Origin of the sequence: Streptomyces sp. NPDC056144 (genome assembly GCF_042264145.1) — a bacterium.
Taxonomy (GTDB): domain Bacteria; phylum Actinomycetota; class Actinomycetes; order Streptomycetales; family Streptomycetaceae; genus Streptomyces.
In genome coordinates this window covers 1-55,614 of sequence record NZ_JBHJVF010000012.1, presented here as the reverse complement: position 1 = coordinate 55,614, position 55,614 = coordinate 1, and the positions used below count along the sequence as shown (strand labels likewise).

Here is a 55,614-nt window from a genome sequence, read left to right as displayed (position 1 = left end):
ACCTCGGGCGTGGTGTCCAGGAGGTCGTGGAACGGCTTGTAGTTGCCGTGCGGGTACCGGAGCCGTACGAAGGCCAGGATGGGGAGGCCCAGACGGTCCTGGTCGACGATGGCCGTGTATCCGCTGATCACTCCGGCGTCCTCCAGGCGGCGCACCCGCTCGGTCACCGCGGACGGGGACATCGACACGGCGCGGGCGAGTTCGGCGAAGCTGGCGCGGCCCTCGCTCTGGAGCGCCGCGAGGATCCGCCAGTCGGTGGCGTCCGGTGTGTATTCGGTGGTCATACGGCCGAGAGTGCAGGGGAATCCCCGGCCGATCAAGAGACCGGCCGGGGATTCTCGCCATGCGGAAGGGATCCGGGCACGGCAGGGGTCCGCACGAGGAAGGGGGCCGTGCGGGACGCGTCGGGTCAGAGGCGCGAGATCTCGTCCACCAGGTCGTCGAGGCCCAGCGGCCCCTGCGACAGCGCCGCCATGTGCCAGGCCTTCGCGTCGAACGCGTCGCCGTGCGCGGCCCTCGCGTTCTCGCGGCCGAGCAGCCAGGCGCGCTCGCCCAGCTTGTAGCCGATCGCCTGGCCCGGCATCGAGAGGTAGCGGGTCATCTCGCTCTCCACGAACGCCGCCGGACGGCTGCTGTGCAGCTGGAAGAACTCCTGCGCGAGCTCGGGGGTCCACCGCTCGCCGGGGTGGAACGGCGATTCCGCGGGGATCTCCAGGCCCAGGTGCATGCCGATGTCGACGATCACCCGGCACGCGCGCATCATCTGGCCGTCGAGGTAGCCGAGGCGCCGCTCCGCGTCGGGCAGGAAGCCCAGCTCGTCCATGAGGCGCTCGGCGTACAGCGCCCAGCCCTCCAGGTTGGCGCTCACCTTGCCGATGGTCGCCTGGTAGCGGGAGAGCGTGTCGGCCACGTGCGCCCACTGCGCCACCTGGAGGTGGTGGCCCGGCACGCCCTCGTGGTACCAGGTGGAGACGAGGTCGTACACGGGGAAGCGGGTCGTGCCGTCCACCGGCAGCCAGGTGCGGCCGGGGCGGCTGAAGTCCTCGGACGGGCCGGTGTAGTACGGTGCCGCGGCGCCGCCGGGCGGGGCGATTCTGGACTCCACCCGCCGTACGCGCTCCGCCAGTTCGAAGTGGGTGCCGTCGAGCGCCTCGATGGCCTCGTCCATGAGCTCCTGGAGCCAGACGCGGATCTCCTCCACGCCCTCGATGTGCGTGCCGTGCTCGTCGAGGTGGGCGAGCGCCTCCCAGGGCCCGGCGCCGGGCAGGATCCGCTCGGCCTCGGTGCGCATCTCGTCGAGGAGGCGGTGGTACTCGGACCAGCCGTACGCGTAGGCCTGGTCGAGGTCCAGGTCCGTGCCGTTGAAGTAGCGCGTCCAGCGCTGGTACCGCTCGCGGCCCACGGTGTCCGGGGCGTCGGCGACGGCGGGGGCGTACACGTCCCGCATCCAGTCCCGCAGCTCCACGACGGACGCGGTGGCGCCCTTGGCCGCCTGGCCGAGTTCGGTACGGAGCTCCGCGGGCAGGTCGTCGGGGCCGGAGGCGGCGAACTGCTCGAACCAGCCGGGCCCTTCGCCGTCCGCGCCCGCCCACTCGGTGAGCTGGCCGACGAAGGTCGCGGTGGCGCGCGGGCCGCCGAGGAGGTCGCGCGACAGGCCGAGGGCGAGCGAGGCGCGGTACCCCTCCAGGGCGGCGGGGACGGCCCGCAGCCGGGCGGCGACCGCCGTCCAGTCCTCCTCGGTCTCCGTCGGCATCATGGTGAAGACGATCCGCACGCTGTGGGCGGGCGACCGCATGTTGCTGACCGTGCGCAGGCTCTCGTGGGCGTTGTGCACGCCGAGTTCGGCGGTGAGGCGCTCGCGCAGCAGGCGGGCGCAGCGGCGCTCGGCGTCGCTGTCGGCGCCCGGCGCGGCCTCCGCCGCGTCGAGGGCGGCGAGCGTGCGCCGGGAGAGGTCGGCCACGGCCTTCAGGCCGACCGGCGAGAAGTCGGGCAGCAGGCCGGCGCTCTCCTTGACTCCCAGGTACGTACCGGTGATCGGGTCGAGGGCGATGAGTGCGTCGACGTGGGCGTCGGCGAGCTGGCGGGGCAGCAGGCTGCTGGAAGTCTCTGGCATGGGGGTCATCCTGACGCCTCGCGAGGGCCGCGTCATCTTCGTCCGGCCTCAGTCGGCTGACAACGAGGGGCCGTGCGCGGGGGGAAGGAGCGGTCCGCACTCCCACTGCTGGAAGATCAACCGGGTCTCGACCCGGGCCACCTCGCGGCGCGAAGTGAACTCGTCGAGGACGAGTCTCTGCAGGTCAGCGGGGTCTGACACGGCCACGTGCACCAGGTAGTCGTCGGGGCCCGTGAGGTGGAACAGGGCCCGGGACTCGGGCAGCGCGCGGATCCGGTCGACGAACGGACCGATCAGTTCCCGCCGGTGGGGGCGCACCTGGACCAGGAGAAGCGCCTCCAGGCCGCGTCCGAGTTTGGCCGGATCCAGCCGTAGTTGGTGGCCCAGGATCACGCCGGTGCGGCGCAGCCGCGCGACCCGGTCGAGGCAGGTGGAGGGGGCTACGCCCACCTCGGCGGCGAGCTCGCGGTAGGTGGTCCGGGCGTCGTTCTGCAGGAGGCGAAGAATGTGCAGATCGACCGCGTCCAGTACGACAGAATCGGCCATTGGCCGAACGTAGCACGGGGTTTTCCCCCTACCTTCCGGTAGACGTTCACAGTGCCGCCATGGACGCCATGGACCGCGACCTCTCGGCCACCCCGAGGGCGCTCGCCACCGAAGCCGTGCACGCCGGACGCGAGGACCTCGCCGGACTCGGAGTGCACGCCCCGCCGCTCGACCTGTCGACCACCTACCCCTCGTACGACGCCCGGGCCGAGGCGGCCCGCATCGACGAGTTCGCCACCACGGGCGCCCGTCTCGACGGCCCGCCGGTCTACTCCCGGCTGGACAACCCGACCGTGGCCCGCTTCGAGGACGCCCTCGCCCGCCTGGAGGGCGCCGAGGCGGCCGTGGCCTTCGCGAGCGGCATGGCGGCGCTGACCGCCGTCCTCCTCGCCCGGGCGAGCCAGGGCCTGCGGCACGTCGTGGCGGTCCGCCCGCTGTACGGGTGCAGCGACCACCTGCTCGACACGGGGCTGCTCGGCACCGAGGTGACCTGGACCGACCCGGCGGGCGTGGCCGACGCGATCCGTCCGGACACGGGTCTCGTCATGGTCGAGTCCCCGGCGAACCCGACGCTCGCCGAGGCCGACATCCGGGCCCTCGCCCACTCCTGCGGCACGGTGCCGCTGCTCGTCGACAACACCTTCGCCACCCCGGTCCTCCAGCGGCCGGTCGAGCAGGGCGCGCGGATCGTGCTGCACAGCGCGACCAAGTACCTGGGCGGGCACGGCGACGTCATGGGCGGTGTCGTGGCCTGTGACGAGGAGTTCGCCCGTACGCTCCGGCAGATTCGTTTCGCCACCGGTGGTGTCCTGCACCCGCTCGCCGGTTACCTGCTGCTGCGCGGTCTCTCCACCCTTCCGGTACGGGTGAAGGCGGCGTCCGCCACGGCTGCGGAGCTCGTCCGGCGGCTCGCCACCGACCCCCGGATCGCCCGCGTCCACTACCCGCGGATCGGCGGCGCGATGATCGCCTTCGAGGTCTTCGGGGACCCGCACGAGGTGATCGCCGGAGTCCGGCTGATCACCCCGGCGGTGAGCCTCGGCAGCGTCGACACGCTCATCCAGCACCCGGCCTCCATCAGCCACCGGATCGTGGCCGAGGGGGACCGGCGTTCGGCGGGCGTCAGCGACCGGCTCCTGCGCATGTCGGTCGGCCTGGAGGACGTCGAGGACCTGTGGCGCGACCTCACGCAGGCGCTCAGCGCTCCGCCCGCCGCACCTCTCCGTGGGGCAGCGACGGGGACGGGGCCGGCGCTGCGGTCAGTCGCGCGGTGATCACCAGGGTGCCCTCCTCGATCTGGTAGTCGAGGGGCAGGTTGAGCGCGCGCATGGCGGCCACCATCCCGGTGTTGGACGCCTGCGTGACGGCGTACACGCTCGCGCAGCCGGCCTCCTCCGCGAGGGCCACGAGCCGGTGGAGGAGTTCGGAGCCGATGCCGCGCCGCTGCCAGTCGTCCTCCACCATGAGGGCGACCTCGGTCTCGTCGCCGTCCCACAGCAGGTGGCCGAGGGCGACCATCCGGCCCGAGGCCGTCTGCACGGCGAGCGTGCGGCCGAAACGGGGGCTCAGCAGGTGGTCGAGGTACCGGCCGGCGTCGCCGACCGGGCCGTGGTAGCGCAGGCCGAGGGTGCGGGCCGAGCAGCGGTCGTGCATGGCGCGCGCGGCGGGCAGGTCGCGCTGGTCGGCGCGGCGGACGGTGATCTCGTTGCCCTCGGGCAGGGTCAGCACGTCACGGCCGCGCGGGAGGCGCGGGCCGAGGCGCGCGTCCAGCTCGACGAGGGCGCGGGCCCGGGCGAACTCGGTCGGGGTGAAGGGGAGGTACGGCCGCTCGACGATGAGCGTGCCGCCGTGCGGGTCGCGCAGCCGCATCACGGTCTCCTCCAGGACCCCTTCGACCGGGGCCTGTTCGCCGAGCGGACGGCCGGTCAGGGAGAGCGCCGGGACGGAGTGGAGGGTGCAGCGGCCGAGGAGCTGGCGCAGCGCGAGCGGCAGTTCGGCCGCGTCGAGCGCCGTACGGGTGGCCAGGCCGAGGACGCGGGTGGGGGTGTCCACCAGGTCGTGGGCGTCGGCCCGTTCGGTCCACGTGTCGCGGCCGCCGGCGGCCGCGATCTCACGGGCGAGGTCCTGGGCGGAGAGCTCGGCGGGGGCGCGGAGGAGGAACTCGTCGACGGTGCCCCGGGCGAGCGGGTGGGTCTGGAGGGTGAGGATGTCCACGCCCAGGCGGGCGAGGACCGTGCAGAGCGCGGCGAGGCTGCCCGGGGTGTCCTGGACGGTGGTGCGCATGCGCCAGAGCGCGGTCTCACCGCTGGGCGCCGCCGTCTCGGCGGGGGCGGTCCCGGTCTCGTCGGTGCGTACGGGGACGGGGGCGGGCGCCGTCCCCCCGCCGGTATCGACGGCGGGCGGCGCATGGCTGTGCCTCCGGGCCCACCAGGTGTGGAAGGTCGCGGTGGCGACCAGGGCGATGGCCGAGAACACCAGGAGGTAGGGACCGTCGGGCCCCTTGACGATGCTCTTGGCGATCGTGTCGGCCACCACCACGGCGGTGAACAGGGCGGCGAGCTCGATCAGGTCGTGCCGCCAGTGGTGCGGACGGCGGGCGCTCTTCGAAGACGTGACATCGGTCATGACTTCACTGTGACCCAGCGGTGTTGCGTGATCACGAACGCTTTGTGACTGACGGGTTAAGCGCCCGTCTGGCGGCTTAACGACCGATTCGGTCCGCTTGTGTCCGAGTTTGACCGGCCCCCTGTCGGAGTGCGCCCAGGAGACGCCTGGCCTGCACCACGAGCTGCGAGGAACCCCGCTTCGCGGCGAGCGCGTCGAGCCCGGGGACGACGTCCCCCGCCCCGCACCGCTCCACGCAGTCGGCCGCCACCGCGAGCACCTCACCGAGGCCACGTATCGGCGTCGCCGCGCCGAGCAGCCCGGGCAGCATCGCCCCCAGGACTGCCCAGACCGTCCCGTACGCCCCCGTGAACGCCGCCGTCCGGGCCGCGTCCGTCAACCGGTTCGGCTTGACCGAACCCTCCGCGAGCAGCCAGGCCAGCTCCTCGCCGAGCCGCCGCGCGTCCAGCTCCCCGCGCGCCGCCAGGACGAGGACGGCGTCCACCGCCCGCAGCCGGTCGTCGGCGTCCAGGCACCCGAGGCCGAGCGCGAGCGCCAGGTGCACCGCCCGGCCCACCGGACCCTCCGTCTCGGCCAGGGCCGTCAGGGGCTCGGTGACCTCGCGGGCGTCCCCGGCGGCGCCGTAGGCCAGCGACGGCAGCAGACAGGCGGCCAGCACCTCGCGGTCGGCGGGCAGCACCGAGGCCCACAGCGCCCGGTCGTGCCTCCCGTGATGGCAGCGCCGGGGCGTCGGATCCACGGCGCCGACCAGCCACCGGAACGGCGGCGGGAACTCCGCCCGCAGCGCGGGCCGCTCGCCGAACTCCACGCCGATCCTGCCCGTCAGCCAGTACGTCCGCCGGGTCCTGTCCTCGTCCCGGTCGAGGACGCGGGGACGCGCCTCCACCGGCGCCGGCGCCCGCAGCCAGGAGGCGAGCCGCTCTCCGGCCCGGGTGCCGAGCGCCGCCGCCCCGTCGGCCGCGGAGTCCGCCGACGGAGCGGCACGCGCGACCCTGAGCAGGGCCTGCGCGAAGTCGTTCGGCGCGGGCTCGACGCCCGCGTCCCGGTACTCCCGCAGGCGCGCCACCAGCACCGACGGCTCGATCGCCCCGGTCGTCAGGGTCGGCGAGGCCAGCAGGAACGGCAACGCGTCCGTGCCGACCAGGCCGGAGGCCTCCCACAGCCGGGACTCGGTCACCACCGACAGGGCCTCGCCGAGACAGTCGGCCTGGACGGGGCCCATCCTGCGGCCGAGGCCGACACGCGCGGGGTCGAGGACACCGAGCAGCCCGGCGAGCACCGCCTGCGGCCCCCGGGGCTCGTAGGCGAAGTAGTACGGCTCGTCCCGCCACCGCTCCCACGGGAACGCCGCCCGCACCGCCTCCACCACCGCCTCACGGTCCCGGTACGCGTGCCGCACCAGACCGTCCAGCGCCCGCTCGAACGCCACGGGGTCCTCGGCGAGCCGCCGAGCCGCCAGCTCGGCCACGGTCTCCTCGACCGTCGCCGCCGGAGGCGGCACCCGCAGCACCTCGGGCACCGGCGGCAGGATCTCCACGTACGCGCCCGCATCCTCCGCCCCCGGACCGGCGCCGAACAGCTCCTCGGCCGCCTGCCGGTGCGTCGCGCTGAGCAGCCCGGCGGCCTCGGCGAGCTCGCGCAGCACCCCCGCCTCCACGGCGGACAGATGCCGGGCCACCAGCTTCAGGGCCCGCTCCTGCACGTCCGTGTCCTCGTTGCCGAAGGCCTCCGTCACGGCCGGGAGCAGCAGGTCCGCCGCACCGGGCTCCCGCGCGAGCACCGCGCCGACCAGCGCGAGCTGGGCCCGAAGGAGCTTCTTCTCCGTGCGGAACAGCACCCCGGAGGTCATCTCGGCGAGCGCCTCGACCGGAAGTGTCCCCGCCGTGGCGAGTCCCGTCAGGAGCTCCTGGGCGTAACCGGCCACGATCGAGGGCGTGTCGGCCGCGATCCCGACCCAGGCGGGGACCCGCGCCCGCACCTCCTCCGCGTCCGGCGCGAGCAGCTGGACGATCTCCAGCGGCACGCGCAGGTTCCGGATGGGGCCGCCGCGCAGCAGCCGGGACACGCAGACGTCGAGGATCCGCGCCCGGTCCAGGGTTCCGTCCGCGACCAACGCCGCCAGGACCGTGGGCCAGTGCCGCTCCGGCCGACGCCCCGGCTTCCGGGTCAGGCGCTCCGGCGGCTCCGCCATCCCCAGCGCGTGCGCCACGAGGTCCGGCGTCTGCGGGTCCTCCCGGAGCCGCTCCGCGAGCCGGTCGTCGGTGAGGTGCCAGGTCCAGCCGGTGACGTACCCGTCGGTGGGCGCCACCCGGTAGCCGGAACGGACCACGAGCCCGTGCACCAGCTGGTACCGGTTCTCCGCGACGACCCGGCGACCGGCCAGCCGTGCCGCCAGATCCGCCGCCCACGCGGGAGTGACCTCCCCGAGCGCCGCGAGCGCCAGCGGGCCGTCGGTCTCCCACATCAGCAGATCCCGCGCGCCCAGCCAGCTCGCGGCGGCCGCGGGCGTCGTCAGACACCCGGCACCCGCCACGTACAGCGCGCTGCAGATCTTGTTCGGGTGGTACGGGGCGGCCGTCCACTTCCCGGCCCTCACCTCGGCGCGCAGCGCCTTGAGGCGCGTCAGCGCCACCTTGCGCGCGGCGGCGTCCAGCGGTTCGAGGAGGGCGGGCACCTCGGCGGCCCGCCCGTCGAGAACGGCGGCGAGCAGCGCCTCGACGGCCGACCCCGAGCCCCCTTCCGTCTCCCTCTCCGTCCCCCTTTCCGCCTTCGTCCCCGTCCCCGCCCCCGAGCCCATGTCCGTTCCCCTGCCCATCCCCGTCTCCCGCCCCATGCCGTCGTTCACGCGATCCCCACCCCTCCGGATCGCGTCATGGAGAAAACCCTAGGACCCGGCACTGACAACGCTCCTGACCTGCCGTCCGGTCCTCTCCCGAGCCCTCTCCGGCCGGGCGTGAACGAGGTCCTACTGGCCCACGAGCCCCGGCCGCAGCACCTTCGTGAACAGGACCTCGCCGCCCTCCGCCCGGAGCCGTACGGTCAGCTCCCCGCTGTCCCCGTCGATGTCGACCTCGCCGAAGTACTGCGGGCTCTCCATCGGCGACACGTTCGCCCGCTGCGGCGCCCGGACGAAGACCCGCTCCGGACCGAAGGTCGCGTCGAGCGCGTTCGCGGGGAAGCCGCCGGCGGCCAGCGGTCCCGAGACGAACTCCCAGAACGGGGCGAAGTCCTGGAAGGCCGCCCGCTCCGGCGCGTAGTGCTGCGCCGACGTGTAGTGCACGTCGGCCGTCAGCCAGACCGTGCCGGTGATCCGCCGGTGCTTCACGAACCGCAGGAGCTCGGCGATCTGGAGCTCGCGCCCCAGCGGCGCGCCCGGGTCGCCCTGCGCGACCGCCTCGAAGTTCGACGACCCGTCCGGTACGACGAGACCGAGCGGCATGTCCGAGGCGAGGACCTTCCACACCGCCGTGGACGCGGCCAGCTCCCGCTTCAGCCAGGCGAGCTGCTCCGCGCCGAGGATGCCGGTCGTGTCGTCGGCCTGACGGCCGGGGGAGTTGGCGTTCCGGTAGGAGCGCATGTCGAGCACGAACACGTCGAGCAGCGGCCCGTACCGCACGACCCGGTGCATCCGGCCCTCCTGCCCGCGCCCGCGCGCGTGGAGCGTGGACACGGGGGTGTACTCGCCGAAGGCGCGCAGGGCGCGCGCGGCGAGGACGTCGACGTCCTTCTCCGTGTAGCGCGGGTCGTCGAGGATCTGCCCGGGGTACCAGTTGTTGCGCACCTCGTGGTCGTCCCACTGCGTGACCGTCGGGACCTGCGCGTTGAAGGCCCTGACGTGGTGGTCGAGGAGGTTGTAGCGGAAGTTGCCCCGGTACTCGTCGAGGGTCTCGGCCACCTTCGACTTCTCCGGCGTCGTGACGTTCCGCCAGACCCGCCCGTCGGGCAGGGTCACGCTCGGCTGGATCACGCCGTCGGCGTACACCGAGTCGCCGCTGCACAGGAAGAAGTCCGGGTCGAGGCGGCGCATCTCCTCGTACGCGCGGAAGCCGCCGATGTCCGGGTTGATGCCCCAGCCCTGGCCCGCGATGTCCCCCGACCACAGGAACCGGACGCCGTCGCGGCGCCGGTCGGGGGCCGTGCGGAAGGTGCCGGTGACCGGCTCGCCCGTACGGCGGGGGTCGTCCGGGTCGGCGAGCGTGACGCGGTAGTGGATCTGCTCCCCGGCGGGGAGCCCGCGCAGCGCGGTGGTCCCGGTGAAGTCGGTGCCCGCGCCGATCAGCGGGCCGTGATGGCGCCGCACCCGGCGGAACGACTCGCTGGCCGAGGTCTCGACGAGCATCCGCGCGGGCCGGTCCGAGCGCACCCACAGCAGCCCGGAGGAGGCGGTGACGTCGCCGGTCTGCACGCCCCAGTCGGCCCGCGGCCGCCCGGACAGCGCGAACGCGGGGGCCGCGAGTCCCGTGCCGCCGAGGGCGAGCGCCGCCGAGGCCGCGAGCGAGCCGCGCAGCAGGCCGCGACGCCCGGGGGAGTACGGGGAACCGGGCACCGAGTGGGTCATGAGGGCCTCCGAGAGCGTGTCCGGGCGCGTCCGTCGCGCCGCCGCCCCCTGCCTAACGCGCGGGGGCGGCGCCCGCGCGAACCCCGCGTGAACGCACCGACATCGGCGGCCGACTCCCGTCCTCGGACGCTCGTACTCGGACGCCCGTACTCAGGCGCCCGTGACCGCCTCCGCCACGAGCCGGACGCCCCGCGCGATGACCGACGGCGCCAGGTGCGCGTACCCCACGACCAGGCGTATGTCCCCGTCGGCCGGCCGTTCCGTGCCGTACTCCTCCAGGGTCCGCAGCGCGACCCCCGCCATCGCCGCCCGGGCGAGGAACCGCTCCGGCGGCCCGAAACCGGCCGGTACGCGCGCGATGACGTGCAGTCCCGCCGCGATCCCGCTCACGCGGGTGCCCGGCAGGTACGTGTCGAGGGCGGCGAGCAGCGCGTCCCGCCGTTCCCGGTACGCGCGCTGGCAGCGCCGCAGCTGCCGGTCGTACCCGCCGCGCGTCACGAGCTCGGCGAGCACGGCCTGATCGAGTACGGGATTGCCGAGGTCCATCGTGCGCTTGCGTTCCACGAGCTCGCCGAGGAGCGCCTCCGGCACGAGCATCCAGCCGAGCCGCAGGCCCGGAGCGAGGGACTTGCTGACCGTGCCCGCGTACGCGACGCGCTCCGGGTCGAGCCCCTGGAGCGCGCCGACGGGCGCCCTGTCGTAGCGGAAGTCGCCGTCGTAGTCGTCCTCCAGGACGTAACCGTCCGTCTCCCGCGCCCAGTCGAGCAGCGCCGAGCGCCGCTCCGCCGACCAGCTGATGCCCGAGGGGAACTGGTGCGAGGGCGTCACCACGACCGCCCCCACCCCGGAGGCGGCGAGCGGCCCCGGAAGGAGCCCCTCCTCGTCCAGGGGCAGCCAGCGGGTCTCCACCCCCGCCGAGGAGAAGAGCCGCTGGTGCTCGGGGCTGCCCGGGTCCTCCACGCCGACGGTGCGCACACCCCGCGCGCGCAGGACGAACCCGAGCATGGTCACCGCCTGCGCGACCCCCGAACACACCACGAGCCGCTCGGGATCGGCGACGACTCCGCGCCGTCGCGCCAGCATCCCCGCGAGCGCCTCACGCAGTTCGGGAAGGCCCCGCGGGTCCGGATAGCCGAGGGACGGGTGGGCCAGGCGGGCCAGGACGGTTCGCTGGGCCGCGCCCCAGGCGGCGCGCGGGAACAGCGACAGGTCCGGGGTCCCCGGCGAGAAGTCCACCAGGAAGCCCGCCGCCCGGGGCGCGTGGTCGCGCGCCTCGCGCGCGGCCGACCGCGCCGCGCCGCTCACCCACGTCCCCGAGCCCCGGTCGCTGCGCAGGTACCCCTCGGCGGTGAGCTGCTCGTACGTCTCCGTCACCAGGCCCCGCGAGACGCCGAGGTCGGCCGCGAGCTCCCGGCTCGACGGCAGTCGCGTCCCTGCGGTCAGCCGCCCCGCGCGCACGGCGTCCCGCAGCGCCTCCTGGAGCGCCCGCCCCCGCCGCCGCGCGGGAGCGCCGGCGGCCGGCAGCAACAGCTCCCAGGCGGGCAGACCGTGCGGACCGGCCTCCGGAGCCACCGTTTCCGGAGCTACCGCCTCCGGAGACACCGCCTCCGGGCTCACCCCCTCCGGAGTCACCCCCTCGGGAGACGCCCCCTCGGGTGACGCCCCCTCCGTGGTCACCGCCTCCGGCGTGTCGGCACGGGCCGCCGCCGGTCCTCTGCTCCGAGCCGATGCCACGTACGCCTCACGATTCCCTTGGCTCTTGCCTGTCGCGCGTGATCCACTGCCGACGAGTATGCCGTCAGGGGCGCGGTCCGCTACCGGCCCAGGTCGACGGAGACGTGCGCGGCGAGCGCGTGGAGGAAGTCGGCCGCGTCGAAGGCCGCGCCGGCCGAGACCACTCCGACCGCCTCGGTCCGGCCGGTGAGGACACGGTGGACCGCCTCGACCGCGAGCGGCGCGGTGACGGCGTAGATGTCCCGGCCGCTCGCCGTGGCGCGCCGCTCCTGACCGCCCGAGCGCACGACCACGTCCACGAGGAAGGTCTGCGCGGACCGGCCGCGCTCGTCGACGGCGGTCGGCGCGGGGGAGTCGGGGGCCACCACGTCCCGCGCCGCCTCGGTCGTCATGTACGTGCGCACCTCGGGGACGGCCAGGTGGCTGGGGACGGTGACGACGTCTGCCATGGTGAACTCGCCGATCACGGAGCGGTCGCCCACCGGGTCGGGGAAGGACCAGGTCAGCGTCGGCGGAGCGTCGTCGCGGTGCCGGAGGCGGCCGCCGCTGAAGACGACGCGCCGTCCCTCCCTGCGTTCGCGGGACACCGCGCCCGCGCCGCGGGTCCCGGCGGTGGGGTGCCAGCTGCTGAGCGCGTAGGCGACGTGCGCCTCGTCGGCCGAGGTCCAGTCGCCCATGGCCGCGGTGACGAGGAGGTCGCCGAGCCCGCCGAAGAAGGCCATCGCGGGGACGATCAGGGAACCGGCCTCCGCCGCGCGTGCGGAGTAGTGCGCGAACGTGTCGGCGTTGGCCTCGATCTCGGCGGCCACGTCGACGTACGGGACACGGGCCCGCAGCGCCGCCTCGATCAGGCCCGAGGCGGTGGAGGCGAAGGGTCCCGCGCAGTTGACGACGGCGTCGACACCCGCGAGGGCGCGGTCCAGCGCCTCGGGGTCGTCGGCGGAGGCGGGCCGGACGTCGAGCCCGGGGTGGTCCGGGAAGGTGTCGGCGAGGGCCGTCAGCTTCTCCGCGTCGCGCCCGGACAGGACCGGCGTGAACCCGCGCTCCAGCAGTTCCGCCACCACGAAGCGCCCGGTGTGCCCGTAGGCACCGAACACCGTGACCTTCTGCCCCGTCGTCATCGCCGTCTCACGCATCGAATTCTCCCGCCGTTCCGCTCGTTTGTTGAACTGTGTACATCCTGCGGGACGGCGGACGCCCACCGTGAGTGTCGGAAACGACGTGCTGCGCTCAGTTTCGGACATGAGTACAGTCGCATGACATGAGCACAGTCGCCCTGGCCGTCGCCGACGGCATGCTCCACTTCGAACTGTCCGTGGCGTACGAGGTCTTCGGCGCCGACCTCACCCACATCGCCGACCCCTGGTACGAGCTCTCCGTCCACGGCACGGGACCCGTCCGCTTCGGCAGGTTCCTCCTGGAGCCCGAGCGGGGACTCGACCGGCTTGCCGAGGCGGACACGGTCATCGTCCCCGGCTGGGCCGACGCCGACGTGGACCCGCCGGCCGAGCTCGTCGACGCGGTGCGCGCGGCCCACCGGGCGGGCGCGCGCGTGGCCTCGCTGTGCACCGGCGCGTTCGTCCTCGCCGCCGCCGGTCTCCTCGACGGCCGGCGCGCGACGACGCACTGGGCGCACACCCGGGCCCTGGCCGAGCGCTATCCACGGGTGGAGGTCGACCCGGACGTCCTCTACGTCGACAACGGCAGCGTGCTCACCTCCGCCGGCAAGGCCGCCGCGATGGACCTGTGCCTGCACCTCGTACGCCTCGACCACGGCTCCGCGATCGCCAACACGGTCGCCCGCCGCCTCGTCGTACCCCCTCAGCGGGCGGGCGGCCAGGCCCAGTTCGTCACCGCGCCGATCCCCGCCCGCGAGGACCATCCGCTCACGGACCTGCTCCCCTGGGCGATCGCGCGGCTCGACCGGCCGCTGACCGTGGAGGACCTGGCGCGCCGCGCCCGGATGAGCTCCCGTCACCTCGGCCGCCACTTCCGCGCCGCGACCGGCACCACGCCGCTCCAGTGGCTGCTCACCCAGCGGATCCGCCGCGCCCAGGAACTCCTGGAGGCCACCGACGAGAGCATCGACGCCGTCGCCGCCGCCACCGGCATGGGCACGGCCACGACCCTGCGCCGCCACTTCCACCGCACCGTGGGCGTGGCCCCGGACGCGTACCGCCGCACGTTCCGCGCGGCGCGGGCGAGTGGTCCCCGATAGCGGGACCCAAGTGGCCCTCAAACAGGACCGCTTCGCTTCCTACCGTCGGAGGCATGAACGCGAACTCCCTGCGCGGGGTCCTGCTCGTGACCCTCGCCTACGCCCTCGTCGGCGCCTCCTTCACCGCCAACAGCCTGCTCGGCGCCTACCCGTACGCCGGCGGGCAGGCGCTGCGCTACGGCGCCGCCTGCCTCCTGCTGCTGCCGCTGCTCGGGCGCGGCGGCCTCGCCCCGCTGCGGACGCTGACGCTCCGGCACTGGGTGCGGCTCGGGGCGGTCGCCGCCGTCGGCATGATCGGGTTCAACCTCGCGGTCCTCGCCGCCGAGCGGACCGCCGAGCCGGCCGTGCCCGGCGTGCTCGTCGGCTGCGCCCCGGTGGTCGTGGCCGTCCTCGTTCCGCTGACCGAGGGCCGCAGGCCCGCCCCCGCCGTCCTGTACGGGGCCCTGCTCGTCGCCGCCGGAGCCTTCACCGTCCAGGGCTGGGGCCGTACGGATCTGGCGGGGATCGGCTTCTCGGTCGCGGCCCTCGCGGGCGAGGTCGGCTTCACCGTGCTCGCCGTACCCGTGCTGCGCGTGCTCGGGCCGAAGCTGCTGACCGCCGCCGTCTGCGGGATCGGCGCGGCCGAGGCCGCGCTCCTCGGGCTCGTCGTGGACGGGACGGCGTTCGTCCGGATGCCGACGGCCGTGGAGACCGGTGCCCTGATCTGGCAGGCGGCCCTCGCGACGGTCGTCGGGTTCGTCCTCTTCTACATGGGCGTCCAGCGGATCGGCATGGAACGCGCCACCCTCTACACGGGCGCGATCCCGGTGGCCGCCGCGCTGAGCGCCGCCCTCGTGGCCGGTGCCTCCTTCGGCGTCCCGCAGGCGGTCGGCGGCCTCCTCGTCGGGGCCGGGGCCGCGCTCGGCACCGGCCTCTTCACGTTCACGCGCGCGCGTTCAGCGGCTTCCGAGCCCCTCGGTGCCCGCGTCCCCGCGGCTGCCGTCGAGGATCACCCGGGCGACGAGCGCGGGATCGTCGTTCATGGGAACGTGCCCCGTGCCGGGCAGCCGGACGAGCCGGGCACCGGGCAGGACGTGCTTGGCGCGGACGCCCTGGCGCCGCAGGAGCAGCCGGTCCCTGGTGCCCCAGGCGATGGTGACCGGCAGGGCGGCGGGCAGCTCGTCGCGGAAGGTGGTGCCCCGGCCGGCCGCGAGCGTCTGGTGGAAGCCGGAGGCCTCGCGCAGCGCGAGCGTCTCGGCGAGGACCGCCTCGGGTGAGCGGCGGCCGGGGCGCGCGTAGATGGTGCTGGTGAGCACGGTCCGTCCGGCGGCGGTACGGGACAGCCGCTCGATCGCCGGGACGGGCAGCGTCAGGGCCGCGCCCCGCATCGCGCGCAGCGTCCCGAAGGCGTACCGCCGCTCGCCCTCCGACCAGAAACCGGCGGGGGAGAGGGCGGTCACCGACCGCACGCGCTTCTCCCGGCCGAGTTCGAGGGCGAGCAGGCCGCCGAGGGAGTTGCCGGCGACGTGCGGACGCTCGATGCCGAGGGCCTCGCAGAAGGAGCCGAGTACCGCGCCGACGGCGGAGAGCTCGTACGGGCAGTCGGCCGGGAGCCCGTCGGAGGCGCCGAAGCCGGGCAGGTCGACCGCGACCACGTCCCGTTCGACGGCGAGGATGTCGAGCACCGGCTCCCAGGCCTGCCAGTGGTGGCCGATGCCGTGGAGCAGGAGCAGCGGTTCGCCCGCGCCCCTGCGTTCGTACGCGAGGGACACCGTGCGGGGACCCGCCGGGGTCGGGAACGAGAACGCGATCCGTGCGGGCATGACGGCTCCCTGTCGTGAACGTCGGTGGAACGAGACATCGTTAGACGGCTCGTCAGCAAGAATTACCGATGGGTAGCAAGGAGTTCAAGCCCCACGCGCGCGGGGCGCGGTTCCGCTGGACAACCCGGCCCGCGTGGACTGGGATGGCGAGGTGCCTGCCGACATATCCGCCCCCGCCACCCTCACCGACGTCTTCGAGGAGCACCGCCCGATGCTCCTCGGCGTCGCCTACCGCATGCTCGGCCGTGCCGCCGACGCCGAGGACGTCGTCCAGGAGGCCTGGCTGCGCTGGACCGCCGAGGACCGCGCCGCCGTCCGCGAACCGCGCGCCTTCCTCGTACGGATCACCACCCGCCTCGCCATCGACCGGCTCCGCCAGGCGCAGGCCCGCCGCGAGTCCTACACCGGCCCCTGGCTGCCCGAGCCGGTCGTCACCGACTTCGGCGCGACCGTTCCCGACACCGCCGAGCGCGCCCTGCTCGTCGACTCCGTCTCGCTCGCCGTCCTCGTCGTCCTCGAATCCCTCTCGCCCCTGGAGCGGGCCGTCTTCGTGCTCCGCGAGGCCTTCGGCTTCCCCTTCGGGGAGATCGCCGTCGCCCTCGACCGTTCCGAGGCGGCCGTCCGCCAGCTCGCCGGGCGGGCCCGCCGCCACGTCGACGAGGGCAAGCCGCGCTACGACGTCGACCCCGTCGAGCGCCGCGACCTCACCGAGCGCTTCCTCGCCGCCGCGGCCGGCGGCGACCTCGGCGAGCTCCTCGCCCTGCTGGCCCCGGACGTCAGCCTCGTCGGGGACACCGGGGGCAAGGCCAAGGGCCCGCTGCGGATCATCGAAGGCGCCGACAAGGTCGGCCGCTTCCTCCGGGGCGCGGCCCAGGGGGCGGACGAGGTGTTCACGTACCGCTTCGAGGAGCTCAACGGCGGCCCCGCCCTCGTCGCCCTCGTGGACGGCAGGCCCGAGGTGGTCTTCCAGCTCGACGTACGCGACGGGCGTGTCCAGCGCGTCTACATCATCAGCAACCCCGACAAGCTCCAGGCCCTCACGGCGGCCCTCTGACCTGACGGATTCCCCGGGTCCCCGCCGCACGAGAGGAAGCCCCGTCTCCCCGCCCGGGAGGCGGGGCTTTTGCTGCGCGGGCCTCACGACGGCGCGAACGTCCTGTGAACGATCTAGGTCAGAGGGTCGCATTCGGGGGCGATTGACGGAGGATTGGTCTTGACCAAGTCTGCGGCTCGCCATATGGTCGCATCGTTAGTGCAGGAACCTTTAATAAATAAGGGCGCGGAAAACGCCGCGGGACACGGCGAATTTTCGGAGGATCAGGGTGGGGACCACACAGCTGGAAGCGGTACCGGAACCGAAGTACCAGCACCTCAAGACAGTGATCGGCGAAGCGCTCGACTCGGACTTCGCCGTCGGAGAGATCCTGCCCAACGAGCGGGAGCTCGCGGCGCGCTTCGGCGTCGCCCGCGCGACCCTCCGGCAGGCCCTGGAGCAGCTGGAGCTGGAAGGCCGTCTCCAGCGCCGCCGCGGTGTCGGCACGACCGTGGCCCCGCCGCGCGTCGGCGTCGACGTCTCCACCGCCCAGCAGACCTGGCCCGGCGTCGGCGACGACACCTGGCAGGCCCTGGACTGCGCCGCCGACGTGGCCCCGGCCGCCGTCGCCCGCGTCCTGGAGACCGCCGCCGACGAGCGGGTGCACGTCATCCGCAGGCTCCGCGTCACCGCGGGCCAGCCGGTCGCAGCCGAGCTGCTGTACGTGCCCGCCGCCTCGGTTCCCGGCATCGACGCCGTCGAGGCCCCGGTGGGCCCCGGACGCGCGCGCGGGGTGCTGCGCGAACTCCAGCGCCTCGCCCTCGACGGCCAGGACCGCTCCGTCGAACTCGGCTCGGCCCGTGCCGACGACGCCAAGGAGCTCGACCGGCTGCCCGGCGCCCCCGTGCTCGTCGTGACGACCCGCTACCTCTCCGGCGGACGCACCGCCGCCGTCTCGGTGGCCACCTACCGCGCCGACACCTGCCGCCTCACCTTCGGCGACTCGGTCGACCTGGTGATGGCCTCGTAGCGCACCCCGCAGCGAACCGGCCCGTCGAGGGACCGCCCACCGAGGCGGTTCAGCGGCGGGCCGTCACCGTTCCGTCGACGGCGAAGAGCTGCTCCTCGACGTGGTCGAGCGCGAGCCGCAGCGCGCCCGTGCCGACCGCCGCCTCGCCGAGCAGCGACAGCACCACGCGCGGCGGACGCAGACAGAACCGCGCCAGCTCCTCGCGGAGCGGCGGGAGGACGCCGTCGAGCCCGGCGGCCCAGCCGCCGACGACCACCAGCTCGGGATCGATCGCGAGCACCAGCGCCGCCACGTCGTGGACCAGCCGCTGGATGAACCGCTCGACGGCCGCCTCCGCCCGTGTGTCGCCCTTGCGGGCGAGCGCGAACACCTCGGCGACCGCCTGCTCGTCCAGCGGGTGCAGCGGCTCGTCCGTCGTCGACAGCAGGTGCTCCGGGGTCACCCCGCGGCCCAGCAGGTGCAGGGCGCCGATCTCACCGGCCGCGCCGCCGAAACCGCGGTGAAGCCGGCCGCCGATCAGCGACCCGGCGCCCGGGCTCAGCCCGGCGAGGACGAAGACGATGTCGTCGGAGTCGGTCGCGGCGCCCTTCCAGTGCTCGGCGACCGCCGCCGCGTTCGCGTCGTTCTCGACGATCACCGGGCAGCGGAACGAGCGGCGCAGCCGCTCGCCGAGCGCGAGGCCCGTCCAGCCGGGCAGCGCCGTGCCGAGCCGCACGGTCCCGTCGGCCTCCACGATGCCGGGCGTGCCGACGCCGACGGCCCGCAGGTTCGACCGGGCGACCCCGGCCCTGCGCAGGACGTCCGCGACGACCGAGCGCACCTTGTCCAGGCGCTCGTCCTCGGGGGCCGCCTCCGACACCTCGCGGGACCCGGCGCCGATGATCCGGCCGTCGAGGCCGGAGAGCAGCGCGGCGACGCGGTGCGGACCGATCTCGATGCCGAGCAGATGGCCGGCCTCCGCGCGGAAGCGGAACCTCCGCGCAGGGCGGCCCTGGCGCCGGGCCTCGCCCTCCTCGGGCGCCGCCTCGACGACGAGACCGCCCTCCATGAGGCCCTCGACGACCCCCTCGACCGTCGGCCGGGAGAGACCCGTGATCCGGGTCAGGTCCGTGAGCGTGGGCGCGTCGGCGCCGCGCAGCGCATGGAGTACCACCGCGGAGTTGATCCGCCGCAGCAGAGACGGATCCCCGCCGGTCAGCCGCCCCACCGTGTGTCCTCCCAGCTCGTGAGCATCTCAGGCGGATGGTACTCAATGGTTCGGGGCGCGGCGAGCCTCGCCCCCGGGAGGTACGCGGCGGCCGGCCGCCCCGCCGTCTGACGCCACGCCAACTGTCAGTGGCGGGGGCTTTACTGGGCTCATGACGACGACACGGCAGCTGGCGACGATCGACGAACTCCGCGCGCGCTTCGCCGGGGCGGACGCGGGGGTGCTCCTGACCGAACTCCCGACAACCGGAGGCGAACCGTCCGGAATCGACGCGGAGCAGTGCGAAGCGGAGCGGGACGGTCTCGTCGCCCTCCTCGCCGCCCGCTGGGGCCCGCCCAGGGAGCTGGACCTCTGGCCGCTCCTGGAGGAGTCCTTACCGGGGACCTGGACCGTGGTCGCCGGTCACTGCCCGGAGCTCTCCGTGTGGTGGGAGGGCGGGCGGTGGACCGGGATAGGGATCTCCCGGTGGGGCGGGGACCCGCCCCACCGTCTCCTCGTCGTCGTCACGACGGCGGACCCGCCTCAGGCGTAGGACACGGCCGAGTCGACGAACTGCCGGAAGGTCCCGTGTCCGTCACGTCCGCCGAGATGGCTGCCGCCCACCCCGACGGCGAAGAGGAACGGATCGACGTTGTACCGCTTGTTCCTGACCTGGGTGAAACCCATGATCACGGGATGCTGGTGGGCCACGTCCCTGGCCCCCTTGGGGGAGCGGTAGAAGGCCCAGGACAGGCCGGGAGCCCGCGCGAGGATCGTCTCGCCGAGGTGGAGTCCCAGGTCGTAGGCGACGGCGATCCACACCGGTCGGGGACGCGGCGTGCTCCCGGCGTCCGGTTCGACCTCCGCCCGGTACCAGGTCTCCAGCGCGTCCAGGGCCTCGTCGTCCGTGCCGAGCCGCACGCCGTTCGCCCCGACGAGCGTGGCGAGCACCGCGAGCCGCTCGTCCTTCGTCGCCATCCGGTGGTCGTACTCGCGCCGCGCGGCCTTCGGGTCCATGTCCTCCATCGGCCCGTCCTCGACCGGCACGTACGGCCGGTAGTCACCCCAGTCCACGCGGCGACTCCCTTCACGACTCACGAACCGGGCGGCGGCTCCTGCGCGGCCTCCCGGAGCCTGGCGTACTCCTCGGCCATCGTCGCCGCCGTCCAGTGGGCGTTCAGGCCGCTCGGGTTGGGCAGGGCCCAGACCCGGGTGGAACCGATCATCCGCTCCTGCGGTCCGATGACCGCCTTCGGCTCGCCGAAGGCCGTCCGGTACGCGGTGACGCCGACGACCGCCAGCCACCGGGGCGCGAGGCGCTCGACCTTCCCGGTCAGGACACGTCCGCCCGCCAGGTACTCCTCGCGGGTCAGCTCGTCGGCCCTGGCCGTCGCACGGGCGACCACGTTGGTGATCCCGAGTCCGTACGAGAGAAGTTCTTCCTGCTCGTCGGGGCGCAGCTGCCGGGGGGTGAAGCCGGAGAGGTGGAGCACCGGCCAGAAGCGGTTGCCGGGGCGGGCGAAGTGGTGGCCCGTCGCCGCCGTCATGAGACCCGGGTTGATCCCGCAGAAGAGCACCGAAAGGCCGCCCGCGGCCACGTCGGGAACGACGCGGTCGCGGGCGGCCTCCAGCTCCGCCTTGGTGAACCGGGGGGTACCGGTCAGAGGATCGCGCCGGGCGTGTAGGCGGCGGCCTCGGGGTGCTGCTTGAGGATCTCCTCGATGCGGGAGACCACCGACGCGACCTGGTCGGCGGCGGCGCCCGTGAAGGACAGCTTGTCGGCCATCAGCTCGTCGAGCTGCGCGCGGTCCAGCGGGATCCGCTCGTCGGCGGCGAGCTTGTCGAGGAGCTCGTTGCGCTCCGCGCCCTGCTCGCGCATGGCGAGGGCGGAGGCCACGGCGTTCTCCTTGATGGCCTCGTGGGCGACCTCGCGGCCGACGCCCGCGCGCACCGCGCCCATGAGGACCTTGGTGGTGGCGAGGAAGGGGAGGTAGCGGTCGAGCTCGCGGGCGACGACGGCCGGGAAGGCGCCGAACTCGTCGAGCACGGTCAGGAAGGTCTCCAGGAGACCGTCGAGCGCGAAGAAGGCGTCCGGCAGGGCGACACGGCGGACCACGGAGCAGGACACGTCGCCCTCGTTCCACTGGTCGCCGGCGAGCTCGCCGGTCATCGACGCGTAGCCGCGCAGGATGACCATGAGGCCGTTCACGCGCTCGCAGGAGCGGGTGTTCATCTTGTGCGGCATCGCCGAGGAGCCGACCTGGCCGGGCTTGAAGCCCTCCGTGACCAGCTCGTGGCCCGCCATCAGGCGGATCGTCTTGGCGATCGAGGACGGCGCGGCGGCCAGCTGCACCAGCGAGGTCACCACGTCGTAGTCGAGCGAGCGCGGGTAGACCTGGCCGACCGAGGTGAAGGCCTGCCCGAAGCCGAGGTGGGCGGCGATCCGCTGCTCCAGGTCGGCCAGCTTGGCGGCGTCGCCGCCGAGCAGGTCCAGCATGTCCTGGGAGGTGCCGACCGGGCCCTTGATCCCGCGCAGCGGGTAGCGGCCGAGGAGCTCCTCCAGGCGGGCGTACGCCACGAGCAGCTCGTCGGCGCCGGTCGCGAAGCGCTTGCCGAGGGTGGTGGCCTGGGCGGCGACGTTGTGCGAGCGGCCGGCCATGACCAGCTCCGCGTACTCGGCGGAGAGCTTGCCGAGGCGGCCGAGGACGGCGACCGTGCGGTCCCGCACGAGCTCCAGGGAGAGGCGGATCTGGAGCTGCTCGACGTTCTCGGTGAGGTCGCGCGAGGTCATGCCCTTGTGGACGTGCTCGTGGCCGGCGAGGGCGTTGAACTCCTCGATCCGGGCCTTCACGTCGTGGCGGGTGACCTTCTCGCGCTCGGCGATCGAGCCGAGGTCGACCTGGTCGAGGACGCGCTCGTAGTCGGCGAGGGCGGCCTCGGGAACCTCGATCCCGAGGTCCTTCTGCGCACGGAGCACGGCGAGCCACAGCTGACGCTCCAGCTTCACCTTCTGCTCGGGGGACCAGAGGACGGCGAGCTCCGCGGAGGCGTAGCGGCCGGCCAGAACGTTGGGGATGCGGGGCTTCGCAGTCACAGCAGTCACGTGGACAGAGTTTACTGGCGATTTCTGCAGGCCAGCGCCACGGTCCGATGTGGAGCTTGCTACGAGACGCAGGTCACCCGACGTGCCCCTCAGGGACCGGCCGGTGCCTCGTACGGCAGCAGCTCCGGGCGCTTCGGGGCGCGGCCGTCCCCCGAGGAGCGGCCGGTCAGGCGCCGGCCGATCCACGGGCCGAGGTGCTGCTTCGTGAACCGGGCGTCCTCGATGCGCCGGGTCGCCCACCCGGGACGTACGGACGCGGGCAGGGGGGCCCGCCAGTCGGTCCCGGGCTCCAGGCCGAGCGTCTGCCAGACGGCCTCGGCCACCCGGCGGTGGCCGTCGGCGGTCAGGTGGAGCCGGTCCACGTCCCACAGGCGCGGGTCGCCGAGGATGCCGGTCCCGCCCTCGTACAGGTCGACCACGAGCGCGCCGTGCCGGGCGGAGAGGTCGTCAATGTGCCCGTACAGCTCCTCCATGCGCGGCCGGAAGCGCTCCAGGACCGGCCCGTTCCGCCCGGGGCTGCGCATCAGGACGAGCTGTCCGCAGGAGGGTGTGAGGCGTTCCACTGCCTCGGTCAGGAGGTCCCGCACCCGCACCATGTCGACCTTCGGCCGGAGGGTGTCGTTGAGGCCGCCGACGAGGGTCACCACATCGGCCTTCATGCCTGCGGCCAGGTCGACTTGCTCGTCGACGATCTGCCCGATGAGCTTTCCGCGCACGGCGAGGTTCGCGTACCGGAAGCCCGGCGCGCGGGCCGCGAGCCGGCCCGCGAGGACGTCCGCCCAGCCTCGGTAGGAGCCGTCGGGCCTGAGGTCCGACATACCCTCGGTGAAGCTGTCGCCGACGGCGACGAAACTGTTGTACGTAGCATTGATCTCCATGGCGGTGCGATCATACCGCGCGGTATGCGAGCGGTACGAGGGCGCCGCCCTGGAGAACCCGGGAGGGGAAACCCGATGAGCGACGCGCTGGTGAGCGCGCTGGCCGAGGCGCTGGCCGAGCTGGTGGCGACGGTCGAGACCTCCGCCGACGACACCCTCGACCCCGACACGGCGGTCCGCTGGCTGGAGGGCACCGCCGCCACGCTCCGCGGCCTCGACGCCGCCGACCGGCGGACCCTCGACGGCCTCTTCCGCGAGGCCGCCCTGCGCCGCCCCGAGGGCGCCGGCCGCGAGGAGCTCCTGAAGGTCTCCGAGGGCTTCGGCCTCACCGAGGACACCCACGCCGCCGCCTGCGACGCCGCCCTCGACCACGCCCGGCGCTTCGCCGCCGCCGTCCGCGACGCCGACCCCGCCACGCCGGTCCCCACCTGCCCCGGCTGGACGCTCGCCGACCTCACCCGTCACCTCGGCACCGTCCACCGCTGGGCCGGCCACCTCGTACGGACCGGGGCCACCGCCCGGGTCCGCGCCCACGAGGTCCCCCTCGACCTGCCGGAGGACCCCGCCGCGTACGCCGACTGGCTCGCCGACGGCGCCGAGCGGTTCGCCGCCACCGTCCGCGCGGCCGACCCCGACGCCCCGATCTGGTCCCCGGGCGCCGACGCCCACGTCCGCTACTACCCGCGCCACGCCCACTTCGAGGCCGTCGTCCACCTGGCCGACGCCGAGCTCGCCCTCACCGGCGCGGCGAGCCCCCTCGACCCCGGGACGGCCGCGGACGCCATCGACCACTTCCTCGGCGACGCGCCCTACATCCCGTGGATCGCCGAACCCGTCGCCCACCTCGACCGCGACGGCGCCGTCCTGCGCCTCGCCGCCCGCGACAGCGAGGCCGCCTGGACCCTCACGCTCGGCGGCGGCGGCTTCGCCTGGAGCCGGGGGAGCGGCGGCGCCGAGCCGACCGCCGCGGTCGAGGCCGACGCCGGGGAGCTCCTGCTGCTCCTGCACCGCCGGTACGCCTCCGAGGACGCGCGCTTCACGCACCGCGGCGACCGCGACCTGCTCGACGACTGGCTGGCCGCCACGGCGCTCTGAGCCGGCGGCAGCTCACCTGCGGGCGCGGATCACCTCGCCCCGGGCGCGGACGCGGGCCGGGTCGCGCAGTTCGTGCGCGAGAAGACGGGCCGCCAGTTCGGCGCGGCGGTCGGCCGTGGTGGCGCGGAGGGCGGTCGCCAGACGTTCGGCGGTGGCCTGGTCCAGGGTGTCCTCGTCGGCGAGGAGCCCGGCGATCTCCTCGTCGGGGGAGGCCGAGGCCTCGGCGGCCGGGTTCAGCAGCGGCGCCGCGGCTTCCGGCGGGAGCAGCGCGGCGTACTCGGCGAGGGCCCCGTCCGGGGCGATGAGCAGCAGATACTTCGCCGACAGGTTCGCCTCCGGGAAGTCCTCCCGTACGGCCAGGGACGTCAGGGTCTCCGCCGGGAGGCCGAGGACGCAGCCGGCGTGGAGGAGGATCTCGCGGACGCGGGCGGACTGCGGGGCGTCGGCGGGGAGCAGGTCCGAGGTCCGGTGGAGGAAGCGGGCGACCACCTCGTCGGCGCCGGAGGTGTCCAGGGCCTCGCCGCCCCGGAAGTAGCGGCCCATGTACGCCTGCCACCAGGCGAGCTGGAGCTCGTAGAGGCTCCCGACGGTGGCGTCGTGGTCGGCCTCGGCGACGAGGCCCTTCTCCGTGAGCTCCCGCAGGAGCGGCATCAGGTCGCGGTAGACCAGGCGGATCCACGGGTGCGGGGAGCGCTGGACGTCCCAGCAGTACTCGTGGGCGTGGTCGGAGAGGAGTTCGGCGAGGCCGATCTCGCCGGCCGCCAGCTCGGTCGTGACGCCGCCGCCCCGGGTGACGTCGAAGCGGTAGAGGTGGTCCTCGGACACCGGGGGCCGCGAGACCGGGAGCGAGGTGTCGAGGAACCGCTCCAGGTCGGCGTAGCGGGCGTGGAGGGCGTCCAGGTCCAGGGACAGCCGGGGGTGGACGGGGTTGGCGAAGCGGTCCTTGAACTTGATGATCTCCTCGGACAGCGCCTGGTAGAGGAAGTACCGGTCGAAGCGGTAGCTGAAGGACAGCCCGATGTACGGGAAGACCGTGCAGCTGCGGCACTCGGAGCGGTGGCCGACCTCCTCGTCCCTGACCCGGACGAACTCCTCGTCCTGGACGAGCTCGGCGAGGTCCCGGTCCCACAGCACCGAGTTGTCGAAGGCGTGGTAGCAGGGCAGGACCAGGCGGCCGTCCGGGCCGATGGTGAGGATCCGCTTGTTGGCGTAGCAGTCGGTGGGGGAGGTCGGGTCCAGCTCCTCCACGTACTTGCGGAAGTGCAGGTTGATCACGGCGAACGGCTGGTAGAGGAGGCGGAGGAGGTCCTCGGCTATCTCGGAGGAGGTCGGGCCGGGCGAGGTCGGCGCCGCCACGGCGACGGGTCCCGCCGGGGCGCCCGTGCCGCAGGACGATCCCGAACCGCCGTCCGCCGGCGTGCCGTTCGTCTGGACGATCTTCAGCTTGCGGGCCGTCCGGTTCATGTCCCGGACGGTGTCCTGCTCGTCGAAGTACTCGAACATCGTCGAGAAGTAGATGGAGACCCGGTTCTCCTGCGCGAACGCCAGCAGGTCGGGCACCTCGTCCACGTTCTCCCGGGTGACCACGCAGATCAGCTTGAGGTTGCCGGAGCCGGTGGCGCCGATGCGCCGGATGACCTCCAGGGCGCGGTCCAGGGTCGGTACGCCGCGGATCTGGCGGTAGCGCTCCGGCTTCAGGGTGTCCAGGGAGACGTTCATCGTGTCGACGTACGGCACGATCGCGTCGATGTGCTTGGCGAAGCGGATGCCGTTGCTGGTGATCTCCGTGGCCATGCCGAGGGACTTGGCGTACTGGACGATCCCGTTGATGTGCGGGTGCAGAACCGGTTCACCGCCGGTGAAGTCCACGTACCGCACACCGAGCGCGTGCAGCTGATCGAGGATCTTCCGGCCCTGCTCCAGGGAGAGTTCGTCGTACCCCTTGAACTTGTCGTCCTGCCAGACGTTGCAGTAGCCGCAGAGCGAGTTGCAACGGAAGGTGATGTAGAAGCGGGCCGACTGCAGGGTGCCCGGTGCGGTGCTGGATCTCATGGCTGTGTGTCGTTCCGTCCGTGTGGGATGAGCTCAGTCCTGGAAGGTGGTCGCGAGCAGTTCGGCGACCGCGATGACCGGGAGTTGGGAGTTGGAGGCCGGGACCGTCGGCAGGATCGAGGCGTCGGCGACCCGCAGGTTCGTGGTGCCCCGCACCCGCCCCTCCCCGTCGACGACCGCGTCCGCCGCGTCCGGCGGGCCCATGGCGCAGGTGCCCACGGGATGCCAGTACGTGCCGAGGAGGTCCCGCAGCTCCCGCGTCCCCCGCACCGCGAGTTCGCGCGCGGACCGGCCCGGTACGGGGTCGGCCAGGGCCTTCAGGGCGGGCGAGGCGAGCAGTCGCCCGGCGAGCCCGAGGCCGTCGCGGAGCACGGCCGCGTCGCGGCCCTCCGGGTCGGTGAGGAACCCGGGGTCGATGTCCGGGGCGTCCGTCGGGTCGGCGGAGCGCAGGCGTACGTGTCCCCGGGAGGCCGGCTTCATCGCCAGGACCGAGAACCCGGCCTCGTACCGGCCCGGCGGCAGCGCGCCGAAGAGTGGCGGGCCCGCCGAGGGCACGAGGTGCAGGTCCCAGGAGCCGTCGGCGCAGTACGCGCTCGCGGCCCTGATCAGCGTCCGGTTGACGTACAGGTCGCCGGCCGCCTCGCTCGCGGCGAGCGCCGCGTCGAGGCCGGGCTTCGGGGCCATCGGGACGAAGACGGCGGGCTGGTCGACGAGGTTCGCGCCGACACCCGGCAGGTCGAGCCGCGGGCGGATGCCGAGGTTCCGGAGGGCGTCGGCCGGACCGATGCCGCTGCGGAGCAGGACGGCCGGCGAACCGAACGTGCCGGAGGTCAGCACGTAGGTGCCGGCCGTCAGGGAGTGGCGCCGGCCGTGCCGTACGAGCTCCGCCGAGCGGATCCCGCCGTCGTCGCCGACGGTCAGCCGGTCCACGGTCGCGTCCGCGAGGATCGTCAGGTTCGGGCGGGCCCGGGTCTCCGCGTCGAGGTAGGCGAAGGCGGCGTTCCAGCGGAGGCCGTCGAGCGCGTTGACCAGCGGGCTGCCGTGGCCGGGGCCGCCGGTGCGGCCCATGTCGACCTCCGCGTAGCCGAGTTCGGCGGCGGCGGTGAGGAAGCCCCGCCCCCAGGGCGAGATCTCGTGGTCCGGCACCCGGCGGAGCCGCATGCGCCCGACCGCCGCCTCCCGGTGCGCGTCCAGCTCGGTCTCCCGCCAGCCCGGGCCGCCGGCCGCCCGCCAGGCGGCCAGGTCGGGGGCGGAGGGCCAGGTGTTCCAGCAGCCGTTGACGCAGGAGGAGCCGCCGAGGACGCGGGCCCTGTAGCGGTGGACCGGGACGTCGTGCTCCCACACGTCCGCGCGGGTCAGGGCGCGGGCGTTGCGGACCTCCGTCGGCCAGGCCGACCGGTCGGGGCCGTAGTCGGGGCCCGCCTCCACCAGGCAGACGGACCGGCTCGGGTCCTCGCTCAGGCGGGAGGCCAGGACGCAGCCCGCCACTCCTCCGCCGAGGACGAGGACGTCGTGGCCGGTGGGGCGCACGGCGTCGTGACCGGCGGCGGTCCGTCCGGCCGTCATGCGGGCCTGACCGACCGTCATGCGGCCCCGGCCGGCCGTCCTGCGGGCCTGACCCACCGTCATGCGGGCCCGGCCGACGCGGCCGCCGCCCCGAGCTCCTCCAGCTCCGCGGCCCGCGCCAGGAGCCCGGCGCGGTCGACGCAGTCGGTACGGGTCGCCGGGACCGTGCAGGCGAAGGCGCCGGCGATCGAGCCGTACAGGGCGCTGCGCAGCGGCGTCTCGCCGGACAGCCAGCCGAACAGGAACCCCGCGGCGAAGGCGTCGCCCGCGCCGTTGGAGTCGACCACCGGCGCGGGCGGGGTCACGGCCGGGACGTGCGTGAGCGTCCCGTCGGCGAGGAGGTGACAGCCGTCGGCGCCCGCCGTGCCCACGACCACCTGGGCGCGGCCGCGTTCGGCGATCTGCCGCAGGGTCTCCTCGGGCTTGGGCAGGGCGGTGGTGGAGACGAAGACGACGTCGGCCTGGTAGGCGAACGGCTCCTGGAAGGAGCCCACGCCGTCCCAGTTGTGCAGGTCGGTCGAGATCGTCACGCCGGACTCGCGCAGCGCGGGGATGGCCTCGGCGCACGGGTGGGTGATCGAGACGTGGGCGTGGCGGCTCTTCGCCGCGAGGGCGCGGACGACCTCGTCGGGCAGCCGGTCCTCGTCGCGCTTGCGCGAGTCGTCGTACAGGGAGAGCCGCCGCCCCTCGGGGTCCACGAGGTTGACCGCGCGTTTGGTGCCGGCCGGCGCCGGGACCTCGGTGAGCGGGATGTCCCACTCCCGGTGCAGGGCCCGGACGAGTTCGCCCTCGTGGTCGTCGCCGAGGACGTCGATGTGGTGGGTGCGCAGGCCGAGGGCCTTCACCGCGAGCGCCACGAAGTCGCCGCTCTGCGCGGCCCGGCGCTCGATGGCGGGAACCATGTAGCAGTCGGCGTACGGGAGCGGCAGCTGCGGGACGTGGACGATGGTGTCCACGCCGGCTCCGCCCAGGACGAGGACGTCAATCTCGGTGGTCATCGGGGTTCCTCTCCGTCGTTGCGCCGGTGCGATCGGGTGTCAACTCGCTCCGCCGGGAGGTGAGTCAAGCAGGCGGCACGAGCAGGCCACAAGATCTTGCAGGGTTTTGCAGAAAATCTTTTCAACGGTGAGCGGGGTGCTGTCAGACGGGGAAGAGGCGCTCCAGGACTGCCGCCACGCCGTCCTCCTCGTTCGTCGGCGCGATCTCGTCCGCCAGGCGCCGGAGTTCGGCGTGCGCGTTGCCCATGGCGACGCCGTGGCCGGCCCAGGAGAGCAGCGGGATGTCGTTGGGCATGTCGCCGAAGGCGACGGTCCGTTCGGCGGTGAAGCCGAGCAGCCGGGCCGCCGCCGCGAGGCCGGTCGCCTTGCTGACGCCGGCCGGGAGCAGCTCGACCATGTTCTCGCCCGAGTGGGTGACCGCGACCGCGTCCCCGCAGACCTCCTCGGCGACGGCGGCGAGCAGGTCGTCGCCGAGGTGGCGGTGCCGGAGCAGCACCTTGTCCACCGGATGCGTCCAGAGTTCGTCCGGATGGCCGACCACCCGCCAGCCGCACCACGGATCGTCGTCGAAGGCCGGGGTGACCCGGAACTCGCCGTCCAGGCCCGAGGTCACCACGGCGAGCTCCAGCGGACCCACCCGTTCGGAGATCCGGTCGACCAGGGCCCGGACGGTGGGCCGGTCCAGGGTCGCGGAGGTCAGCAGACGGTCGGCGCCGACGTCGTACAGCTGGGCACCCTGCCCGCAGACCGCGAGGCCCGTGTACTCGAGGCGTTCCAGGAGCAGCGCGCGGCAGCCGGCGGCGGGCCGGCCGGTGATCACCAGGTGCAGGGACCCGGCGTCCCGGACCCGCGCCAGGGCCGCGCGCGTCCGGTCGGAGACGCTCAGGTCGCGGCGGAGGAGGGTGCCGTCCAGGTCCGTCGCGACGACGGAGAACCGTGCGGGCTGTGGGGGCTGTGTGGTCATCGGGACGTCTTTCCTTCGGAGTCGTGCAGGTCGAGCAACGTGTGGGCGGCCAGCGTCGCCGCGTCGGTGATCCGCCCGGACCTGACGAGTTCGCGCCACTCCCCGGGGTCGGCCCACCGCTGCCGCATGTCCGCCTCGGTCGCCTCCCGTTCGGGCCGCCCCTGGACCAGCTCCTCGGCCAGGAAGACGTGGCAGCCCTGGCTGGCGTAGCCGTACGCCACGTGGACACGGCCCAGATAGGTCATCCGGCCGGCCCTCAGCCCGGTCTCCTCGCGCAGCTCGGCGCGGGCGAGCCCGAGCGGGTCCGAGGGCTCGTGGTCCTCGGGCCAGGAGCCCTGCGGGAACTCCCAGTACCGGCCGCCGACGGGGTAGCGGTACTGCTCCACGAGGTGGACCCGGCCGTCCTGGCGGGGGATCGCCAGGGCGTAGTCCGGCTTGTCGACGACGCCGTAGAGGCCCGGGGAGCCGTCGGCGTGCCGGATGTCGTCCTCGCGGACGGTCATCCACGGGTTGCGGTACACCTCGCGGGACCGGACGGTACGGATCACTCCGCCTCCTTCAGCAGCGCGCGCAGGCCCTCCGCCACCCCGCGGACCCGCAGGCCGCGGGCGGCGAGGAAGCCGTCGAGGAGCTCGCTCGTCAGGCAGGTGTTGGTGGGGCGGCTGGCGTAGCGGCCGGCGGCCTTCGGGACCCGGACGACCTGGGACCGGGGCACGCCGAGGGCGTCGGCGATGGCCTCGGCCCAGTCCGCGCGGGAGATCCGGTCGGGGCCGCCGAGGTGCAGCAGCGGGGGCGCCCCGGTCGGCAGCACGGCCGCCGTCACGGCCGCGACGTCCTCGACGAGGACCGGGGTGGTCCACTGGTCGCCGGGGACCTCCACCCGCTCGCCCGCGCGCAGCCGATGGGCGCAGGAGGAGAAGAAGTTGAGCCACTTGGTGGTCTCGGGCGGCTCCCAGCCGTAGATGAGGCTGACCCGCAGGACCGTTCCGTCCGCCGACTCCCGGACGATCCGCTCGGCGGCGAGCTTGGCCCGGCCGTAGGCGTTGGCCGGGGCGGTGGGCGCGGACTCGCCGTTGACCGGTGAGGTGCCGTCGAAGACGTTGTCGGTGGAGATCAGCACCGTGCGCCTGCCGGGGGCGGCGGCGGTGAGGTGGGCGGTCGCCGCCGTGTGCAGGGCGGCGGCCCGCTCGGGGTCCGCCTCGCACCAGGTCACGTCGGAGGGGCCGTGCACCAGGACCAGCCGGTCCGGGCGCACCTCCGCGACGGTCTCCTCGCAGGACCGGGCGTCGGCCGCGTCGAGCCGTACCCAGGGAACGGCGTCGGCGGGGGTTCCCGTCCCGGGCGGGGGGGGGGGGGGGGGGGGGGGCCCGCCCCCCCCCCCCCCCGCCGTCAGGTGTGCGGCGACCGCGCGGCCGACGAAGCCGCTGCCGACGACGAGCGTGCGGGTCATCGGGCCGTCACCGCCCGGGGGGCCGCGCCGCGCAGCGCGAGCAGCCGTCCCGCGCCGATCAGGCCGTGGTCGTCGTCGGGTTCGCCGAGGACGACCATCGTCCGGATCTCCTCGCTCGTGAGGCCGAAGCAGCCGAGGCGGACGAGCTCCTCGGTGAGCAGCTCGGCGTAGCGGGCGCCGACGGCCAGCGCGAACCCGCCCATCAGGACGTACCGGCGCACGCCGATCGACGTGAACACGGAGGTGATCGCGGAGGCGAGGTGCGCCAGGCCCCCGCGCAGGACCTCGGTCGCGAACGCGTCGCCCGCGCGCACGGCGGCGGCGAGCATCCGGTTGTCGAGCCCCTCGGGGTCGGGCGCGGTGAGCCCGAGGTACGAGCGGGCGTACCGGTCCGGTTCGGCGAGGGCCGCCCGGCGGGCGGCGGCGAGGGCACCCCGCCCCGAGGCGATGCCGCCGAGGTGGCCCCGGCCGCCGCAGTCGCACAGCGGCGCCCGGGGGCTCGGGTCGCAGGTCCAGTGGCCGAGTTCGCCGCCGTGGCCCTCGGGGTCGAGCAGGACCTCGCCGCCCCGGTAGACCTTGCTGCCGATCCCGGAGCTGACGGTGATCAGGCAGAACGGCTGGTCTCCGTCGGCACCCACGTACCGCCAGACGGCGGCCGTGATGTCGTTGACGACGACCACCGGCAGTCCGAGCCGCTCCTCCAGGAGGAGGCGCAGCGGCAGCTGCTCGCCCCGGCCGCCCCACACGGTGGGGGCGGTGACGACCCTGCCGTCGGCGGTGACGGGGCCGGCGAAGGCGACGGCGAGCGCGCTGCTGCCGTGCCGCTCGACCGCCTCGGCCGCGAGGTCGGAGAACTGCCGGACGATCCTCTCCTGGAGTTCGGGGACGGAGGCGCCGGGGTGGCGGGCCATGCCGTCCGTGGGGGTGCGCCGGACGTCGGTGAGGGTGCCGGTGCCGGCCCCGTAGCGGGCGATCCGCAGCGTGGTGCCGCCGAGGTCGGCGACGGTGAAGGCGGAGCCGGAGAATCCGGAGGATTCGCCGTACTCGGAGGACTCAGACACGGGCCTCTCCCCGGGCGTGTGCGGTGGCCGCGCGGTGTGCGGGCTCTGGGACGTGGACGGGGGTGCCGCCGTACGGGGACGGGGCGTCCACCTGCTGGACGAAGCCGTCCTCCAGGACGATCGCCGAGTCGATCTCCGCGCCGGGCGGGACGACCGCGCCGGGCAGCAGCACGCTGCGGCTGACCCGCGCGCCGCGCCCGATCCGTACGCCGGGGAAGGCGACGCTCCGCTCGATCCGCCCTTCCAGGGCCAGGTCGGCGGGGACGACGCTCCGTTCGACGCCGGGCGCCTCCACCACCAGGCGGCGTTCCGTCCCCGGCGCGAGCGTCCGGGGCAGCCGGGCGAGCGGCAGGGTCGCGCGGTCGTCGAGCATGGCGAGGTGGGCCCGGTGGTAGCGGTCCACCGTGCCGATGTCCTCCCAGTGGCCCGCGACCTCGTGCCCGAGGATCCGCTCGCCGCCCGCGAGCATCGCGGGGATGACGTCCCGGCTGATGTCGTGCTGCCAGTCGGTGCCGTCGAGGAGTTCCAGATAGCGGTGGAGCACGGCCGCGTCGAAGACGCAGAACGCGGCGAACACCAGGTCGCTCGTCGGCTCGGCGGGCTTCTCGACGAACCGGGTGAGCTGCCCGGAGCCGTCGAACTCGACCATGCCGAAGAGGTGCACGTACCGGCGCTCGATGCGCTGGTACGCGACGGTCAGCGCCGCTCCCGAACGGCGGTGCCGCTCGATCAGCGGGCGGTAGTCGAACCGGTAGACGTGGTCCGCGTGCAGGACCAGGACCTCGGAGGTGCCGCCGCCGAAGACGTACGGGGCCTTGCGGATCAGGGCGTCGGCGGTGCCGCGCTCCGGAGCTCCGGCCGGCTGCTCCGGGGCGAAGCCCAGGCCCTCGCGGTAGGCCCGGTCGTGGGGTCCGAAGTGGACCCGGAAGCCGGGCCGCCACCAGGTGCGGTACAGGTCGTCCATCAGCCGGCGCTCCTCGTACTGGGAGAGCAGCAGCACCTCGTCGAGGCCGGAGTCGGCGGCGTTGGCGAGCGAGAAGTCCACCAGGCGGCAGGCGCCGCCGAACGGGACCAGCGGCTTGAGCCGCCCGTGGCCGAGCCTGCCCATGCGGCGGCCTTCGCCGCCGGCGAGCAGGACGGCGCGCACTCCGTCAGTCATGGTTCACCACGTCCCAGGTCGAACGGCCGCTGTCCAGGGTGACGAGGAGGTGCAGCGGGCCGCCACCCTCGCCGTTCGTGTCGCCGGGCACCTCTCCGGTGAACTCATCGCCGTTCCGCTCCAGTTGCCGTACGAGCACCTCGCGGCGGCCCGTAGCGGAGCCCGGGGCGAGGCGGACGAGCTCCACGCGCTCCGCGTGCGGCAGCCGGTAGACGACGCGGCCGTCCCGGACCGCGCAGCGGCCGTCGAGGCGGGCGCGCAGGGCGGGTTCGCCGGCGGCGGTCCGCTCGCAGCGGACGAAGTCGGCCCGGTTCCAGGCCGCTTCGAAGAGCGCACGGGTGGCCTCCGCGTCCAGCGGGCGGCACCGGGCGTAGGCCTCGGCGTCGCCGAGCCGCAGCGCCGCCTCGGCGACGGCGTCGCCCTCGCGCTCGTACGCCTCCTCGGTGAGCAGGTCGAACCAGCCGTACCGCAGGGCGAGTTCGGTGCCGAGCGGGGCGGGGGCGCGGCCTTCCCAGAGGGGGGTGAACGCCTCGACGTGGAGCCGTGCGACGCGCTCCCAGGTGAACTGCCGGGCGTTCGCCATGGCGTTGGCGCGCAGCCGCCGGTACTCCTCCGGCCGCTCGCGGAGCAGGTCGGCGGCCTGGTGGATACGGCGGGCGAGGGCGTCGGCGAGCAGCGGGTCGTCCTCGGCGAAGGAGCGGTTGACGGCGAAGCCGGTGGCCCGGTCGGCCTCGGGGCCGTTCAGGGGGTCGGCGACGTGGCCGAAGTGCGCCATGCCGAGCTGGGCGGTGGCGATCGGCACCGCGCCGACGGCCATGGCCTCGCCCTGGGCGATGAGGAAGGTGTCCATCTCGAACTTGGACGGGAAGAGACAGAAGTCCGAGGAGGCCGCGTACGCGAGGAGCCGCTGCTCGTCGACGCGCTGCCACTCCAGGTGGACGCGGTCCTTGTACCGGGCGACGACGTCGTGGACGTACGGGTCGGGAATGCCCTCGTCGCTGATGCAGCGGAGGACGAAGTTGGCGGCGAGGCCCTCGCCGAGGACCCGGTCGATGGCCCGGAACAGCTCGACCTGGCCCTTGTGGTTCACCGCGTAGCGGGCGTTGTGGAAGAACGTCGGCAGGGCGGGGTCGAGGCCGAGCCCGCCGAGGACGGCGGCCCGGTCGACGTCCGGCGGTTCGCCGGTGGTCCACGTGTCGCCGACGGCGCAGCCGCCGACGAAGCTCTTGTGCGCGTTGCGCCGGACCGTCCCGTGGACGGGCAGGGTCGCGAAGAGCTGCTCGAAGGGGGTGTCGGCGAAGGCGGTGTAGAAGTCCCGGTGCCCGGGCGAGAGGAAGTCGACGAGGTCGGCGTGGTCGGCGACCAGGTCGTAGACGCCGATGTGGCCGGGGCCGTACTCGTAGTGGAGATGGGTGAGTTGCTGGTACGCGCTCATCACCGGGTCGTGCGGGGCGGCCACACCGCCGGGGTCCTCGACGGGCAGAGCGATGTGCCCGGCGCCGAGGAAGTCGAGGAGCCGCTCCACCTCGGGGCGGTAGACCCTCTTGGTGATCGGCATGTTGCTCTGCACGGTGCCGACGACCGGCTTCGTCGGGTCGTCCCGGAAGGCCGCGGGCAGCAGGTAGTGGTAGTACGGCTCGTGGGCGTGGACCACGGCCCTCTCGTCGGCGAAGCGGTGCCGGATGAAGCGGACGCTGTCGACCTGGAAGGCGAGCGGTTTGAAGAAGACCAGGTCCTGGCCCTTGCTGGAGTACGGCGGGTAGAAGCGGTCCGGCAGCTGGTCGAGCAGCTCGTTGGAGAGGAAGTACAGGTCCACGCCGTCCAGGCGCAGCAGGTGCGCGGTGGTGGTCAGCGGGATCCGGACCTCGGCGGGGTGACGGTCGCCCCAGACCCGCGGGTCGAGGACGAGCGGCAGCTCGTACGTGTCGCGGTACGCGACCTCCTCCAGCGGGTAGTGGCGGCGCAGGTCGTCGAGGCGGCCGTGGGCGGGGGTGACGACGGAGACGCGGTGGCCCTGTTCGGCGAGGGCCGTGGAGAGGTTCCAGAGGTAGACGGATATCCCGCCCTGGAGGTAGCGGTGGTCGAAGCCGCCGCACTCGAAGTAGGTCTCGATGATGTGCACGGGTGTCAGTCCTCCGCCCCGGCACCGCGCGGGCCAGAGGCCTCGACGGCGTGCCGCAGGTTGATCGCCGCGTGGTAGCCGCGGTCGTGGGCGTACGCGTAGTCGAGTTCGTGGATCAGGCGGCGCAGCCGGAAGACGCGCCAGGCGGGGTGGTCGGTGTGGGCCTGGCCCTCGGTGATGAGGAGTTCGCCCGTGCGGGCGGCCCAGAGGTTGGCCGCGGCCTGGAGCCGGGCGAGCTCGGCGAGGTCGCGGTCCGTCCAGCCGGGGGTGTCGGGGCGGCCGCCCGCGGCCGTCAGCAGGGCGGTGCGGCAGGTGTCCTCGGAGTCCTTGCCGAGGACGTCGGCGGCGTGGTCGGAGAACTCGTCGGCGGTGAAGATCTCCAGTCCGCGCTGCATGGCGGCGAGGTCCTGCCAGGGCGACTGGGCCGTGGCGGGGTCCGCCGGGTCCGGGTGCGGGGTCGACAGGTCGATGACGCACAGGTCCCAGCCGCCGTCGGGCCGGACGCTCCGCAGCAGGTGGGAGAGGTGCAGGTCGCCGTGGCAGGGTCCGGCGGGCCAGGGCCGCGCCGGGAGGGAGGCCGCCCGCGCCAGCTCCCGTTCGAGGCCGGCGACGGCCGCCTCGCGCACGGCCACCGGGAAACGGGTGTCGGCGAGGAGCTGCGGGCGCAGCGCGGCGAGCCGCTCCGCGGTCCAGTCGCGGAACCGCTCGGCCGGGAACTCGCCGTGCGGGCCGAGCCGTTCGGCGAGGTCGTGGTGGAAGCCGCGGAGGAACGCGCCGGCCTCGCGCAGCGGCGCGACGAGCGCGCGCTGCGAGGCGGCGACGGCCTCCTGAGGGTCGGCACCGGCGGCGAGGAGGGGCCACATCGCGCGGATGCCGTCCCTCAGCGGGACGTTGAGGCCGTCGCCGTCGGCGTAGCGGTAGAGCACGCCGAGGGGTTCGCGGGCACCGGTGGCGGTGTCGACGTAGGCGTACTCGCCCACGGGCCGCTGGGTCCGGCCGCTGTCGGCCATCAGCCGCAGGAGCTCGGGCTCGCGGGTGCCGGCGCCGATCCGCCGGTAGCTCTTGTGGGCGTGCGGAGCGCCCGCGAGGTCGATCAGGGACAGGGCGTTGGAGGACCAGCCGGGCTCGAAGGGCAGCTGCCCCCGGTACTCGGCGGGCTCGCCGCGGAACTCGACGACGTTGCCGCGCCGGGTGGGCAGCCGCAGGCCGTCGCGCATGGCGCGGACCACGAGGCGGTCGTAGGCGTCGGTGCGGTCGGCGGCCGCGCCCGCCGCACCGGCCTCTCCGTCCCCGTCCCCGGCTCGGTCCCCGTCCTCGACGGGGACGAACCACCGGCCGTCGCCGCCTCCGGCCGGTGCGACGATCAGCAGGCGGACGGTGCCGAGGACGGCCTCGTCGACGAGGTCGAAGCGTCCCGCGCGGCGGGCGCTCTCCTCCATCCAGGGCGCGGTGCGCAGGAGTTCGACCGTGGCCGGCGGAAGGCCGCCGAGCAGCAGGGTGTCCAAGGTTCAGCTCCCGGTCATCTCGTAGCGGTCGACGCCCCGGTTCCAGACCAGCAGGGCGAGCGCCGCGACGGCGACGGTCACCACCGGGAGCCAGAGCAGCAGCCCTGTCTCCCCGAAGAGCAGGTAGGACACCGGGACGTACGCGGTGAAGGCGTAGGGCAGCAGCCAGGTCAGCAGCCACCGGAGGGACGGGTGGTACAGGCCGACGGGATAGCCGGAGAAGTCGCCGAGCTGGTAGGCCGAGCAGAGGGCCGGGAAGCTGTTGGTGGTCCAGAAGGCGAGGGCGGCGAACGCCGTCTTGATCGAGGCGAGGATCAGGGCCCCGCACAGCGCCAGGACCGGCAGGAGCAGCAGCCCGCCGAGGCCGGGACCGTCGTCCATGGCGTACACGGCGTACGCGATGATGCCGATGCCCGTGACGACCTCGCCGAACCCGTCCGGGTAGAGGAAGCGCTCGGAGAGCACGGCGTACAGGGGGTGGACCGGCCGGATCATGTACCGGTAGAACTCGCCGGACTGGATGAGCCGTTGGGCCACCAGCCACAGCTGGTCGGTGAACATCCGGTCCAGTCCGCGCGGCAGCTGGGAGAAGCCGACCAGGAACAGCACCTGGTGGTAGTTCCAGCCCGCGATCGCGGGGACCTGCGCGAAGACCATGCCGATCACCGCGAGCTGGCAGCCGACGCGCAGCAGCAGGCCCCCGGCGCCGATCAGGAAGTCCATCCGGTACTCGGTGAGCCGGCGCAGGCTGACGCCGCTGAGCTGCCAGGTCAGCCGGGAGTACCGGGTGAGGGTGGTGAGGGCGCTCATCCGCCGAGCACCTCCACCCTGCGGACGGCGGACCTCCAGGCGAGCACGGCGAGCGCGGTCGTCACGGCCGCCCAGACCGCCTGCCCTGCCAGGATGCCGGCGGCCTCGCCGTACCCGTCGTAGTCGCCGAGCAGCAGCCGCAGCGGTCCGTCGACCATGCCCTGGAAGGGCAGGGCGTGCGCGACGGCGGCCAGCGGGGCGGGCATCAGGGCGAGCGGCACGACCTGGCCGCCGAAGAACGCGACGATGCCGTCCTTGACGACCCGGATGCCCCAGATGTTGGTGGTGACGAAGGCGGCGAGGCCGACGAGCAGGTTCACCCCGAAGCCGATGACCAGCGAGAACGCGGTGGCGACGGCGAACATCAGGGCGTCGGGCCAGGTCGGCGTGGTGAGCGGGACGAACGGCGCGTACAGCAGCACCACCGGGACCGCGACCAGGGCGGTGTTGGTCGCGGAGACCGGCAGCGCCGCCGCGAACCGGGTCAGCGGGTAGCTGACGGGACGCAGCAGCGAGACGGCGATGTCGCCGCGCCGCACCTCCTCGGAGACCGCCTCGTCGACCCGGTTGGCCTGGAGCAGGCCCATCACCTGGGCGAGGAGCACGTACGTGGTGAGCTGGGCGAGGTCGTAGCCGCCGGGCGGCGCGCCCGTCCGGCCCGCGTACACCGCGCGCCACAGGAAGACCTGCACGCCGACGGCGGTCGTCGCGGTGACGGCGCTGACCACGAAGGTCGAGCGGTACTGGAGGAGGCTCTGGAGGCTGCTCGTGGCGAAGGGCCCGTAACGGCGCAGGGAGACGGCGCTCACGCCCGTACCTCCTGTGCGCCGCTCTGAGCCTCGGGGGCGCCCTGGGCGCCGACCCGCGCGGTGTAGATCCGGCGCAGGACGGTCTCCAGGTCGGGCTCCGGGGCGACGCAGTCGGCCAGGTCGAAGTGGTCGAGCAGGAAGCCCATGACCTGCCGGGCCGACCAGCGGTCGGACGGGTAGTCGACGCGGATCCGCCCGCCGTCCGCCGGCCGGGCGGACACCCCGGGCAGCTCGCGCTCGACGAGCTCGATCGCCAGGTCGGCGGAGGGTCCGCCGTGGTACTCGAAGACGACCGCCCGGGTGTCGGCGGTGCGCAGCAGCTCGTGCATGCCGCCCTGGTGGACGACCTCGCCGTGGCTGACGACCAGGACCTGGTCGCAGATGGCGGTGATGTCGCCGATGTCGTGACTGGTGAGCATGACGGTGGTGCCCAGCTCCGCGTTCACGTGGTTGATCAGCTCGCGGACGGCCTCCTTGAGCACCAGGTCGAGGCCGACGGTGGGTTCGTCGAGGAAGACCACGGCGGGGTCGTGCAGCAGGCTCGCGGCGACCTCGGCGCGCATCCGCTGGCCGAGGCTCAACTGCCGTACGGGGGTGTTGCCGAGGGCGTCGATGTCGAGCCGGTCCCGGTAGAGCGCCAGGTTCCGTTCGTAGACCGCGTCGGGGATCTCGTAGATCCGGCGCAGGATCCGGAACGAGTCGATCACCGGAAGGTCCCACCAGAGCTGGCTGCGCTGGCCGAAGACGACCCCCATGGCGGCGGCGGTCCGGCGGCGCTCCTTGTACGGCTCCACGCCGTCGACCAGGGCGCGGCCGGAGGTCGGGTTCATGACACCCGTGAGCATCTTGACGGTGGTGGACTTCCCGGCGCCGTTGGCGCCGATGTAGGCGGCCTTCACGCCCTTCGGGATCTCGAAGGAGACCCCGGAGACGGCGCGGACGACGCGGTGCTCGCGGCTGAGGAGCGTGCCGAGGCTGCCGAGCAGGCCGGGCTTGCGCTCGTAGACCTTGAACTCCTTGACGAGGTTCTCGGCGACGATCACCGGCTCGCCTCCGTCACGCGCTCCAGGGCCTTGCCGAGGAGGGTGACGCCCTCGTCGAGGAGGGCGCGGTCGATGGTGAACGGCGGCGCGAGACGGATGACGTGGCCGCCGATCGCGGTCCGCAGGCCGAGGTCGAGCGCCGCGAGGTACACCTCGCGGGCGATGTCGGGCGCGGGCGCGCGGGTCTCCCGGTCGCGGACGAACTCCAGGCCGTGCAGGAGCCCGAGGCCCCGTACGTCCCCGAGGACGTCGAACCGGGACTTGAGTTCGGCCAGGCGCTCGTCCATGACGGCGCCGAGTTCGCGGACCTGGTCGACGAGCTTGTCCCGGGCGACGACTTCGAGGGTGGCCCGGGCGGCGGCGATGCCGAGCGGGTTGTTCGCGAACGTGGAGGCCGTCGACCCGGCGTTGCCCGCCGCCGGGTGACGCAGCACCGAGGAGCGGCCCGCGAGCGCGGCGAACGGGAAGCCGGACGCCGTGCCCTTGGCGAGGGTGACGAGGTCGGGCTCGATGCCGAGCTGCTCGCTCGCGAGGAAGGAGCCGGTGCGTCCGCCGCCGGTGAGGACCTCGTCGGCGACGAGGAGGACGCCGTTCTCGCGGCAGGCGTCGGAGATCTGCTCCCAGTACCCGGGCGGCGGCACGATGACACCGGCGGCGCCGAGCACGGGCTCGAAGACCAGGGCCGAGACGTTCGGCTTCTCCGCGATGTGCCGCCGCACGAGCGTCGCGCAGCGCACCCCGCACGAGGGGTACTCCAGGTCGAGCGGACAGCGGTAGCAGTACGGGGAGTAGCCGAGGACGCTGTTGCCCGCGAAGGCCTGGTTGCCGATGTCCCAGTGGACGAGCATCCGGGCGCCCTGGGTCTTGCCGTGGAAGCCGTGGCGGAGCGCGCCGATCCGGTTGCGGCCGGGCTCGGCGACGGCCTGGACGGCACGCAGGGCGGCCTCGACGACCTCGGCGCCGGTGGAGAAGAAGGCGTACGTGTCGAGCTCCTCCGGCAGCAGCCGGGCCAGGAGCTCGCAGAGTTCGGCGCGGCCCTCGGTGGAGAAGTCGTGGACGTTCCACAGCTTCGAGGCCTGCTCGGTGAGGGCGGCGACGACCTCGGGGTGGCAGTGGCCGAGCGACTGGGTGAGGGTGCCGGCCGCGAAGTCGATGTACTGGTCGCCGTCGAGGTCGGTGAGGACCGCGCCCCGGCCCTCGACGAAGACCCGGCGGCCGAGCGCGGACTCCTCCGAGGCGCCGGGGGCGAGGTGGGCGGACTCGCGGGCCAGCAGGTCGAGCTGGCGGGGGCCGGTCATCGGGCGCCGCCGACCGGGGCCAGCTCGAAGACGAGGAGGTGCAGGTCGGTGCCTTCTCCGGTCTCCGACGCGGCATCGGAGTCGTTGGTGAGGCCGTGCTCCCCGTACGGCCGGTTGACGACGACGTCGCCGGGGCCGACCGCGAACTCCTCGCCGTCCACCACCATCCGGCCCCGCCCCGACAGGATGACGTAGGTCTCCTCGTCGTCGCCGTGGCGGTGGGTGCCTATGGAGGTGCCCGGCGGCAGCACGACCAGGTCGATGAAGGCCACGCCGGCCGGGGCCCGCAGCCGGTCGAAGGCGCGGTGGACGTGGATGGTGCCGATCCCGTCGTGGTCCGCGGTGACCGCGCGGAGCAGTCCCTCGTGCAGGTTGGAGACCCGGGCGCGGGTGACTCCGCGGGTCGTTTCGGACGGGATCATCGATGCGGCTCCAGAAAGGGGGTGGGGGCGTACGGGCGAGCGGCGCCGGGCGGGCGGGCGCGCTCAGCGGGCGACGGGCGCGGCGGGCTCGGCGGGCGCGGGGCGGACGGCCAGGGCGTCGAGCGCCTCCTCCAGGGCCGTGGCCGGGATGTCCTCCAGGTCGTCGACGAAGACGGCCGTACCGATCCCGTCCGGCACCACGAGGTGCAGTCGCCTGCCGCGCCGCTCCCAGGAGGCCCGCAGCGCCCGGTCCATCAACTCGGGCGTACAGGTGCCGGGGTCGTACACGGGCAGGCCGAGCGAGGCGATCAGACGGACGATCCGCTCGCAGTCCTCGGCGCTGATCAGGCCCATCACACGGGCGAGTTCGCTGGAGATCGCCATGTCGACGGCGACGGACTCGCCGTGTGCGACCCGGTACTCGCTCGCGGTCTCGATCACGGGCCCGAAGGTGTGCCCGAAGTCGACGAGCCGGGCCAGGTCGTGTTCGCGGAGGTTGGGGCAGAGCTCCTCCATCATCAGCGCCATGGAGGTGCGGAGCACGTAGTCCTCCACCCCGCGCCCGCCGGAGGCGCCGGCCAGCCACGCGGGCTCGTCCACCGGCCGCCGGAACACCTCCGGGCACTCCTCCAGGACGCGGAAGAGCCGTTCGTCCCGGATGATGGCCATTTTGGCGATCTCGCCCATGCCGCAACGGATCTGACGGTCCGGCAGGGTCGTGAGGAACGCCGGGTCGTTGAGGGAGGCGTGCGCCGGGTGGTAGGCGCCGAGCATGTTCTTGGTGCCGAGCGCGTTCACGCCGGTCTTCACGCCGACGCCGACGTCGACCTGGCCGACGAGGGTGGTGTTGACCTTGATGTAGCGGACGCCGCGGCTGTAGATGGCCGCCGCGAAGCCCACCAGGTCGCAGGTGACCCCGCCGCCGAAGGCGAGCATGACCCCGCGCCGGTCGAGCCCGGCGGCCTTCGCCTCGGCGCAGATCGTCTCGACCGCGTCCATCGTCTTGTGCTGCTCGCCGCCGCCGATCCGCACCACGCTCCAACTGCCGGGAGCGAGGCGGGCGTCGAGGTAGCGGCGGATGCGCTCGCCGTAGAGCCGGTCGACGGTGGGGCCGAGGAAGGCCACCGTCCGGCGGCCCTCGCAGTGGTCGGCCAGGGTCGGGTTCTCGGGGTCCAGCACCGAGCCGACGAGGTCGACGCGGTACGAGACGCCTTCCGGCGACAGAAGGGCGAAGCCTCTCCCGTCGGCTCTGACTCCGGGTTCGGTGACTGCTGTCTGCGTCGTCACGACACTCCTCGGATCGGCCGGCTGCACGCCGGAGTGATCGTCAACTCCCTGGGAGGCGCCAGTGAAACAGCTGATCGATACCGGCCACAAGAGATCTCTGAAAATTTCAGCAACCTCTTGCATGGCGGTCACACCCACTGCGACCATCGGGACCCGCCGTCCCGTCCGACCGGACCCTGCCGAAGAGAGCTCTCCATGACCGCACCCGCCGCGCCGGCCCCGGCCCGCAGCAGGACGTACCAGGGCTGGTGGCACGACGCCGTCATCTACCAGGTCTATCCGCGCAGCTTCGCCGACAGCGACGGCGACGGCTGCGGCGACCTCCCGGGCATCCGCAGCCGCCTCGGCTACCTGCGGGAGCTGGGCGTCGACGCGCTCTGGATCTCGCCGTTCTACACCTCGCCGCAGGCGGACGGCGGCTACGACGTGAGCGACTACCGGGCCGTCGACCCGGTGTACGGCAGCGTCGCCGACGCGGAGGCGCTGATCGTCGACGCCCACGCCCACGGGCTGCGCGTCGTGGTCGACCTCGTCCCCAACCACTGCTCGGACGACCACCCGTGGTTCCGTCAGGCCCTGCGCGAGGGCGCCGGATCACCGCTGCGCGACCGGTTCCACTTCCGGCCCGGCCGGGGCCCGAACGGCGAACTGCCGCCCAACGACTGGATCTCGCTCTTCGGCGGCCCCGCCTGGACACGGACCACCGAACCCGACGGCACCCCCGGCGAGTGGTACCTGCACCTGTTCGCCCCGCAGCAGCCCGACTTCGACTGGGACTCCCCGGCCGTGCGGGACGAGTTCCGGACCATCCTCCGCTTCTGGCTCGACCTCGGCGTCGACGGCTTCCGGGTCGACGTCGCCCACGGCCTGGTGAAGGCCGCGGGACTGCCCGACGTCGGCCACCACGAGCAGCTCGCGCTCCTCGCCGAGAAGCGGGTCCCGTACTTCGACCAGGACGGCGTCCACGAGATCTACCGCGACTGGCGCACGATCCTGGAGGAGTACGACGACCAGCGCATCGCCGTGGCGGAGGCATGGACCGACACCCTGGAGCGCACCGCCCGGTACGTCCGGCCGGGCGAGCTCCACCAGGCCTTCAACTTCAAGTTCCTGAACGCCGCCTGGGAGGCGGAGGAGCTGCGCGAGCTGATCACGCTCTCGCTCGACTCCATGCTGGCCGTCGACGCGCCCACCACCTGGACGCTCTCCAACCACGACGTCGTCCGGCACGCCAGCCGGTACGCCGACGGGGACCCGGCCCGCGGCACGCGCCGCGCCAGGGCCGCCGCGCTCCTGATGCTCGCCCTGCCCGGCTCCGCCTACCTCTACCAGGGCGAGGAGCTCGGCCTCCCCGAGGTCGAGGACCTCCCCGACGAGGTCCGCCAGGACCCCTCCTTCCGGCGCCCCGACGGCGGCAACGGCCTGCGCGACGGCTGCCGGGTGCCCCTCCCGTGGTCGGGCACCGAGGCCCCGTACGGCTTCGGCCCCGCGGCGACCGCCCCCACCTGGCTGCCTCAGCCGGCCGTGTGGGCCGAGCTCAGCGTCGAGGCCCAGTCCGGCGACCCGCGCTCGGTCCTGGAGCTCTACCGCAGCGCCCTGCGCCTGCGCCGCGAGCACCCCGCCCTCGGCGCGGGCCGCGCCGTGGAGTGGCGGGAACCGGTCCCCGGCGTCCTGGCCTTCCGCCGCGACAGCGACGCCGGCGCCCTGGTCTGCGCGGTCAACACCTCGGACCGCCCGGTCCCGATCGACGCCACGGGCCTCGGCGACCTCCTCCTGTGGTCCGCCGAACCGCCGGCCACGGACGCCACCGGAGCCGTACTCCTCCCGCCCGACAGCACCACGTGGTGGCAGGCGGTCTGAACGCCACGAGGGCCCGGGGAGTGATCCCCGGGCCCTCGCCCTCGTGTGGTGCGGAAGCGGTTACGGCGCCGCCGGGCGTCCGACCAGCTCGCGCAGCACGTCCTCCATCGTCACGAGACCGGCCGGCTTGCCGTCCTCGTCGAGGACCGCCGCCAGGTGCGTACGGCTGCGGCGCATCGCCGTCAGGACGTCGTCCAGCGGCGTCGCCGCCCGGACCCGGGCGATCGGCCGCATCGCCGACACCGGGAACGGCAGGTCGCGCGGGGTGACGTCCAGCGCGTCCTTGACGTGCAGGTAGCCCAGGATCCGGCGCTCCGCGTCGAGGACCGGGAAGCGGGAGAAGCCCGTCGACGCCGACAGCGCCTCCAGCTCCTCCGGCGTGGTCTCGACCTGCGCGTAGACCACCTTCTCCGCCGGCATCACGACGTCACGGACCGGACGGCGGCCCAGTTCGAGCGCGTCGTGCAGCCGCTCGGCGGCGCGGTCGTCCAGGAGACCGGCGTCGCCCGCGTCGGTGACCATACGGGCCAGCTCGTCGTCCGAGAACGTGGCCGCGACCTCGTCCTTGACCTCCACCCGCAGCAGGCGCAGCAGGGCGTTGGCGAAGGCGTTAATCGTGAAGATCACCGGCCGCAGCGTCCGCGCGAGCGTCACCAGCGGCGGGCCGAGGACCAGCGCCGTACGGGTCGGCTCCGCGAGCGCGATGTTCTTCGGGACCATCTCGCCGAGCAGCATGTGCAGGTACGTCGCCACGGCGAGCGCGATCACGAACGAGATCGGGTGCACCAGGCCGTGCGGCACGCCCACGGCGTCGAAGACCGGCTCCAGCAGGTGCGCGATGGCCGGCTCGGCGACGATGCCGAGGATCAGGGTGCAGAGCGTGATGCCGAGCTGGGCGGCGGCGAGCAGCGCGGAGACGTGCTCGAGGCCCCAGATGACGCTGCGCGCCTTCCGGTTCCCGGCCTCGGCCAGGGGCTCGACCTGGCTGCGGCGGACGGAGATGAGGGCGAACTCGGCGCCGACGAAGAAGGCGTTGACGACGAGAGTCAGGAAACCGATCAGCAGCTGGATCGCGATCATCGGCCGGCCTCCCCGTTCTCGTGCGCCTTCTCGGGCGTCTTCGCGTGCGCCTTCGCGTGCGTCCTGTCGTGCGTCCTCTTCGGGGACTTCTCGCCCCCGTGCCGGCGGCCGTGACCGTGCGTGTCCTCGTCCGCGTCCTCCGCGTCCGGCGTCGGGGCGTGCAGCAGGACGCGCGCCGCGCGGCGGCCCGAGGCGTCGACGACGTCGAGACGCCAGCCGGCGAGCTCGACGCTGTCACCGACGGCCGGGATACGGCCCAGCTCGGTGGCGACGACGCCCGCGAGCGTCTCGTACGGGCCGTCCGGCACGCGCAGGCCGATCGCCTGGATCTGGTCCGTACGGGCGGCGCCGTCGGCGGACCAGAGCTCGCGCCCGTCCGCGTCCTCGCCCGCCCGCGCCAGGTCCGGCGTCTCGTGCGGGTCGTGCTCGTCGCGGACCTCGCCGACGACCTCCTCGACGATGTCCTCCAGGGTCACGACGCCGGCCGTGCCGCCGTACTCGTCGATGACGACCGCCATCGTCTGCTTCCCGGACAGCCGGTCGAGGAGCCGGTCCACGGTGAGGGTCTCCGGGACGAGCAGCGGCTCGCGGAGCATGTCGCCGATGCGGCGGCGCGTCCGCTCCTCGGCCGGTATGGCGAGGACGTCCTTGATGTGCGCGATGCCGACGACCGAGTCGAGGCTGCCCCGGTAGACGGGGAAGCGGGAGAGACCGGTCGCACGGGTCGCGTTGGCCACGTCCTCGGCGGTCGCCTGCACGTCGAGCGCGGTGACCTGGACGCGGGGCGTCATCACGTTCTCCGCGGTGAGCTCGGCCAGGTTGAGCGTACGGACGAACAGCTCGGCCGTGTCCGCTTCGAGCGCGCCCTCCTTGGCGGAGTGGCGGGCCAGCGCCACGAGCTCCTGCGGGGAGCGCGCGGAGGCGAGCTCCTCGGCCGGCTCCATGCCGAGGCGGCGCAGGATCCGGTTCGCGGTGTTGTTCAGGTGGCTGATCAGGGGCTTGAAGGCGGCCGTGAACACCCGCTGCGGGTTCGCCACCACCTTCGCGACCGCGAGGGGCGAGGAGATCGCCCAGTTCTTCGGGACCAGCTCGCCGACGACCATCAGGACGACGGTCGACAGGGCGGTGCCGAGGACGAGGGCGATCGAGGAGGCGACGGCGGGGGAGAAGCCGAGCGCCTCGACCGGGCCCTGGATCAGCTTGGCGACCGAGGGCTCGGCGAGCATGCCGACGACCAGGTTGGTGACGGTGATGCCGAGCTGGGCGCCGGAGAGCTGGAAGGTCAGCGAACGGACGGCCTTGAGGGCGCCGGCCGCTCCGCGCTCGCCGCGCGCGGCGGCGGCTTCGAGCTCGCCGCGCTCGACCGTGGTGAGCGAGAACTCGGCCGCGACGAAGGCGCCGCACGCGAGCGACAGCAGCAGGGCGATCAGGAGCAGGAGCACTTCGGTCATCGGTTCACCTCCGTCCCATGATCAGCCAGGGGGGGAAGGATCGCTCGATGTCGGCACGCTCGATGACGGAGATCGGCGGCAGTACTACTGGGAGGCTCGCCCATGGGCGGACGCTCACACCTTTCACATCGTCGGGTTCTTGTACGACGACCATAGTAAAGGACAGGCAAAGTGTGTGGTCCGGCGCCCCGCCGGTCAGGCGCCGAGCGGCTTCACCCACCGGCGCCAGCGCTCCTCCCGCTCGAACCCGGCCGTCGACCAGAAGGCCTGGCCCGTCGCGTTCGCCTCCAGGACCATCGCGTCCGCGCGCCGGCCGCCGAGCGCGGCGAACCGTTCCTCCGCCGCGCGCAGGAGAGCCGTGGAGACGCCCTGCCGGCGGTGGGAGGGATGGACGGCCAGCCGGTAGAGCGAGGCGCGCCAGCCGTCCCATCCGGCGATCACGGAGCCGACGATCAGCCCGTCGGCCACGGCCAGGATGAGCGCCTCGGGGTCGCGCTCCACGAGCCGGGTCACCCCGTGCACGTCGTCGGAGATGGAGGTGCCCTCGGCGGACTCCTTCCAGAAGGAGAGGACGGCGTCGGCCTCGGCGGCCAGGGCGGGGCGGATCTCGATGTCGATCATGGCCGGGATCCCATCACGGGGGCGCCACGGCGACGACGGAATTTCGCATCCCGAGACGCGTCACCCCGGTCTCACCCGGTGACGAAGCAGAACTCGTTCCCCTCCGGGTCCCGCATGACCTGGAAGGCCCCCTGTTCGTCCGTGACGAGGCCCCCGACCCGTACCGCCCCCGAGGCGAGCACCGCGTCGGCGGCGAGCTCCGGATCGGCCACCTCCACGTCGAGATGCAGCCGGTTCTTCACCGCCTTGCCCTCCGGTACGCGCTGGAAGGCGAGCCGGACGAACTCCGGTGGGTCGACGTACGACCAGTCGGCGGAACGGTCGACGGCCTCGCCCCCGAGCAGCCCGGCCCAGAACCGGACGAGACCGGCGGGATCGGCACAGTCGAAGACGATCTCCTGAACACGAGCGCGCATGCCGCCAGCCTAGGCGTGTCCCGCCGACGGCACGCGCGCCGGGTCAGCTCTCCCCGAACTTCTCCCCGAACCGCTCCCCGAACTCCTTCGCGTCCCAGGTGCCGCCCAGCGCCGGTGCCAGCCAGTCGGCCGCCGCCGCGCGGAACGCCGCCGGGTCCAGGGAGCCCGAGCCCTCCGGGACCGCGCCCAGAAGGGGGGCGTCCGCCGCCTCCGGGAGGTCGGCGAGGTTGCAGCGGGAGGCAAGGTCGGCGGCGGCCGGCCAGCTGCCGACGACCACGCCCAGCTGCTCGATCCCCCGCGCGCGCAGGGCCTCGGCCGTCAGGGTGGTCGTGTTGAGCGTGCCGAGGCCGGCCGGGGCGACGACCAGGACCGGGGCGCCGAGCAGGGCCGCCGCGTCGGCGAGGGTGCCGCCCTCCTCGTCGAAGCGGACCAGGAGCCCGCCCGCGCCCTCCACGAGGACCAGGTCGTGGGTGGCCGCCAGCTCGCGGGCCGCCTCGGCGACCTGCGCGGGCCCGACCGGCGCGAGACCGGCGCGACGGGCGGCCGTGCCCGGGGCCAGCGGCTCCGGGAAACGGCCCAGCTCGACGGAGGTCACCGCGCCCGAGAGGCGGACGACCTCGTCGGCGTCACCCGTCTCCTCCGGCCCGACACCCGTCTGCGCGGGCTTCAGGACCGCGACCTTCCGCCCGGCGGCCGTGGCGACGGCGGCCACCGCCGCGGTCACGACCGTCTTGCCGATCTCGGTCCCCGTACCGCTGACGACGACGATTCCCACTGTTTCCCTCTGTCTTTCCGGTTCGGCCTAGAAGTGCCCCGGCCGGTTCAGCCCGCAGCCGCTGCCGCGCACACCGCGGCGCAGATCCGGGCCAGGTCCTCGTCATCCGTCACGTACGGCGGCATCGTGTAGATCAGGTCCCGGAACGGGCGCAGCCACACGCCCTCCCGGACCGACGCCCGCGTCGCCGCCGCCATGTCGACCTCGTGGTCGAGCTGGACGACGCCGATCGCGCCCCGCACCCGCACCTCGCGCACGCCGGGGAGGTCCGCCGCCGGGGCGAGCCCGTCCCGCAGCCCCGCCTCGATGCGCTTGACCTCGACCTGCCAGTCCTGCGACAGCAGCAGGTCGATCGAGGCGCACGCCACCGCCGAGGCCAGCGGGTTGCCCATGAACGTCGGGCCGTGCGCCAGGACCGGCACCTCGCCCCGGGAGATCCCGTCGGCCACCCGGCTCGTGCAGAGCGTCGCCGCCATCGACAGATAGCCGCCGGTCAGCGCCTTGCCCAGGCACATCACGTCGGGGGAGACCCCCGCCTGGTCGGCGGCGAACAGCGTGCCCGTACGCCCGAAGCCGGTCGCGATCTCGTCGAAGACGAGCAGCACGTCGTGCGCGTCGCACGCCTCCCGCAGCACCCGCAGGTACGCCGGGTCGTGGAACCGCATGCCGCCCGCGCCCTGCACCACCGGCTCCACGATGACCGCCGCCAGCTCGTCCGCGTGGCGCCCGATCTCGGTGCGCAGGAGCTCCGCGTACGACTCCTCGTACGCGACCGGCGGCTCGCCCACGAAGACCTGCCGCTGGAGCACCCCCTGCCACAGCTCGTGCATCCCGCCCTCGGGGTCGCACACGGACATCGGCTGCCAGGTGTCGCCGTGGTACCCGCCGCGCCAGGTCAGCAGCCGCTGCTTGCCGGGGCGGCCCACCGAGCGCCAGTACTGGAGGCACATCTTGGCCGCGACCTCGACGGCGACCGAGCCCGAGTCGCTGAGGAAGACGTGCTTCAGCGGCTCCGGGGTGATCTCGACGAGCCGCGCGGCCAGCCGGACGGCCGGCTCGTGGGTGAGCCCGCCGAACATGACGTGGCTCATCCGGTCGAGCTGCCCGCGCGCGGCCTCGTTGAGGACGGGGTGGTTGTAGCCGTGGACGGCCGACCACCAGGAGGACATGCCGTCGATCAACTCGGCGTGTCCCTCGGCGGGCTCGGCCAGCCGGAGGCGCACCCCGGACGCGGACGCGACGACCAGCGGGTCCGTACGGCCCGGCATGGGGCCGTACGGGTGCCAGACGTGCGCCCGGTCCAGGGCGATCAGCTCGTCGTTACGCATTCGGCGCCAGGTCCGTGCCCGCGCCCCGGCGGCGTACGGCCACCAGGTCCGTCCGCGCCTCGTCGGCGGTGCGACCGGGCGCTTCGGCCGGAGCCTCGGCGTGGCCGCCGCAGGGACCGCAGCCGCCCGCGCCCTCCGCGTGCGAGCCGCAGCCGGCCGACGCCTCCGAGCCGCAGCCGGCCGAGGCCTTCGAGCCGCAGCCGCCGCCCGCCGCCGCGAGCGCGTCCGCGCGGTGCTTCGGGAGCGTCGTCGTGCCCGCGCCCTCCACCTCGAAGCCCGCGTCCGCGATCATGTCCAGGTCGGCCTGGCCGGCCTGGCCCTCGCTCGTCAGGTAGTCGCCGAGGAAGATCGAGTTCGCGATGTGCAGCGCCAGCGGCTGCATCGAGCGCAGGTGCACCTCGCGCCCGCCCGCGATCCGGACCTCGACGTCGGGGCAGACGAACCGCACCATCGCGAGGATCCGCAGGCAGCGCTGCGGGGTCAGGTTCCACTCCTTCGCGAGCGGGGTGCCCTCGAACGGGATGAGGAAGTTGACCGGCACCGAGTCCGAGTCGAGCTCGCGGAGCGCGTACACGACGTCGACGAGGTCCTCGTCGGTCTCGCCCATGCCCGCGATCAGACCGGAGCAGGCCGACAGGCCGGCCGCGTGCGCCTTCTGCACGGTGTCGACCCGGTCCGCGTAGGTGTGGGTCTTGGTGATGGCCCCGTACGTCGACTCGGACGTGTTGAGGTTGTGGTTGTACGCGTCGGCGCCGGCGTCCTTGAGCCGCTCCGCCTGGCCGTCGGAGAGCAGACCGAGGCAGGCGCACACCTCGACGCCCTCGTTCTGCTCCTTGATCGCCTCGATGGTCCTGCCGACGCGCTCGACGTCCCGGTCCGTCGGACCGCGCCCGCTCGCGACCAGACAGACGCGCTTGGCGCCGCCCGCGACACCCGCGGCGGCGGCCTGGGAGGCCTCGTCCGGCTTCAGCCACGTGTACTTCAGGATCTCGGCCTTGGAGCCGAGCCGCTGCGAGCAGTACGAGCAGTCCTCGGGGCACAGGCCCGACTTCAGGTTGACCAGGTAGTTGAGCTTCACGCGCCGCCCGAACCACTGACGGCGCACCTTCCCGGCGGCCGCCACCACATCGAGCAGTTCGTCGTCGGAGGTCGCCAGGACGGCGAGCGCTTCTTCACGGGTCGGCAGCTCGCGCCGAAGCCCCTTCTCCACCAGCGTGTTCAGCAGGTCCATAAGGGTTGATCCTTGCCTACCGCCCGCCCCCTGGCCAAGGAGGAACCGAACAAACGGTCCGGAACGAGGTGTGTGGATGACCACATCCCGGCCCCGGCGTCCTGCGGTTAGGGTCTGTGCGCTGCCTACAAAAGGATCGCCGCATGCCACTGGCCGACGACGCCCGGGCCGAGGGCCCGCGCCGGACCGCTTTCGACTGGACCGACGCGGAGGCGCGCCGCAGGGCGGAGGCCGGACTCGTCCGGACGCTGCGGCCCCGGCCCGCCGACTCGGACCTCCTCGACCTGGCGAGCAACGACTACCTCGGCCTCACCCGCCGCCCGGAGGTCACCGAGGCGGCGGCCGACGCGGCGCGGCGCTGGGGCGCCGGTGCCACCGGCTCCCGGCTCGTCACCGGCACCACCGAGCTGCACACGCTCCTGGAGCGCGAACTCGCCGCGTTCACCGGCTTCGAGGCGGCCCTCGTCTTCTCCTCCGGCTACGCCGCCAACCTCGCCGCGCTCACCGCGCTCGGCGGCCCCGGCTCCCTGATCGTCTCGGACACCTCCAACCACGCCTCGATCGTGGACGGCTGCCGCCTGGCCCGCGCCGAGGCCGCCGTCGTGCCGCACGCCGACCCCGAAGCCGTCGCCAAGACCCTCGACGCCCACCCCGGGCGCCGCGCCCTCGTCGTCAGCGACTCCGTCTTCTCCGTCGACGGCGACAAGGCCCCGCTGACCGGGCTCGCCGACGCCTGCCGCGCGCACGGCGCCGGGCTCGTCGTCGACGACGCCCACGGCTTCGGCGTCCTCGGCGAGGGCGGACGCGGAGCGCTGTACGAGGCCGGCCTCGCGGGCGACGAGGACGTCGTCGCCACCCTCACCCTCTCCAAGTCCCTCGGCAGCCAGGGCGGCGCCGTCCTCGGCCCGGCCCGGGTCATCGAACACCTCGTCAACGCGGCGCGCACCTTCATCTTCGACACCGGCCTCGCCCCGGCGGCCGTCGGCGGCGCGCTCGCGAGCCTCCGCCTGATCGCCGCCGAACCGGCGCTCGCCGCACGGGCCGGGACCGTGGCCACCACGCTGTACGAGCTCCTCACGGCGGCCGGTCTCACCGCCGCGCGCCCGGACGCGGCCGTCGTCTCGGTCCGCGCGCCCTCGCCCGAGGCGGCGCTGCGGTGGGCGGCGGACTGCCGGGAACAGGGCCTGGCCGTCGGGTGCTTCCGGCCCCCGTCCGTCCCGGACGGCATCTCGCGGCTGCGGCTCACGGCCCGCGCGGACCTGACGGACGCGGAGATCCGGGGGGCGGTCGCGACGATCCTGCGGACGGCACCCCAAGAGCGTTGAACCGTCACGGAGTTCACCGCTTCGGGCGATAGATGCGTACATATCGTGGTGGAACACCGCTCGGGGCGGCACCATCGGTGGCACTCTGACGCGAAGCGCAATCCGGGCGCGAAGCGGGTCCCGGGCGATGTCCCGGGTGGGAAAGGGACAGCGTCGCCATGGCAGACCATCAGGAAGCATCCGTCACGCTGCCGAGCGATCCGGCCTCGGTGCGCACGGCACGGCAGTACGTCGCGGAGGTGCTCGGCGACTGGGGGCTCGACGACGGCGCGGAGAGCGCGGACTCGATCCGGCTGATCGTCTCGGAGCTGGCCACCAACGCGGTCCAGCACACCTTCGGGCAGTCGCCGACGTTCACCGTCGACCTCAGGCTGGAACGGGGGGAGCGGCTGCACATCGGCGTGACCGACAGCCACCCGCGCTGGCCCCGGCGGCTGCCGGCGGCGGTCCAGCAGGACAACGGCCGCGGCATGGTCATCATCAGGGTCCTGGCGGCGGAGGCCGGGGGCCGCCTCTCGGTGACTCCGACGGAGGAGGGCGGCAAGACGGTGTGGATCACGCTGCCGTGGACGGCGTCCCTGGCGGCGAGCGTGTAGGGGGCGTCTTGCCGATCAGGCCGGATCAGGCCGGATCAGGGTCTCACGGGTACGCGCCGGAGGCGGGGGTGCGGCGGCGCCACCGCACCCCCGGTCCTACGGGCTACCGCTCAGGGATCAGCGGACGCGGCCGTAGTAGACTTTCGACGACCAGATTCTGTCGAGCTTGACCCAGGAGCCCGTCTTGGGCGAGTGCCAGATCTTGCCGCTGCCGGCGTAGATGCCGACGTGGTAGACCCTTCCGCCGGAGTGGAAGAAGACCAGGTCCCCCTTCTGCCTGCTGGCCTTGGAAATGTGCCGGGTCTTGTTGTACTGCTGCTGCGCGGTACGGGGCAGCGACTTGCCCGCCTTCTTGTACGCGTAGAGCGTGAGCCCGGAGCAGTCGAACCGGGTGGGTCCGACGGCTCCCCATCGGTAGGGCGAGCCCTTCTTGGCCGCCGCGACGCTCAGTGCCTTGTTCGCGTGTGCCGTTGCCGCCTGGGCCTCCGGTGCCGCACCTGGTGCGAACAGCGTGCCGCCGACGGCGGCGAGGGTGAGAGCCGAGACGGCTCCGGCCCGGGACAGCAGGGACGGGACGTGCATCTGCGCGGTCATGCGCAACCCTTCGTCAGCCGCCTGTGAAGGATGACCTGTCGGGTTCGGGCAGGCGAAGATGCCCGGCCGCTCGCGCGGCTTCACCCCAAGGGACGACCACGCCGTCGAAACAGCGCGTACGTCCCGTACTGCCTGGGTCCTCCACTCCTGCCGAACCACTCCTGTCGACCAGTCATCCGGGGCAGCGGCAGGACTCGGCGTCCGCCCGGACCGCCCCGCCGCGGCGGCGGGGGCTTGTCGTCGTCGAGGATCTTGACCTACGACATGGGCGAATTCCGAGCTGAAACGACCTTATGTGAGGCTCATCACGACTGCTCCATACGGGTGGACAAGCAGCCTTTGTGATCTCTGTATGTTTGGCCGACGAGCCGCGCACCAGCGATGGAACGTTCGATTCCGCCAAATGCGTACATCGGTTGCGCAACTCACTCCCGTGCGGTGACGCAGCGATGACTACGCCGAATGGGGGAGCGATTCTGCGATGCCCGTCGGCCGTCCGGACCTCGACACGACACGCCCTGACGTCAACTCGCCCGATCCCGGGGGACGGTGACCCGGCCGGCCCGTCGCTCTCCGTCCAACACCCGTAGCGCCCGCGCCAACGTGTCCGCGTGCACCTCGCTCTCGCCCCGCATATGCATGAGCGTCAGCGCCTCGCGCAGGGCCTGCGCCCGCCCGACCAGGGCCTGAGCGGCACGCAGCGCCCCATAGGTATGTGTACCTCTGGATGGATTGATCCTCCCCAGGAGATCGACGACTTCGAGGTACGCGTCGACGAGTTCACCCTCGGCCCGGGTCAGGGCCGGCAACGGCGGGAGCTCCGGAACCACGGCAGCCTCACCGCCCCGCCCCGCCGCCGACGGCGCCGCGGCCCGTCACCACGTGGTCCGCCGGGCCGTACGCGACCGCCGCCGGGGCGTCGAGGACGGTCAGCCGCGCGAGGTCGGCGTCGATCCGCTCCCGGTCCCGGCCCGCGTGCTCGGCGAGCATCCCCGCGACCAGCCCGCGCTGCCGCAGCAGCTCGCCGGCCGCGATGCCGAGGTCGCTCGGCTGCCCCTGGGCGGGCTCGTCCAGCGCCGGTTCCCGGAGGGTGACCCGGGCGCCGGGCAGGATCAGCCGCTTCCCCGGGGTCCCGGCGGCGAGCAGGACGGCGGCGGTGTCGCAGGCCTGGCCGAGGCAGGTGGTCTCCACGTCGCTGTGGAGCGACCACATGGTGTCGTACACGGCGCTCATGGCGGTGACCGAGCCGCCGGGGGAGTTGATGTAGAGCGCGATGTCCCGGCCGGGCTCGGCGTGGTCCAGGTACAGGAGCTGGGCGATGACGTCGTTGGACGAGGTCTCGTCGATCGGCGTGCCGAGGAAGACGATCCGGGCGTCGAGGAGCTTGGAGTACGGGTCGAGGGTCCGTGTTCCGAAGCCGGTCCGCTCCGTGAACTCGGGCAGAACGTGGCGAGCGTCCATGGGTGCACACCTCCATCTGTCGAGCACCTGTCGAAAATGTACAGGACGTACATTCCGTAAGATGGCGAGCATGACCTACGAGATTCCGGTGACGCAAGCGCGGGCTGAGCTCGCCGACCTCATCAACCGCGTCGTGTACGGCGGCGAGCGCGTGGTCGTGACCCGGCACGGGAAGCCGCTCGTCGCCCTCGTCTCCGCCGCTGACCTGGCCGAACTCGAAGCGGCCGAGAAGCCCGCCGACGAGCAGGTGATCTCGTCGGTCTCCTTGCTGCGCCCGGTCGACTCCTCTCACGGCGAACAGGGCCGCTTCGGGATCGCCGCCCACCACCGCCCGCCCGGCGCTTCCTGACCCGGACATGCGGCGCGGGGGCCGGGCCCCCCGGGGGGGGGGCGGGGGGCCGGGCCCGGG

The 55,614-nt window shown here is 73.7% G+C and carries 50 protein-coding genes, 1 pseudogene and 1 riboswitch (1 of these 52 only partly in view); of the genes and pseudogenes, 11 read left to right on the top strand and 40 right to left on the bottom strand.

Translation table 11 applies throughout. From position 1 onward, the window contains the following. The 3 genes from ACFC0Z_RS28545 to ACFC0Z_RS28535 form a co-directional block, all read right to left on the bottom strand. Positions 1–284, bottom strand: the 5' portion of a protein-coding gene (locus tag ACFC0Z_RS28545; RefSeq protein WP_376443766.1) for an Lrp/AsnC family transcriptional regulator. The gene continues 166 nt to the left of window position 1, outside the view; the window shows 284 of its 450 coding nt (coding positions 1–284); it begins with the start codon at positions 282–284; the stop codon falls past the left edge of the window. A 125-nt stretch (positions 285–409) separates the two neighbouring features. After that, positions 410–2,113 (bottom strand): DUF885 domain-containing protein, encoded by a 1,704-nt coding sequence (locus ACFC0Z_RS28540; RefSeq protein ID WP_376443764.1) that lies wholly within the window; start codon positions 2,111–2,113, stop codon positions 410–412. A gap of 48 nt (positions 2,114–2,161) precedes the next feature. Next, entirely contained in the window at positions 2,162–2,659 is a 498-nt protein-coding gene (locus tag ACFC0Z_RS28535; RefSeq protein WP_376443761.1) for an Lrp/AsnC family transcriptional regulator, read from the bottom strand. Positions 2,660–2,718: 59 nt separating this feature from the next. Here ACFC0Z_RS28535 and ACFC0Z_RS28530 point away from each other — a divergent pair, with 59 nt between their 5' ends. Continuing rightward, positions 2,719–3,933, top strand: a complete 1,215-nt coding sequence (locus ACFC0Z_RS28530) for a trans-sulfuration enzyme family protein (RefSeq protein ID WP_376443758.1) — start codon at positions 2,719–2,721, stop codon at positions 3,931–3,933. On the opposite strand, the gene ACFC0Z_RS28525 is transcribed toward ACFC0Z_RS28530, so the two are convergent. The 5 genes from ACFC0Z_RS28525 to ACFC0Z_RS28505 all read right to left on the bottom strand — a co-directional run bounded on the left by ACFC0Z_RS28525 (position 3,857) and on the right by ACFC0Z_RS28505 (position 12,697). After that, positions 3,857–5,284, bottom strand: a complete 1,428-nt coding sequence (locus ACFC0Z_RS28525) for a GNAT family N-acetyltransferase (protein WP_376443756.1) — start codon at positions 5,282–5,284, stop codon at positions 3,857–3,859. The two genes, ACFC0Z_RS28530 and ACFC0Z_RS28525, sit on opposite strands and share 77 nt — an antisense overlap. Before the next feature lie 76 nt (positions 5,285–5,360). Then, positions 5,361–8,099: a DUF6493 family protein gene (locus ACFC0Z_RS28520; RefSeq protein WP_376443754.1), complete on the bottom strand. Its 2,739-nt coding sequence runs from the start codon at positions 8,097–8,099 to the stop codon at positions 5,361–5,363. A 150-nt stretch (positions 8,100–8,249) separates the two neighbouring features. Further along, positions 8,250–9,842 (bottom strand): alkaline phosphatase D family protein, encoded by a 1,593-nt coding sequence (locus ACFC0Z_RS28515; RefSeq protein WP_376443751.1) that lies wholly within the window; start codon positions 9,840–9,842, stop codon positions 8,250–8,252. A 150-nt stretch (positions 9,843–9,992) separates the two neighbouring features. Further along, the gene (locus tag ACFC0Z_RS28510) at positions 9,993–11,414 is read right to left on the bottom strand and encodes a PLP-dependent aminotransferase family protein (RefSeq protein WP_376443748.1); all 1,422 of its coding nucleotides are present in this window, start codon (positions 11,412–11,414) and stop codon (positions 9,993–9,995) included. 242 nt (positions 11,415–11,656) lie between these two features. Next, on the bottom strand, positions 11,657–12,697 hold the full coding sequence (locus tag ACFC0Z_RS28505; RefSeq protein WP_376444147.1) for a saccharopine dehydrogenase family protein: 1,041 nt from the start codon (positions 12,695–12,697) through the stop codon (positions 11,657–11,659). Between the two features lie 140 nt (positions 12,698–12,837). Between ACFC0Z_RS28505 and ACFC0Z_RS28500 the strand changes: the two genes are divergently transcribed. Together ACFC0Z_RS28500 and ACFC0Z_RS28495 are read left to right on the top strand one after the other, a co-directional pair. Continuing rightward, positions 12,838–13,794, top strand: a complete 957-nt coding sequence (locus ACFC0Z_RS28500) for a helix-turn-helix domain-containing protein (protein ID WP_376443745.1) — start codon at positions 12,838–12,840, stop codon at positions 13,792–13,794. A 53-nt stretch (positions 13,795–13,847) separates the two neighbouring features. Continuing rightward, a pseudogene (locus tag ACFC0Z_RS28495) lies at positions 13,848–14,684 on the top strand (EamA family transporter); the annotation flags it as partial. Between the two features lie 45 nt (positions 14,685–14,729). Here the strand turns inward: ACFC0Z_RS28495 and ACFC0Z_RS28490 are convergent. Beyond that, the gene (locus tag ACFC0Z_RS28490) at positions 14,730–15,596 is read right to left on the bottom strand and encodes an alpha/beta fold hydrolase (RefSeq protein ID WP_376443743.1); all 867 of its coding nucleotides are present in this window, start codon (positions 15,594–15,596) and stop codon (positions 14,730–14,732) included. Positions 15,597–15,747: 151 nt separating this feature from the next. On the opposite strand from ACFC0Z_RS28490, the gene ACFC0Z_RS28485 reads away from it, so the two are divergent. Together ACFC0Z_RS28485 and ACFC0Z_RS28480 are read left to right on the top strand one after the other, a co-directional pair. Continuing rightward, positions 15,748–16,650 carry an RNA polymerase sigma-70 factor gene (locus ACFC0Z_RS28485; RefSeq protein ID WP_376443740.1) on the top strand — a complete coding sequence of 301 codons (903 nt, stop codon included), beginning with the start codon at positions 15,748–15,750 and terminating at the stop codon, positions 16,648–16,650. A gap of 268 nt (positions 16,651–16,918) precedes the next feature. Continuing rightward, complete coding sequence (locus ACFC0Z_RS28480) at positions 16,919–17,659, top strand: GntR family transcriptional regulator (RefSeq protein WP_376443737.1); 741 nt, start codon at positions 16,919–16,921, stop codon at positions 17,657–17,659. A gap of 49 nt (positions 17,660–17,708) precedes the next feature. On the opposite strand, the gene ACFC0Z_RS28475 is transcribed toward ACFC0Z_RS28480, so the two are convergent. Then, entirely contained in the window at positions 17,709–18,866 is a 1,158-nt protein-coding gene (locus ACFC0Z_RS28475; RefSeq protein WP_376443735.1) for an ROK family transcriptional regulator, read from the bottom strand. A gap of 151 nt (positions 18,867–19,017) precedes the next feature. Between ACFC0Z_RS28475 and ACFC0Z_RS28470 the strand changes: the two genes are divergently transcribed. Beyond that, positions 19,018–19,398 (top strand): hypothetical protein, encoded by a 381-nt coding sequence (locus ACFC0Z_RS28470; RefSeq protein ID WP_376443732.1) that lies wholly within the window; start codon positions 19,018–19,020, stop codon positions 19,396–19,398. Here the strand turns inward: ACFC0Z_RS28470 and ACFC0Z_RS28465 are convergent. The 4 genes from ACFC0Z_RS28465 to ACFC0Z_RS28450 all read right to left on the bottom strand — a co-directional run bounded on the left by ACFC0Z_RS28465 (position 19,389) and on the right by ACFC0Z_RS28450 (position 22,826). Beyond that, positions 19,389–19,919 (bottom strand): hypothetical protein, encoded by a 531-nt coding sequence (locus ACFC0Z_RS28465; RefSeq protein WP_376443731.1) that lies wholly within the window; start codon positions 19,917–19,919, stop codon positions 19,389–19,391. The two genes, ACFC0Z_RS28470 and ACFC0Z_RS28465, sit on opposite strands and share 10 nt — an antisense overlap. 20 nt (positions 19,920–19,939) lie before the next feature. Further along, the gene (mug, locus tag ACFC0Z_RS28460; RefSeq protein WP_376443728.1) at positions 19,940–20,443 is read right to left on the bottom strand and encodes a G/U mismatch-specific DNA glycosylase; all 504 of its coding nucleotides are present in this window, start codon (positions 20,441–20,443) and stop codon (positions 19,940–19,942) included. A gap of 62 nt (positions 20,444–20,505) precedes the next feature. Further along, the gene (gene purB / locus ACFC0Z_RS28455; protein WP_376443726.1) at positions 20,506–21,948 is read right to left on the bottom strand and encodes an adenylosuccinate lyase; all 1,443 of its coding nucleotides are present in this window, start codon (positions 21,946–21,948) and stop codon (positions 20,506–20,508) included. Positions 21,949–22,037: 89 nt separating this feature from the next. Continuing rightward, complete coding sequence (locus tag ACFC0Z_RS28450; protein ID WP_376443723.1) at positions 22,038–22,826, bottom strand: SGNH/GDSL hydrolase family protein; 789 nt, start codon at positions 22,824–22,826, stop codon at positions 22,038–22,040. Between the two features lie 75 nt (positions 22,827–22,901). Between ACFC0Z_RS28450 and ACFC0Z_RS28445 the strand changes: the two genes are divergently transcribed. After that, positions 22,902–23,921 (top strand): maleylpyruvate isomerase N-terminal domain-containing protein, encoded by a 1,020-nt coding sequence (locus tag ACFC0Z_RS28445; RefSeq protein ID WP_376443721.1) that lies wholly within the window; start codon positions 22,902–22,904, stop codon positions 23,919–23,921. A gap of 12 nt (positions 23,922–23,933) precedes the next feature. Here ACFC0Z_RS28445 and ACFC0Z_RS28440 read toward each other — a convergent pair whose 3' ends face one another. From ACFC0Z_RS28440 to ACFC0Z_RS28365, 16 genes are all read right to left on the bottom strand, one after another. Beyond that, the gene (locus ACFC0Z_RS28440) at positions 23,934–25,973 is read right to left on the bottom strand and encodes a radical SAM protein (protein WP_376443718.1); all 2,040 of its coding nucleotides are present in this window, start codon (positions 25,971–25,973) and stop codon (positions 23,934–23,936) included. Positions 25,974–26,006: 33 nt separating this feature from the next. After that, a complete protein-coding gene (locus ACFC0Z_RS28435) occupies positions 26,007–27,602 on the bottom strand; it encodes a GMC family oxidoreductase (protein ID WP_376443715.1) in 1,596 nt (531 codons plus the stop codon). Beyond that, a complete protein-coding gene (locus ACFC0Z_RS28430) occupies positions 27,599–28,537 on the bottom strand; it encodes an adenosine kinase (protein ID WP_376443712.1) in 939 nt (312 codons plus the stop codon). Before ACFC0Z_RS28430 ends, ACFC0Z_RS28435 begins: the two co-directional genes overlap by 4 nt. A gap of 142 nt (positions 28,538–28,679) precedes the next feature. Next, a complete protein-coding gene (locus ACFC0Z_RS28425) occupies positions 28,680–29,501 on the bottom strand; it encodes an HAD family hydrolase (protein ID WP_376443709.1) in 822 nt (273 codons plus the stop codon). Further along, the gene (locus tag ACFC0Z_RS28420) at positions 29,498–30,049 is read right to left on the bottom strand and encodes an NUDIX domain-containing protein (RefSeq protein ID WP_376443707.1); all 552 of its coding nucleotides are present in this window, start codon (positions 30,047–30,049) and stop codon (positions 29,498–29,500) included. Before ACFC0Z_RS28420 ends, ACFC0Z_RS28425 begins: the two co-directional genes overlap by 4 nt. Next, the gene (locus ACFC0Z_RS28415; RefSeq protein WP_376443704.1) at positions 30,046–30,951 is read right to left on the bottom strand and encodes an SDR family oxidoreductase; all 906 of its coding nucleotides are present in this window, start codon (positions 30,949–30,951) and stop codon (positions 30,046–30,048) included. The genes ACFC0Z_RS28420 and ACFC0Z_RS28415 overlap by 4 nt, the downstream gene beginning before the upstream one ends. Beyond that, positions 30,948–32,012, bottom strand: a complete 1,065-nt coding sequence (locus ACFC0Z_RS28410) for an ROK family protein (protein ID WP_376443701.1) — start codon at positions 32,010–32,012, stop codon at positions 30,948–30,950. The genes ACFC0Z_RS28415 and ACFC0Z_RS28410 overlap by 4 nt, the downstream gene beginning before the upstream one ends. Next, positions 32,005–33,171 (bottom strand): sugar phosphate nucleotidyltransferase, encoded by a 1,167-nt coding sequence (locus ACFC0Z_RS28405; RefSeq protein ID WP_376443698.1) that lies wholly within the window; start codon positions 33,169–33,171, stop codon positions 32,005–32,007. Before ACFC0Z_RS28405 ends, ACFC0Z_RS28410 begins: the two co-directional genes overlap by 8 nt. Continuing rightward, on the bottom strand, positions 33,164–35,293 hold the full coding sequence (locus tag ACFC0Z_RS28400) for a glycogen/starch synthase (protein ID WP_376443695.1): 2,130 nt from the start codon (positions 35,291–35,293) through the stop codon (positions 33,164–33,166). Before ACFC0Z_RS28400 ends, ACFC0Z_RS28405 begins: the two co-directional genes overlap by 8 nt. A 5-nt stretch (positions 35,294–35,298) precedes the next feature. Further along, positions 35,299–36,798 (bottom strand): hypothetical protein, encoded by a 1,500-nt coding sequence (locus ACFC0Z_RS28395; protein WP_376443692.1) that lies wholly within the window; start codon positions 36,796–36,798, stop codon positions 35,299–35,301. 3 nt (positions 36,799–36,801) lie between these two features. Then, positions 36,802–37,608 carry an ABC transporter permease gene (locus ACFC0Z_RS28390; protein WP_376443689.1) on the bottom strand — a complete coding sequence of 269 codons (807 nt, stop codon included), beginning with the start codon at positions 37,606–37,608 and terminating at the stop codon, positions 36,802–36,804. Continuing rightward, entirely contained in the window at positions 37,605–38,417 is an 813-nt protein-coding gene (locus ACFC0Z_RS28385) for an ABC transporter permease (RefSeq protein ID WP_376443686.1), read from the bottom strand. The genes ACFC0Z_RS28390 and ACFC0Z_RS28385 overlap by 4 nt, the downstream gene beginning before the upstream one ends. Further along, entirely contained in the window at positions 38,414–39,460 is a 1,047-nt protein-coding gene (locus ACFC0Z_RS28380; RefSeq protein WP_376443683.1) for an ATP-binding cassette domain-containing protein, read from the bottom strand. The genes ACFC0Z_RS28385 and ACFC0Z_RS28380 overlap by 4 nt, the downstream gene beginning before the upstream one ends. After that, positions 39,457–40,758 carry an aspartate aminotransferase family protein gene (locus tag ACFC0Z_RS28375; protein ID WP_376443680.1) on the bottom strand — a complete coding sequence of 434 codons (1,302 nt, stop codon included), beginning with the start codon at positions 40,756–40,758 and terminating at the stop codon, positions 39,457–39,459. The genes ACFC0Z_RS28380 and ACFC0Z_RS28375 overlap by 4 nt, the downstream gene beginning before the upstream one ends. Beyond that, positions 40,755–41,180 (bottom strand): cupin domain-containing protein, encoded by a 426-nt coding sequence (locus ACFC0Z_RS28370; RefSeq protein ID WP_376443677.1) that lies wholly within the window; start codon positions 41,178–41,180, stop codon positions 40,755–40,757. Before ACFC0Z_RS28370 ends, ACFC0Z_RS28375 begins: the two co-directional genes overlap by 4 nt. Positions 41,181–41,243: 63 nt before the next feature. Further along, positions 41,244–42,467: a sedoheptulose 7-phosphate cyclase gene (locus tag ACFC0Z_RS28365; protein ID WP_376443674.1), complete on the bottom strand. Its 1,224-nt coding sequence runs from the start codon at positions 42,465–42,467 to the stop codon at positions 41,244–41,246. Between the two features lie 195 nt (positions 42,468–42,662). Between ACFC0Z_RS28365 and ACFC0Z_RS28360 the strand changes: the two genes are divergently transcribed. Beyond that, positions 42,663–44,327: a glycoside hydrolase family 13 protein gene (locus ACFC0Z_RS28360; protein ID WP_376443671.1), complete on the top strand. Its 1,665-nt coding sequence runs from the start codon at positions 42,663–42,665 to the stop codon at positions 44,325–44,327. Positions 44,328–44,387: 60 nt separating this feature from the next. On the opposite strand, the gene ACFC0Z_RS28355 is transcribed toward ACFC0Z_RS28360, so the two are convergent. The 7 genes from ACFC0Z_RS28355 to bioB all read right to left on the bottom strand — a co-directional run bounded on the left by ACFC0Z_RS28355 (position 44,388) and on the right by bioB (position 51,229). Next, positions 44,388–45,407 (bottom strand): hemolysin family protein, encoded by a 1,020-nt coding sequence (locus ACFC0Z_RS28355; RefSeq protein ID WP_376443668.1) that lies wholly within the window; start codon positions 45,405–45,407, stop codon positions 44,388–44,390. Then, complete coding sequence (locus tag ACFC0Z_RS28350) at positions 45,404–46,858, bottom strand: hemolysin family protein (protein ID WP_376443666.1); 1,455 nt, start codon at positions 46,856–46,858, stop codon at positions 45,404–45,406. The genes ACFC0Z_RS28355 and ACFC0Z_RS28350 overlap by 4 nt, the downstream gene beginning before the upstream one ends. A 195-nt stretch (positions 46,859–47,053) precedes the next feature. Then, on the bottom strand, positions 47,054–47,479 hold the full coding sequence (locus ACFC0Z_RS28345) for a GNAT family N-acetyltransferase (protein WP_376443663.1): 426 nt from the start codon (positions 47,477–47,479) through the stop codon (positions 47,054–47,056). 71 nt (positions 47,480–47,550) lie between these two features. Next, positions 47,551–47,895, bottom strand: coding sequence for a VOC family protein (locus tag ACFC0Z_RS28340; protein ID WP_376443660.1), 345 nt, complete (start codon positions 47,893–47,895; stop codon positions 47,551–47,553). A 43-nt stretch (positions 47,896–47,938) separates the two neighbouring features. Then, the gene (bioD, locus tag ACFC0Z_RS28335; protein WP_376443657.1) at positions 47,939–48,670 is read right to left on the bottom strand and encodes a dethiobiotin synthase; all 732 of its coding nucleotides are present in this window, start codon (positions 48,668–48,670) and stop codon (positions 47,939–47,941) included. Positions 48,671–48,717: 47 nt separating this feature from the next. Continuing rightward, entirely contained in the window at positions 48,718–49,998 is a 1,281-nt protein-coding gene (locus ACFC0Z_RS28330) for an adenosylmethionine--8-amino-7-oxononanoate transaminase (RefSeq protein ID WP_376443654.1), read from the bottom strand. Then, entirely contained in the window at positions 49,991–51,229 is a 1,239-nt protein-coding gene (gene bioB, locus ACFC0Z_RS28325; protein WP_376443651.1) for a biotin synthase BioB, read from the bottom strand. Before bioB ends, ACFC0Z_RS28330 begins: the two co-directional genes overlap by 8 nt. Positions 51,230–51,372: 143 nt before the next feature. Between bioB and ACFC0Z_RS28320 the strand changes: the two genes are divergently transcribed. Next, complete coding sequence (locus ACFC0Z_RS28320) at positions 51,373–52,554, top strand: 8-amino-7-oxononanoate synthase (protein ID WP_376443649.1); 1,182 nt, start codon at positions 51,373–51,375, stop codon at positions 52,552–52,554. A 158-nt stretch (positions 52,555–52,712) separates the two neighbouring features. Then, positions 52,713–53,150 (top strand): ATP-binding protein, encoded by a 438-nt coding sequence (locus ACFC0Z_RS28315; RefSeq protein ID WP_376443646.1) that lies wholly within the window; start codon positions 52,713–52,715, stop codon positions 53,148–53,150. 117 nt (positions 53,151–53,267) lie between these two features. On the opposite strand, the gene ACFC0Z_RS28310 is transcribed toward ACFC0Z_RS28315, so the two are convergent. The 3 genes from ACFC0Z_RS28310 to ACFC0Z_RS28300 form a co-directional block, all read right to left on the bottom strand. Further along, the gene (locus tag ACFC0Z_RS28310) at positions 53,268–53,744 is read right to left on the bottom strand and encodes a C40 family peptidase (RefSeq protein WP_376443644.1); all 477 of its coding nucleotides are present in this window, start codon (positions 53,742–53,744) and stop codon (positions 53,268–53,270) included. A gap of 3 nt (positions 53,745–53,747) precedes the next feature. Continuing rightward, a riboswitch (cyclic di-AMP (ydaO/yuaA leader) is annotated at positions 53,748–53,944 on the bottom strand. Positions 53,945–54,268: 324 nt separating this feature from the next. Then, entirely contained in the window at positions 54,269–54,574 is a 306-nt protein-coding gene (locus ACFC0Z_RS28305; RefSeq protein ID WP_376443641.1) for a hypothetical protein, read from the bottom strand. Positions 54,575–54,581: 7 nt separating this feature from the next. Next, positions 54,582–55,205 carry an ATP-dependent Clp protease proteolytic subunit gene (locus ACFC0Z_RS28300; RefSeq protein WP_376443640.1) on the bottom strand — a complete coding sequence of 208 codons (624 nt, stop codon included), beginning with the start codon at positions 55,203–55,205 and terminating at the stop codon, positions 54,582–54,584. 70 nt (positions 55,206–55,275) lie between these two features. On the opposite strand from ACFC0Z_RS28300, the gene ACFC0Z_RS28295 reads away from it, so the two are divergent. Next, entirely contained in the window at positions 55,276–55,554 is a 279-nt protein-coding gene (locus tag ACFC0Z_RS28295; RefSeq protein WP_376443637.1) for a type II toxin-antitoxin system Phd/YefM family antitoxin, read from the top strand. The last annotated feature ends 60 nt before the right edge of the window (positions 55,555–55,614 follow it).

What these genes read in the sequence shown, in the direction of transcription:
- ACFC0Z_RS28540 (WP_376443764.1), bottom strand. Translation starts at nt 2,113, where the DNA reads ATGCCAGAGACTTCCAGCAGCCTGCTGCCCCGCCAGCTCGCCGACGCC.
- ACFC0Z_RS28535 (WP_376443761.1), bottom strand. Translation starts at nt 2,659, where the DNA reads ATGGCCGATTCTGTCGTACTGGACGCGGTCGATCTGCACATTCTTCGC.
- ACFC0Z_RS28530 (WP_376443758.1), top strand. Translation starts at nt 2,719, where the DNA reads ATGGACGCCATGGACCGCGACCTCTCGGCCACCCCGAGGGCGCTCGCC.
- ACFC0Z_RS28525 (WP_376443756.1), bottom strand. Translation starts at nt 5,284, where the DNA reads ATGACCGATGTCACGTCTTCGAAGAGCGCCCGCCGTCCGCACCACTGG.
- ACFC0Z_RS28520 (WP_376443754.1), bottom strand. Translation starts at nt 8,099, where the DNA reads ATGGGCAGGGGAACGGACATGGGCTCGGGGGCGGGGACGGGGACGAAG.
- ACFC0Z_RS28515 (WP_376443751.1), bottom strand. Translation starts at nt 9,842, where the DNA reads ATGACCCACTCGGTGCCCGGTTCCCCGTACTCCCCCGGGCGTCGCGGC.
- ACFC0Z_RS28505 (WP_376444147.1), bottom strand. Translation starts at nt 12,697, where the DNA reads ATGACGACGGGGCAGAAGGTCACGGTGTTCGGTGCCTACGGGCACACC.
- ACFC0Z_RS28500 (WP_376443745.1), top strand. Translation starts at nt 12,838, where the DNA reads ATGAGCACAGTCGCCCTGGCCGTCGCCGACGGCATGCTCCACTTCGAA.
- ACFC0Z_RS28490 (WP_376443743.1), bottom strand. Translation starts at nt 15,596, where the DNA reads ATGCCCGCACGGATCGCGTTCTCGTTCCCGACCCCGGCGGGTCCCCGC.
- ACFC0Z_RS28470 (WP_376443732.1), top strand. Translation starts at nt 19,018, where the DNA reads ATGACGACGACACGGCAGCTGGCGACGATCGACGAACTCCGCGCGCGC.
- ACFC0Z_RS28450 (WP_376443723.1), bottom strand. Translation starts at nt 22,826, where the DNA reads ATGGAGATCAATGCTACGTACAACAGTTTCGTCGCCGTCGGCGACAGC.
- ACFC0Z_RS28445 (WP_376443721.1), top strand. Translation starts at nt 22,902, where the DNA reads ATGAGCGACGCGCTGGTGAGCGCGCTGGCCGAGGCGCTGGCCGAGCTG.
- ACFC0Z_RS28440 (WP_376443718.1), bottom strand. Translation starts at nt 25,973, where the DNA reads ATGAGATCCAGCACCGCACCGGGCACCCTGCAGTCGGCCCGCTTCTAC.
- ACFC0Z_RS28435 (WP_376443715.1), bottom strand. Translation starts at nt 27,602, where the DNA reads ATGACGGTGGGTCAGGCCCGCAGGACGGCCGGCCGGGGCCGCATGACG.
- ACFC0Z_RS28430 (WP_376443712.1), bottom strand. Translation starts at nt 28,537, where the DNA reads ATGACCACCGAGATTGACGTCCTCGTCCTGGGCGGAGCCGGCGTGGAC.
- ACFC0Z_RS28425 (WP_376443709.1), bottom strand. Translation starts at nt 29,501, where the DNA reads ATGACCACACAGCCCCCACAGCCCGCACGGTTCTCCGTCGTCGCGACG.
- ACFC0Z_RS28415 (WP_376443704.1), bottom strand. Translation starts at nt 30,951, where the DNA reads ATGACCCGCACGCTCGTCGTCGGCAGCGGCTTCGTCGGCCGCGCGGTC.
- ACFC0Z_RS28405 (WP_376443698.1), bottom strand. Translation starts at nt 33,171, where the DNA reads ATGACTGACGGAGTGCGCGCCGTCCTGCTCGCCGGCGGCGAAGGCCGC.
- ACFC0Z_RS28390 (WP_376443689.1), bottom strand. Translation starts at nt 37,608, where the DNA reads ATGAGCGCCCTCACCACCCTCACCCGGTACTCCCGGCTGACCTGGCAG.
- ACFC0Z_RS28375 (WP_376443680.1), bottom strand. Translation starts at nt 40,758, where the DNA reads ATGACCGGCCCCCGCCAGCTCGACCTGCTGGCCCGCGAGTCCGCCCAC.
- ACFC0Z_RS28370 (WP_376443677.1), bottom strand. Translation starts at nt 41,180, where the DNA reads ATGATCCCGTCCGAAACGACCCGCGGAGTCACCCGCGCCCGGGTCTCC.
- ACFC0Z_RS28360 (WP_376443671.1), top strand. Translation starts at nt 42,663, where the DNA reads ATGACCGCACCCGCCGCGCCGGCCCCGGCCCGCAGCAGGACGTACCAG.
- ACFC0Z_RS28355 (WP_376443668.1), bottom strand. Translation starts at nt 45,407, where the DNA reads ATGATCGCGATCCAGCTGCTGATCGGTTTCCTGACTCTCGTCGTCAAC.
- ACFC0Z_RS28350 (WP_376443666.1), bottom strand. Translation starts at nt 46,858, where the DNA reads ATGACCGAAGTGCTCCTGCTCCTGATCGCCCTGCTGCTGTCGCTCGCG.
- ACFC0Z_RS28345 (WP_376443663.1), bottom strand. Translation starts at nt 47,479, where the DNA reads ATGATCGACATCGAGATCCGCCCCGCCCTGGCCGCCGAGGCCGACGCC.
- ACFC0Z_RS28340 (WP_376443660.1), bottom strand. Translation starts at nt 47,895, where the DNA reads ATGCGCGCTCGTGTTCAGGAGATCGTCTTCGACTGTGCCGATCCCGCC.
- ACFC0Z_RS28330 (WP_376443654.1), bottom strand. Translation starts at nt 49,998, where the DNA reads ATGCGTAACGACGAGCTGATCGCCCTGGACCGGGCGCACGTCTGGCAC.
- bioB (WP_376443651.1), bottom strand. Translation starts at nt 51,229, where the DNA reads ATGGACCTGCTGAACACGCTGGTGGAGAAGGGGCTTCGGCGCGAGCTG.
- ACFC0Z_RS28320 (WP_376443649.1), top strand. Translation starts at nt 51,373, where the DNA reads ATGCCACTGGCCGACGACGCCCGGGCCGAGGGCCCGCGCCGGACCGCT.
- ACFC0Z_RS28315 (WP_376443646.1), top strand. Translation starts at nt 52,713, where the DNA reads ATGGCAGACCATCAGGAAGCATCCGTCACGCTGCCGAGCGATCCGGCC.
- ACFC0Z_RS28310 (WP_376443644.1), bottom strand. Translation starts at nt 53,744, where the DNA reads ATGACCGCGCAGATGCACGTCCCGTCCCTGCTGTCCCGGGCCGGAGCC.
- ACFC0Z_RS28300 (WP_376443640.1), bottom strand. Translation starts at nt 55,205, where the DNA reads ATGGACGCTCGCCACGTTCTGCCCGAGTTCACGGAGCGGACCGGCTTC.
- ACFC0Z_RS28295 (WP_376443637.1), top strand. Translation starts at nt 55,276, where the DNA reads ATGACCTACGAGATTCCGGTGACGCAAGCGCGGGCTGAGCTCGCCGAC.